Source organism: Paraburkholderia sejongensis (genome assembly GCF_020880815.1).
In the GTDB taxonomy this organism is placed as follows: Bacteria; Pseudomonadota; Gammaproteobacteria; order Burkholderiales; family Burkholderiaceae; genus Paraburkholderia; species Paraburkholderia sejongensis.
In genome coordinates, this window is sequence record NZ_JAJITD010000005.1 from 342307 (window position 1) to 398698 (window position 56392).

Annotated in this window: 53 protein-coding genes and 1 tRNA gene (2 of these 54 running past the window's edge); 27 read left to right on the forward strand and 27 right to left on the reverse strand. The window is 65.5% G+C overall.

Annotation, left to right across the window (positions count from 1 at the left end):
* On the forward strand, nucleotides 1–262 hold the 3' portion of the coding sequence (locus LJ656_RS12380) for a LysR family transcriptional regulator (RefSeq protein WP_230509697.1). Its footprint begins 839 nt before the window's first position; only the last 262 of its 1101 coding nucleotides appear in the window; its start codon lies off the left edge, out of view; it ends in the stop codon at nucleotides 260–262.
* A gap of 122 nt (nucleotides 263–384) precedes the next feature.
* On the opposite strand, the gene LJ656_RS12385 is transcribed toward LJ656_RS12380, so the two are convergent.
* The 3 genes from LJ656_RS12385 to dprA form a co-directional block, all read right to left on the reverse strand.
* Nucleotides 385–3066: a DNA topoisomerase III gene (locus tag LJ656_RS12385; protein WP_230509698.1), complete on the reverse strand. Its 2682-nt coding sequence runs from the start codon at nucleotides 3064–3066 to the stop codon at nucleotides 385–387.
* Nucleotides 3067–3369: 303 nt separating this feature from the next.
* A complete protein-coding gene (locus LJ656_RS12390; RefSeq protein ID WP_230509699.1) occupies nucleotides 3370–3747 on the reverse strand; it encodes a thioredoxin family protein in 378 nt (125 codons plus the stop codon).
* 100 nt (nucleotides 3748–3847) lie between these two features.
* A complete protein-coding gene (dprA, locus tag LJ656_RS12395) occupies nucleotides 3848–5167 on the reverse strand; it encodes a DNA-processing protein DprA (RefSeq protein ID WP_230509700.1) in 1320 nt (439 codons plus the stop codon).
* Between the two features lie 247 nt (nucleotides 5168–5414).
* On the opposite strand from dprA, the gene def reads away from it, so the two are divergent.
* The 14 genes from def to LJ656_RS12465 all read left to right on the forward strand — a co-directional run bounded on the left by def (nucleotide 5415) and on the right by LJ656_RS12465 (nucleotide 18053).
* On the forward strand, nucleotides 5415–5918 hold the full coding sequence (def, locus tag LJ656_RS12400; protein WP_230509701.1) for a peptide deformylase: 504 nt from the start codon (nucleotides 5415–5417) through the stop codon (nucleotides 5916–5918).
* Between the two features lie 32 nt (nucleotides 5919–5950).
* Nucleotides 5951–6946 carry a methionyl-tRNA formyltransferase gene (gene fmt / locus LJ656_RS12405; protein WP_230509702.1) on the forward strand — a complete coding sequence of 332 codons (996 nt, stop codon included), beginning with the start codon at nucleotides 5951–5953 and terminating at the stop codon, nucleotides 6944–6946.
* A gap of 116 nt (nucleotides 6947–7062) precedes the next feature.
* Nucleotides 7063–7710 (forward strand): LysE family translocator, encoded by a 648-nt coding sequence (locus tag LJ656_RS12410; protein WP_230509703.1) that lies wholly within the window; start codon nucleotides 7063–7065, stop codon nucleotides 7708–7710.
* Nucleotides 7711–7817: 107 nt separating this feature from the next.
* Nucleotides 7818–8675 (forward strand): zinc metalloprotease HtpX, encoded by an 858-nt coding sequence (gene htpX / locus LJ656_RS12415; protein ID WP_230509704.1) that lies wholly within the window; start codon nucleotides 7818–7820, stop codon nucleotides 8673–8675.
* 202 nt (nucleotides 8676–8877) lie between these two features.
* Entirely contained in the window at nucleotides 8878–10326 is a 1449-nt protein-coding gene (gene rsmB / locus LJ656_RS12420) for a 16S rRNA (cytosine(967)-C(5))-methyltransferase RsmB (protein WP_230509705.1), read from the forward strand.
* Entirely contained in the window at nucleotides 10323–10922 is a 600-nt protein-coding gene (locus LJ656_RS12425; protein WP_230509706.1) for a DUF4390 domain-containing protein, read from the forward strand. Before rsmB ends, LJ656_RS12425 begins: the two co-directional genes overlap by 4 nt.
* Nucleotides 10912–13344 (forward strand): sensor histidine kinase, encoded by a 2433-nt coding sequence (locus LJ656_RS12430; RefSeq protein WP_230509707.1) that lies wholly within the window; start codon nucleotides 10912–10914, stop codon nucleotides 13342–13344. Before LJ656_RS12425 ends, LJ656_RS12430 begins: the two co-directional genes overlap by 11 nt.
* The gene (gene esaR / locus LJ656_RS12435) at nucleotides 13345–14034 is read left to right on the forward strand and encodes a response regulator transcription factor EsaR (protein WP_230509708.1); all 690 of its coding nucleotides are present in this window, start codon (nucleotides 13345–13347) and stop codon (nucleotides 14032–14034) included.
* Nucleotides 14035–14128: 94 nt separating this feature from the next.
* A tRNA-Phe gene (locus LJ656_RS12440) sits at nucleotides 14129–14204 on the forward strand.
* A 224-nt stretch (nucleotides 14205–14428) separates the two neighbouring features.
* Complete coding sequence (gene queC, locus LJ656_RS12445) at nucleotides 14429–15160, forward strand: 7-cyano-7-deazaguanine synthase QueC (protein ID WP_230509709.1); 732 nt, start codon at nucleotides 14429–14431, stop codon at nucleotides 15158–15160.
* A gap of 81 nt (nucleotides 15161–15241) precedes the next feature.
* Nucleotides 15242–15874, forward strand: a complete 633-nt coding sequence (gene queE, locus LJ656_RS12450; protein WP_075294827.1) for a 7-carboxy-7-deazaguanine synthase — start codon at nucleotides 15242–15244, stop codon at nucleotides 15872–15874.
* 9 nt (nucleotides 15875–15883) lie between these two features.
* Entirely contained in the window at nucleotides 15884–16327 is a 444-nt protein-coding gene (queD, locus tag LJ656_RS12455) for a 6-carboxytetrahydropterin synthase QueD (protein ID WP_230509804.1), read from the forward strand.
* 212 nt (nucleotides 16328–16539) lie between these two features.
* A complete protein-coding gene (locus LJ656_RS12460) occupies nucleotides 16540–17322 on the forward strand; it encodes an HpcH/HpaI aldolase family protein (protein ID WP_230509710.1) in 783 nt (260 codons plus the stop codon).
* Nucleotides 17319–18053: a tetratricopeptide repeat protein gene (locus tag LJ656_RS12465; protein ID WP_230509711.1), complete on the forward strand. Its 735-nt coding sequence runs from the start codon at nucleotides 17319–17321 to the stop codon at nucleotides 18051–18053. The genes LJ656_RS12460 and LJ656_RS12465 overlap by 4 nt, the downstream gene beginning before the upstream one ends.
* 86 nt (nucleotides 18054–18139) lie before the next feature.
* Here the strand turns inward: LJ656_RS12465 and rodA are convergent, their stop codons facing one another.
* The 5 genes from rodA to LJ656_RS12490 all read right to left on the reverse strand — a co-directional run bounded on the left by rodA (nucleotide 18140) and on the right by LJ656_RS12490 (nucleotide 24773).
* Nucleotides 18140–19288, reverse strand: coding sequence for a rod shape-determining protein RodA (gene rodA, locus LJ656_RS12470; RefSeq protein ID WP_230509712.1), 1149 nt, complete (start codon nucleotides 19286–19288; stop codon nucleotides 18140–18142).
* A 10-nt stretch (nucleotides 19289–19298) separates the two neighbouring features.
* A complete protein-coding gene (gene mrdA, locus LJ656_RS12475) occupies nucleotides 19299–21695 on the reverse strand; it encodes a penicillin-binding protein 2 (RefSeq protein WP_230509713.1) in 2397 nt (798 codons plus the stop codon).
* Between the two features lie 162 nt (nucleotides 21696–21857).
* A complete protein-coding gene (mreD, locus tag LJ656_RS12480; RefSeq protein ID WP_230509714.1) occupies nucleotides 21858–22370 on the reverse strand; it encodes a rod shape-determining protein MreD in 513 nt (170 codons plus the stop codon).
* Entirely contained in the window at nucleotides 22367–23575 is a 1209-nt protein-coding gene (mreC, locus tag LJ656_RS12485; protein ID WP_230509715.1) for a rod shape-determining protein MreC, read from the reverse strand. The genes mreD and mreC overlap by 4 nt, the downstream gene beginning before the upstream one ends.
* A 154-nt stretch (nucleotides 23576–23729) precedes the next feature.
* On the reverse strand, nucleotides 23730–24773 hold the full coding sequence (locus LJ656_RS12490; protein WP_004189550.1) for a rod shape-determining protein: 1044 nt from the start codon (nucleotides 24771–24773) through the stop codon (nucleotides 23730–23732).
* Between the two features lie 386 nt (nucleotides 24774–25159).
* Here LJ656_RS12490 and gatC point away from each other — a divergent pair, with 386 nt between their 5' ends.
* The 5 genes from gatC (at nucleotide 25160) to LJ656_RS12515 (ending at nucleotide 30404) form a co-directional block, all read left to right on the forward strand.
* The gene (gatC, locus tag LJ656_RS12495) at nucleotides 25160–25459 is read left to right on the forward strand and encodes an Asp-tRNA(Asn)/Glu-tRNA(Gln) amidotransferase subunit GatC (RefSeq protein WP_230509805.1); all 300 of its coding nucleotides are present in this window, start codon (nucleotides 25160–25162) and stop codon (nucleotides 25457–25459) included.
* 150 nt (nucleotides 25460–25609) lie between these two features.
* Nucleotides 25610–27106 (forward strand): Asp-tRNA(Asn)/Glu-tRNA(Gln) amidotransferase subunit GatA, encoded by a 1497-nt coding sequence (gatA, locus tag LJ656_RS12500; protein ID WP_230509716.1) that lies wholly within the window; start codon nucleotides 25610–25612, stop codon nucleotides 27104–27106.
* Between the two features lie 5 nt (nucleotides 27107–27111).
* Nucleotides 27112–28587, forward strand: coding sequence for an Asp-tRNA(Asn)/Glu-tRNA(Gln) amidotransferase subunit GatB (gatB, locus tag LJ656_RS12505; protein ID WP_230509717.1), 1476 nt, complete (start codon nucleotides 27112–27114; stop codon nucleotides 28585–28587).
* A 145-nt stretch (nucleotides 28588–28732) separates the two neighbouring features.
* Nucleotides 28733–29572 (forward strand): PPK2 family polyphosphate kinase, encoded by an 840-nt coding sequence (locus LJ656_RS12510; RefSeq protein ID WP_230509718.1) that lies wholly within the window; start codon nucleotides 28733–28735, stop codon nucleotides 29570–29572.
* Between the two features lie 52 nt (nucleotides 29573–29624).
* On the forward strand, nucleotides 29625–30404 hold the full coding sequence (locus tag LJ656_RS12515) for an exodeoxyribonuclease III (RefSeq protein WP_230509719.1): 780 nt from the start codon (nucleotides 29625–29627) through the stop codon (nucleotides 30402–30404).
* Nucleotides 30405–30482: 78 nt separating this feature from the next.
* Here LJ656_RS12515 and LJ656_RS12520 read toward each other — a convergent pair whose 3' ends face one another.
* The 7 genes from LJ656_RS12520 to argB all read right to left on the reverse strand — a co-directional run bounded on the left by LJ656_RS12520 (nucleotide 30483) and on the right by argB (nucleotide 37865).
* The gene (locus LJ656_RS12520) at nucleotides 30483–31811 is read right to left on the reverse strand and encodes a M48 family metallopeptidase (protein ID WP_230509806.1); all 1329 of its coding nucleotides are present in this window, start codon (nucleotides 31809–31811) and stop codon (nucleotides 30483–30485) included.
* A 2-nt stretch (nucleotides 31812–31813) separates the two neighbouring features.
* Nucleotides 31814–33208, reverse strand: a complete 1395-nt coding sequence (locus tag LJ656_RS12525; RefSeq protein ID WP_230509720.1) for an AmpG family muropeptide MFS transporter — start codon at nucleotides 33206–33208, stop codon at nucleotides 31814–31816.
* A 14-nt stretch (nucleotides 33209–33222) separates the two neighbouring features.
* Nucleotides 33223–33831, reverse strand: a complete 609-nt coding sequence (metW, locus tag LJ656_RS12530; RefSeq protein ID WP_075294842.1) for a methionine biosynthesis protein MetW — start codon at nucleotides 33829–33831, stop codon at nucleotides 33223–33225.
* Complete coding sequence (metX, locus tag LJ656_RS12535; RefSeq protein WP_230509721.1) at nucleotides 33828–34973, reverse strand: homoserine O-succinyltransferase MetX; 1146 nt, start codon at nucleotides 34971–34973, stop codon at nucleotides 33828–33830. Before metX ends, metW begins: the two co-directional genes overlap by 4 nt.
* Before the next feature lie 286 nt (nucleotides 34974–35259).
* Nucleotides 35260–36042: a nucleoid occlusion factor SlmA gene (slmA, locus tag LJ656_RS12540; RefSeq protein WP_230509722.1), complete on the reverse strand. Its 783-nt coding sequence runs from the start codon at nucleotides 36040–36042 to the stop codon at nucleotides 35260–35262.
* 41 nt (nucleotides 36043–36083) lie between these two features.
* A complete protein-coding gene (locus LJ656_RS12545) occupies nucleotides 36084–36851 on the reverse strand; it encodes a pyrimidine 5'-nucleotidase (RefSeq protein WP_230509723.1) in 768 nt (255 codons plus the stop codon).
* A gap of 114 nt (nucleotides 36852–36965) precedes the next feature.
* Complete coding sequence (argB, locus tag LJ656_RS12550) at nucleotides 36966–37865, reverse strand: acetylglutamate kinase (RefSeq protein ID WP_075294846.1); 900 nt, start codon at nucleotides 37863–37865, stop codon at nucleotides 36966–36968.
* A 273-nt stretch (nucleotides 37866–38138) separates the two neighbouring features.
* On the opposite strand from argB, the gene LJ656_RS12555 reads away from it, so the two are divergent.
* Nucleotides 38139–38363, forward strand: a complete 225-nt coding sequence (locus tag LJ656_RS12555) for a cysteine-rich CWC family protein (RefSeq protein ID WP_230509724.1) — start codon at nucleotides 38139–38141, stop codon at nucleotides 38361–38363.
* Between the two features lie 46 nt (nucleotides 38364–38409).
* Here LJ656_RS12555 and LJ656_RS12560 read toward each other — a convergent pair whose 3' ends face one another.
* A complete protein-coding gene (locus LJ656_RS12560) occupies nucleotides 38410–40056 on the reverse strand; it encodes a tetratricopeptide repeat-containing glycosyltransferase family protein (protein WP_230509807.1) in 1647 nt (548 codons plus the stop codon).
* Nucleotides 40057–40176: 120 nt separating this feature from the next.
* On the opposite strand from LJ656_RS12560, the gene LJ656_RS12565 reads away from it, so the two are divergent.
* Both LJ656_RS12565 and LJ656_RS12570 read left to right on the forward strand, forming a co-directional pair.
* Nucleotides 40177–41484: an ATP-binding protein gene (locus LJ656_RS12565; RefSeq protein WP_230509725.1), complete on the forward strand. Its 1308-nt coding sequence runs from the start codon at nucleotides 40177–40179 to the stop codon at nucleotides 41482–41484.
* Nucleotides 41481–42023, forward strand: coding sequence for a response regulator transcription factor (locus LJ656_RS12570; RefSeq protein WP_230509726.1), 543 nt, complete (start codon nucleotides 41481–41483; stop codon nucleotides 42021–42023). The genes LJ656_RS12565 and LJ656_RS12570 overlap by 4 nt, the downstream gene beginning before the upstream one ends.
* Before the next feature lie 115 nt (nucleotides 42024–42138).
* Here the strand turns inward: LJ656_RS12570 and hslU are convergent, their stop codons facing one another.
* From hslU to dapF, 8 genes are all read right to left on the reverse strand, one after another.
* Nucleotides 42139–43485, reverse strand: coding sequence for an ATP-dependent protease ATPase subunit HslU (gene hslU, locus LJ656_RS12575; RefSeq protein WP_230509727.1), 1347 nt, complete (start codon nucleotides 43483–43485; stop codon nucleotides 42139–42141).
* 9 nt (nucleotides 43486–43494) lie between these two features.
* Nucleotides 43495–44031: an ATP-dependent protease subunit HslV gene (hslV, locus tag LJ656_RS12580; RefSeq protein ID WP_013088078.1), complete on the reverse strand. Its 537-nt coding sequence runs from the start codon at nucleotides 44029–44031 to the stop codon at nucleotides 43495–43497.
* 348 nt (nucleotides 44032–44379) lie between these two features.
* Nucleotides 44380–44799 carry an RNA polymerase-binding protein DksA gene (gene dksA / locus LJ656_RS12585; protein ID WP_075294851.1) on the reverse strand — a complete coding sequence of 140 codons (420 nt, stop codon included), beginning with the start codon at nucleotides 44797–44799 and terminating at the stop codon, nucleotides 44380–44382.
* 691 nt (nucleotides 44800–45490) lie between these two features.
* Nucleotides 45491–46597 (reverse strand): CobW family GTP-binding protein, encoded by a 1107-nt coding sequence (locus LJ656_RS12590; RefSeq protein ID WP_230509728.1) that lies wholly within the window; start codon nucleotides 46595–46597, stop codon nucleotides 45491–45493.
* Between the two features lie 191 nt (nucleotides 46598–46788).
* On the reverse strand, nucleotides 46789–47991 hold the full coding sequence (locus tag LJ656_RS12595) for a class I SAM-dependent rRNA methyltransferase (RefSeq protein WP_230509729.1): 1203 nt from the start codon (nucleotides 47989–47991) through the stop codon (nucleotides 46789–46791).
* A 106-nt stretch (nucleotides 47992–48097) separates the two neighbouring features.
* Nucleotides 48098–49021, reverse strand: coding sequence for a tyrosine recombinase XerC (xerC, locus tag LJ656_RS12600; RefSeq protein ID WP_230509730.1), 924 nt, complete (start codon nucleotides 49019–49021; stop codon nucleotides 48098–48100).
* 32 nt (nucleotides 49022–49053) lie between these two features.
* On the reverse strand, nucleotides 49054–49785 hold the full coding sequence (locus LJ656_RS12605) for a DUF484 family protein (RefSeq protein ID WP_230509731.1): 732 nt from the start codon (nucleotides 49783–49785) through the stop codon (nucleotides 49054–49056).
* Between the two features lie 56 nt (nucleotides 49786–49841).
* The gene (gene dapF, locus LJ656_RS12610) at nucleotides 49842–50774 is read right to left on the reverse strand and encodes a diaminopimelate epimerase (RefSeq protein ID WP_230509732.1); all 933 of its coding nucleotides are present in this window, start codon (nucleotides 50772–50774) and stop codon (nucleotides 49842–49844) included.
* Between the two features lie 489 nt (nucleotides 50775–51263).
* Here dapF and LJ656_RS12615 point away from each other — a divergent pair, with 489 nt between their 5' ends.
* The gene (locus LJ656_RS12615) at nucleotides 51264–51623 is read left to right on the forward strand and encodes a hypothetical protein (protein ID WP_230509733.1); all 360 of its coding nucleotides are present in this window, start codon (nucleotides 51264–51266) and stop codon (nucleotides 51621–51623) included.
* A 25-nt stretch (nucleotides 51624–51648) separates the two neighbouring features.
* Here the strand turns inward: LJ656_RS12615 and LJ656_RS12620 are convergent, their stop codons facing one another.
* The gene (locus LJ656_RS12620) at nucleotides 51649–52533 is read right to left on the reverse strand and encodes a lipid A biosynthesis lauroyl acyltransferase (protein WP_230509734.1); all 885 of its coding nucleotides are present in this window, start codon (nucleotides 52531–52533) and stop codon (nucleotides 51649–51651) included.
* Between the two features lie 283 nt (nucleotides 52534–52816).
* On the opposite strand from LJ656_RS12620, the gene metK reads away from it, so the two are divergent.
* A complete protein-coding gene (metK, locus tag LJ656_RS12625) occupies nucleotides 52817–54007 on the forward strand; it encodes a methionine adenosyltransferase (protein WP_230509735.1) in 1191 nt (396 codons plus the stop codon).
* A gap of 145 nt (nucleotides 54008–54152) precedes the next feature.
* Here the strand turns inward: metK and LJ656_RS12630 are convergent, their stop codons facing one another.
* Nucleotides 54153–54515 carry a hypothetical protein gene (locus LJ656_RS12630; protein ID WP_230509736.1) on the reverse strand — a complete coding sequence of 121 codons (363 nt, stop codon included), beginning with the start codon at nucleotides 54513–54515 and terminating at the stop codon, nucleotides 54153–54155.
* A gap of 484 nt (nucleotides 54516–54999) precedes the next feature.
* Between LJ656_RS12630 and LJ656_RS12635 the strand changes: the two genes are divergently transcribed.
* Entirely contained in the window at nucleotides 55000–55761 is a 762-nt protein-coding gene (locus LJ656_RS12635; protein WP_230509737.1) for a phytanoyl-CoA dioxygenase family protein, read from the forward strand.
* A gap of 97 nt (nucleotides 55762–55858) precedes the next feature.
* On the opposite strand, the gene LJ656_RS12640 is transcribed toward LJ656_RS12635, so the two are convergent.
* Nucleotides 55859–56065: a DUF3185 family protein gene (locus LJ656_RS12640; protein WP_230509738.1), complete on the reverse strand. Its 207-nt coding sequence runs from the start codon at nucleotides 56063–56065 to the stop codon at nucleotides 55859–55861.
* A 254-nt stretch (nucleotides 56066–56319) separates the two neighbouring features.
* On the opposite strand from LJ656_RS12640, the gene mgrA reads away from it, so the two are divergent.
* On the forward strand, nucleotides 56320–56392 hold the start of the coding sequence (gene mgrA, locus LJ656_RS12645; RefSeq protein ID WP_230509739.1) for an L-glyceraldehyde 3-phosphate reductase. Its footprint extends 971 nt past the window's final position; 73 of the gene's 1044 nt are visible here — the first part of the coding sequence; the start codon lies at nucleotides 56320–56322; its stop codon lies off the right edge, out of view.

A 56392-nucleotide genomic window follows, 5' to 3' on the forward strand; every position in this document is an offset into this window, starting at 1 on the left:
CAAGGTGCGTACGTTTATCGATCATCTGGTTGAGCACTTTAACCAGACGCCGAACAGCGTGCTCGGCGAGCAGTGGATCAAGGGCGACGGGAGCGGGAGGTCGGCGCAGGCGGGCGCTTTCGACTCCACCGAATCTCGCGCACCGGAAGCGTTCGACGGCGCTGAGCCGCTGTCACGTCTGCTCGACAGCGAGTTGTCGCCGGTTGCAAAGCCGCTGGCGAAAACGACTCGTACCCGGCCGACGGCTTTGTCGCCGTTGTAAATTGCTGGATGCTGGAGCCCGCGTTGTCTGAGGCGGGCGGAAAGTAAAAAAGGCGCAGTCACTTCATGTGACGCGCCTTTTTTGTGGGCGGGTGGCGCGAAGCGCCGGGCCACGCCCCGAACTTAAGACCCGGTTTTACGCGTCGCGGTCTTCTTCGCCGGTGCCTTCTTTGCCGCGGCGGTTTTCGCAGCAGGCGCCTTCTTCGCCGCGACCTTCTTCGCGGCCGGCTCTTCCTTCACCGCGACCGCGGTATCGCCGTCGTCCGATTCTGGCATCGCCTTTGCCGCCGAGCGAGCCGCCGAAGTCTTGGCAGCCGCAGTCTTCGCCCCGGTTTTACCCGCCGCCGGTTCCTTCTTCTCGAACTCGAAGCCGATCTTGCCGTCGTTCTGCTTGACGAGGAACGCCTTGAAGTTGCGCCCCGTACGCGACGACTTGAAGTTCGTCAGCAGATCGGTGCGGCCTTCCTCCAGCAGCTTGGCCATCTGCTCGCGAGCGATTTCCTGCTGCAGGATCACCTTGCCGGAGCGGAAGTCGCACGTTTTCGGATTGGCGACCGAGTTCTCGCACACATAGCTCATGCCGTGCTCGAACACGCGGCCGTTGCACTTCGGGCACGCGCCGACCGGCTGCTGATCGGAGAAGTCGGGCGGTTCGCCGTCTTCGCCGGCGGCATCCTGGCCAAAGTCGAATTCGAGCTTGTAGTTCTTGATCTCGTCGTCGAACGTGAGCTTGAGGATCGCCGAGAACGGCCGGCCCATCTTGCTGCGGAAACCCGACAGCGGTCCGATGGTCTTGTTCTGCAGCAGCTCTTCGACTTCAGGAATTTCGAACTGACGGCCGCCCGGAATCTTCGAGATCGAGAACTCGCACTTCGAGCACGCGAAGCGCCGGTAGTTCTCCTTCACCTGGCCGCCGCAATTCGGGCAAGGCGTCTCCAACGTCGCGTAATCGCCCGGGATCGTGTCGGAATCGTATTCCTTCGCGCGCTTCACGATGGTCTGCGTCATGCGTGCGATTTCCTGCATGAACGCGTCGCGCGGCAGGTTGCCGCGCTCCATCTGCGACAGCTTGTATTCCCATTCGCCGGTCAGTTCCGGTGCGGTCAGTTCCTTCACGCCGAGGCCGCGCAGCAGTGTCATCAGCTGGAACGCCTTGGCCGCCGGAATCAGGTCGCGGCCTTCGCGGATCAGATACTTTTCCGTCAACAGACCTTCGATGATCGCCGCGCGCGTCGCCGGCGTGCCGAGCCCCTTGGCTGCCATCGCTTCACGCAGTTCGTCGTCTTCGACCAGCTTGCCCGCGCCTTCCATCGCCGACAGCAGCGTCGCTTCGTTGTAGCGCGCAGGCGGCTTGGTGACCAGTTGCTGCGCGGCGATCTTGTCGGTCTTGACCTTCTCGTCCTTCTGCACCGGCACCAGGTTCGCGTCGTCGCCGCTGGTTTCGCGACCGTAGATCTGCAGCCAGCCCGGTTCGACCAGCACCTTGCCTTCGGTCTTGAAGTGATGACCCACCACTTCGGTGATGCGGGTCGTCACGCGATATTCGGCGGCCGGGAAGAACACGGCCAGGAAGCGCTTGACGACGAGGTCGTAGAGCTTCTGTTCCGGCTCGGACAGGTTCTTCGGCGCCTGCAGCGTCGGGATGATTGCGAAGTGGTCGCTGATCTTCGAGTTGTCGAAGATGCGCTTGTTCGGCTTCACCCAGCCTTTGTCGAGCACCTGCTTCGCGAACGGCAGATAGTTGTTGCTCTCCTTGAGCATGCCGAGCGTCTGCTTGACCGTGTCCAGATAGTCTTCCGGCAGCGCGCGCGCGTCGGTTCGCGGATAGGTCAGCACCTTGTGCTTTTCGTACAGCGCCTGCGCGAGGCCGAGCGTGTTCTTCGCCGAGAAGCCGAAGCGGCCGTTGGCCTCACGCTGCAGGCTGGTCAGGTCGAACAGCGCCGGCGACAGTTGCGTGGACGGCTTCGACTCTTCGGTCACCGTGCCGAGCTGGCCACGGCAGGCCGCGACGATCGTCTCCGCAGCGGGCAGCGACCACAGACGCGAATCGCGCTTTTCCGGGTCGAACTCGTCACGCTTGAATTTCGGGTCGTACCAGCGGCCTTCGTAGAAACCGCCCGCGCAGACGAACTCTGCCTTCACTTCCCAGTAATCGCGCGGCACGAAGCGGCGGATCTTCTCTTCGCGCTCGACCACGATCGACAGTGTCGGCGTCTGCACCCGCCCGACCGTGGTCAGGAAGAAGCCGCCGCCCTTGCTGTTGAACGCGGTCATTGCGCGCGTGCCGTTGATGCCGACCAGCCAGTCCGCTTCCGAACGGCAGCGCGCCGCGTCGGCGAGCGGCTGCATCTCTTCGTCGCTGCGCAGACGGGCGAAGCCATCGCGGATCGAGCCGGCGGTCATCGACTGCAGCCACAGCCGTTGCACCGGCTGCTTTGCTTTCGCGTGCTGCGCGATCAGGCGGAAAATCAGTTCGCCCTCGCGCCCCGCGTCGCATGCGTTGATCAGACGGTCGATGTCCTTGCGCTTGATCAGCCTGGTCAGCACCTTCAGGCGCGACTCGCTCTTGGCGATCGGATTCAGATCGAAATGCGGCGGAATGACGGGCAGGTTGGCGAAGCTCCACTTGCCGCGCTTGACTTCGTAGTCGTCGGGCGCGGCGATTTCCAGCAGATGGCCCACTGCCGAGGAAAGGACGTAGTCGTCGCTTTCGTAGTATTCGTCATGCTTGGTAAAGCCGCCCAAAGCGCGCGCGATGTCGTTCGCGACGGAAGGCTTTTCGGCGATGATCAGTGCTTTGGACATGACTCGATGTGAGGTTGGTAGATCCGGGTGGGTGGCCTTGGGCTCGCCAAATTGGCGCGCGATGCTCGTTTGCGACCTGTTTCGACCCATTAACGACCGCTTTATAGCACACGGCGCGAAGCGGTCGTGTCAAGTGCCTTGAAAGCGCGCCATCATAAGTGCGTGCCGCGCGGTTGATCAAGCTGCTGCAAACGCCGCTGGTGAAGCGCCTGGCCGGGTGCATCGTCGCGCCCGGGCACCCCTGTCGCAACGCGCGCCACGCGATATCCCGCGGTCGTCGGGTGGCGCGCCGGGGCCGCCTTTTCAGGCGAGCGCCAGCGCGGGTCGCAGCTTCGGCGCGCCGGTCACGCCGGGCAGCGCGGTCAGGTCCGACAACATTCGCTCGACGATCGACACCTGCGGCAAAACCGTACCGAAGAACCGTGTCGTCACCGAGTCTTCGATCAGGATGGTCGGGAAATTCTCGACGTCCAGATCGTCGAAACGGTCCGCATGGGTTTCGATGTCGATCCACGCGAAACAGACTTCCGGGTGCCGCTCGGCCAGCCGGTTGAACGCTTCCTGGTACTCGCGGCAGGTGCCGCACCACTCCGCGCACAGGCAGGCCACAAACAGCGTGCCGGGTTCGTTGACGCGCTCGGCGATCCGGTCCTGGTCGGTGTCGAGGTTCAGCGCGGGCATGGACAGTTTCCTTGTGTACGGTATCGGGTGCTTTGGCGCGAATGTAGCATGGCCGGTCCCGAAGAGTGGCCAATCTCCATTGACGGAGCGCAAGCGCGGCTCACTCATGATGGGCGCGGACGAATCGGCCGCCGGGCAGCAGCGTGACTTCGCCGGCGAGTTCGAGCTGCAACAGCGTGGCGTGCAACGCAGCGTCTTCCATCTCGGTACGGGCGGCGAGAATTTCAAGCGAAGTGGGTGAATGGCCGAGCGCGGCCAGCAGGCGCTCGGCTTCGGGAGCGAGCGCGGGCGCTGCATGCGCAGCGCAGCGGGGCGGCACCGCCCCAGCGGGCACGGACGGCTCAGCGAGCGCGGCGGTGGAACGGGTCGGCTCCGCGAACGTCGCGGTCGCCGATCTAGCCGGCCGTGGTGGCGCTGCCGTTGCGGATGACGACCTGAACTCGCTCGCGGGCGATCGCCGCGCACCGGCAGCTTCCGGCCGACCACACCGCTGCGACGGCCGCCCCGCACCCGCCGTCGCCGGTTTCGCGAACCCCAGCTCCTCCAGCACCTCATCGGGTGTTTCCACCAGCCGCGCGCCCTGCTTGATCATCCGATGGCACCCGCGCGCCAGCGGCGCGTGAATCGACCCGGGTAGCGCGAACACATCGCGCCCCATCTCGTTGGCGAGCCGTGCGGTGATCAGCGAGCCCGAGCGCATCGCCGCCTCGACGACCACGACCGCGCTGACCAGCCCCGCAATCAGCCGGTTACGCTGCGGAAAATTGGCGGCGCGCGCCGGCGTGCCGAGCGGCCATTCGGAGATGATTGCGCCTTGCGCGGCGATCTGCTTCGCGAGCGCGTGATGCGCGGCCGGATAGACGAGGTCCGCGCCGGTGCCGATCACCGCGACCGTCGCGCCGATTCCTTCGAGGCCGCCCCGATGCGCGGCGCCGTCGATGCCGAGCGCAAGTCCCGACACGATCGTCACCCCCGCCACCGACAGCTCCCGCGCGAACCGCTGCGCGTCCTCCAGACCCTGCGGCGTCGCGCTGCGACTACCGACCAGCGCAACCGCCGGCGTGTGCAGCAGATCGAGCCGGCCCTTTATATATAGCAGCGGCGGTGGATCGGGCATCGTCAGCAGCGCGGGCGGATAGGCGGGGTCGTCGAGCGTGACGATCTGATTGCCGGGCAACTCGCGCCACGCGAGCACCGCGTCGAGTTGGGCGTCGAAATCCGCGCCCGCCGGCGCCAGCGCCGCGCGCGCGGCGGCCTCGCCGGCAATCTCGGCGAGCACCTCCGGTGGTCGTTCGAAAATCGCTTCCGGGAGCCCGAACGTGCTCAGCAGCAGCCGCAGCGCGGCGGGTTTGAGTCCTGGCGCGAGCGACAGTCGCAGCCAGGCGGCCAGTTCGACACGGGTTGCGGGCAACGCATGCATGCAGATCGCTCCTCTGGCGGGGCCTGCGGCCAGACCGTCACCATGCTAGAATTTTCATCATCCGAAATAACTGCTGCGCCGCGCCGGTTCGCGCGGGCTCGTCGCCGGGCGCTCGAGTCGAGATGTGTTGAATCGAACCGGTTCGACATCATCTATCCTCTGCGTATTGCGACCGGCTCACAACCTGGCCGAACGGCCAACGCGAGCCTCCCCCGGCTTCGCGGCGTCAAAAAACACACTCGAAATCATGGCTTTACTGAACATCCTCAATTACCCGGACAAACGGCTGCACAAGGTGGCGAAGCCGGTCGCGGAGGTCAACGACCGCATCCGCCGTCTCGTCGCGGACATGGCCGAGACCATGTACGGCGCGCCCGGCGTGGGTCTCGCCGCGACCCAGGTCGACGTGCACGAGCGCGTGATCGTGATCGACGTGTCCGAGACGCACGACGATTTGCTCACGTTCATCAACCCGGAAATCATCTGGTCGAGCAACGAGAAGAAGCTCTCGGAAGAGGGTTGTCTGTCGGTGCCGGGCATCTATGACAACGTCGAGCGCGCCGAGAAAGTGCGCGTGCGCGCGCTGAACGAAAAGGGCGAAACCTTCGAGATCGATTGCGAAGGGCTGCTCGCGGTGTGCATCCAGCACGAAATGGATCACCTGATGGGCCGAGTGTTCGTCGAATACCTGTCGCCGCTCAAGCAGACCCGCATCAAGAGCAAGATGAAGAAGCTCGCCCACGCGATGTAACGCGCGTTCACCTTGCCTACCGCCGTCCATTCATGAGTCATTCGTTGCGCGTCATCTTCGCCGGTACGCCGGAATTCGCCGCGGCCGCGCTGGCCGCGATTCATCGCGCCGGTTTCGCGGTGCCGCTGGTGCTGACCCAGCCGGACCGGCCCGCCGGTCGCGGCATGAAGCTGCAGGCGAGCCCGGTCAAGCGCTACGCGCAGGAGCACGGGCTGGCGGTTGCGCAGCCCACCTCGCTGCGCCGCGCCGGGAAATATCCGCAGGAAGCCGCCGCCGCGATCGAGCAACTGCGCGCGACGCCGCACGACGTGATGGTGGTTGCCGCGTACGGGCTGATCCTGCCGCAGGAAGTGCTCGATATTCCGCGCTACGGCTGCATCAATATTCACGCGTCGCTGCTGCCGCGCTGGCGCGGCGCCGCGCCGATCCATCGCGCGATCGAGGCGGGCGACGCGCAAACCGGCATCACGCTGATGCAGATGGACGCCGGCCTCGACACCGGCGCGATGATTTCCGAAGTGCGTACCCCGATCGCCGCCGACGACACCACCGCGACGCTGCACGACCGCCTCGCGCAGGACGGCGCGCAGCTGATCGTCGAGGCCCTGATCGAACTCGAGCGCAGCGGCAAGCTCGCATCGACGCCGCAGCCGGCCGACGGCGTGACCTACGCCGAAAAAATCGCCAAGCACGAAGCGGCGCTCGACTGGCGCCGGCCGGCCGACGCGCTGGCCCGTCAGGTGCGCGCGTTCGATCCGTTCCCGGGCGGCGCGGGCACGCTCGAAGACGGCAGCGTCGTGAAGATCTGGGCCGCCGCCGCGGTGGCCGCGCCGGTTGCCGCGGCGGGCAAAGCGCCGGGCACGATCCTCGAGGTTTCGCCTGAAGGCGTGAGCGTGGCCTGCGGTGAGGGCGCACTGCGTCTGACGCAGTTGCAGAAACCCGGCGGCAAACGCCTGCCAGTGCGCGAATTTCTCGCCGGTTCGACGCTCGCCGCCGGTCAGCGCTTCCAACTTCCGGTAGCAGGATAAGCGGGGCGCGGACGGGCTGAACATCGACCGTTCGGCCGAGCTTGACGGCCGCCGCCAGGCCCTCGCCGCGCGTTAGAATCCTCCAGGCAACATGCACCGTTTCGAGGGTTCATCACATGTTCGGCATCGTCCATTTCGAGTTTTTCGTCGTTGCGGTTTTTCTTCTGAATGTCACGCCGGGGCCGGACACGGCCTACATCGTCGGGCGTAGCGTCGCGCAGGGCCGCGGCGCGGGCCTGATGTCGGCACTCGGCATTTCGGCGGGCTGCTGCATTCACTCGCTCGCTTGCGCGTTCGGCCTGACCGCGCTGCTGGCCGCATCGGCAACGGCATTCACGGTGATCAAATTCGTCGGCGCGATGTATCTGATCTATCTGGGCGCGCGGCTGATTTTCTCGAAGCCGGCCGACGACGTCCCCGCCGGTGCCGCGCGCGCGTCGTCCGCGTCAGCGCCGAAGTCGCTGCGCCAGCTGTTCCTGCAAGGTTTCTGGACCAACGTGCTGAACCCGAAGGTGGTGCTGTTCTTCGTGTCGTTTTTCCCGCAATTCGTTGCGACCGGCAGCGAGCACAAGACTTTCGCGTTCCTCACGCTCGGCGCGGTGTTCGTGGTGATGAGCATGCTCTGGAATAGTTTCGTCGCGTGGATCGCCGGCAGCGTCACGCAACGTTTTTCGGGCAAGCCGACGGTCAAGCGCTGGCTCGACCGCGGTGTCGGTAGCGCGTTCGTCGGCCTCGGCATCAAGCTGGCAACCACGTCGCGCTGATTGAATTTTCTCGCACCGCCCATATCTAACATTTCGCTTACAATCTCGGCCGCCGCGATCGCGCGGCGTGGAGACGGAGCCCACGTTTGGGGCAAGGAGTTGCAGACATGTTCAATTGGGTAAAAACCGCGATGCTGATGGCCGCCATCACGGGCCTGTTCATCGTGATCGGCGGGATGATCGGCGGGTCGCGCGGCATGATGCTCGCGTTCATCATTGCCCTTGGGATGAATTTCTTCTCGTACTGGTTTTCCGACAAGATGGTCCTGCGGATGTACAACGCGCAGGAAGTCGACGAAAGCAGTGCGCCGCAGTTCTATCGGATGGTGCGCGAGCTGGCCACGCGCGCCAATCTGCCGACGCCGCGCGTCTACCTGATCAACGAAGACGCGCCCAACGCGTTCGCGACCGGCCGCAATCCGGAGCATGCGGCTGTCGCGGCGACCACCGGCATTTTGCGGGTGCTGTCCGAGCGCGAAATGCGCGGCGTGATGGCGCACGAACTCGCGCACGTGAAGCACCGCGACATTCTGATCTCGACGATTTCGGCGACGATGGCCGGCGCGATTTCCGCTTTGGCGAACTTCGCGATGTTCTTCGGCGGCCGCGACGAAAACGGCCGTCCGGCGAACCCGATCGCGAGCATCGCGGTCGCGCTGCTGGCGCCGATCGCCGGCGCGCTGATTCAGATGGCGATTTCGCGCGCGCGTGAATTCGAAGCCGACCGTGGCGGCGCGCAGATTTCCGGCGACCCGCAGGCGCTCGCATCGGCGCTCGACAAGATCCACCGCTACGCGAGCGGTATCCCGTTCCCGACCGCCGAGGCGCATCCGGCCACCGCGCAGATGATGATCATGAATCCGCTGTCGGGCGGCGGCATCGCGAATCTGTTCTCGACCCACCCGGCGACCGAAGAACGGATTTCGCGTCTGATGGAAATGGCGCGTACCGGGCGCTTCGACTGAGTGAGCGAGCGGGCCACAAGGCTCGACCAACGTGGAGTATTCCAGGCGGGCCCGTGAGGCCCGCTTTTTTTTTGCCTGCCGCAACGCCACCGGGTGAGTCCGAAGTTGCCGCCACCGACGCGCGGCAGCGCGCACCCGGCGCCACGCTACAATGTGCGCTGATTGCGCCGCGCGCTCCGCGCGGCGGGCCCCAGCTCCTTTCATGACTTCAAAGCCTTCTTCGCGTTCTGCTTCCTCGTCGGCGCGCTCGCGCGAATCCCGTTTGTCGACGCTGCATCTGTCGCCTGAATCGCTTGGCTTCGCGCTCGACTGCGCGGCCCAGGCCGTTGGCGCCGTGCGCGGCGGCGCGGCGTTACCCGCGGCGCTGCAAAGCGTGCTCGCGGCCGTACCGGAAGGCAGCGCGGCGGCGGCGCGCGGCGCGGTGCAGGACATCGCGTATCGCACGATGCGACGCCTCGCGATCGCCGAATGGCTGGTCGGCAAGCTCGTCAAGAAAACGCCGGTACCGCATGTCGCGCACGTGCTGCAATGCGCGTTCGCGCTGCTGGTGGACGACGAAGCGAGCGCCGCCTATACGCCGTTCACGGTGGTCGATCAGGCGGTTAGCGCGATCGGTGCGCGCCGCGACTTCGCGTTCGCGAAGGGACTCGTCAACGCGGTGCTGCGCAATTTCCTGCGCGAGCGCGATACGCTGCTCGCGGCCGCGCAAGCGGACGAAGTGGCGCGCTGGAACTACCCGGCCTGGTGGATCGACGCGGTGAAGAAGGCGTGGCCCGACGCCTGGCAGTCCGTGCTGGCCGCCGGCAACACGCAAGGTCCGCTCACATTGCGCGTGAACGCGCGCCATTCGACGGTCGATGCGTACCTGCAACTGCTGCAACGCGAGCAGATCGCCGCGACCAGGTCCGGCGAACATGCGGTCACGCTCGCCACGCCGATGCCGGTCGAGCGCATCCCCGGCTTTAGCGACGGCGTCGTGTCGGTGCAGGACGCGGGCGCGCAACTGGCCGCGCAACTGCTCGGCGTGCGCGATGGCATGCGCGTGCTCGACGCGTGCGCGGCGCCCGGCGGCAAGACCGGCCATCTGCTCGAACTCGCGAAGCTCCAGCTCGTCGCGCTCGAAAGCGACGCGGCGCGCGCGCGCCGCATCGGCGAAAACCTGCGTCGTCTGAAGCTCGAAGCGGAAGTGCGGATCGGCGATGCCGGCAATCCCGCGCAATGGCACGACGCGCTCGATCAACCGTTCGACCGCATCCTTGCCGACGTGCCGTGCTCGGCGTCGGGCATCGTGCGGCGTCATCCGGATATCCGCTGGCTGCGTCGCGCGTCCGATATCGCCGCACTCGCTGCCGAACAGCGCCGCATCCTCGACGCGCTATGGCCGCTCGTCAAACCAGGCGGAGAGTTGCTTTACGTTACCTGCTCGATCTTTCCCGAAGAGGGCGAATTGCAGGCGCAGTGGTTTGGAAACAAGTATCAGGATGCGGTACGATTGGACGCGCCGGGGCAACTGCTGCCCTCCGTTGCCCGCGCGCCCGCCGACTCTTCGGCCGGTTCCGCTGCCGGACAGTCCGCTCGACCCACAGAACAGAGCGCCGGCGTGAACTCAGACCACGACGGATTTTTCTACGCGCGCTTCCAGAAACGGTGACCATCAAACGCTTCTTCCCGCTTCGGCTCGCCGCCGTGCTCTGGATTGCGCTGGCCGTCTGGCTGGCGGCGCCGGGCGTCGCGCACGCTGACTCGATCGCGGTGCAGCGCGCTTCGCTGCAGGCCGACAACAACGGCTGGAGTCTCGACGCGCACTTCGATTTCGAGCTCAACAGCAATCTCGAAGACGCGGTCAACAAAGGTATTCCCCTTTATTTCACGACCGACTTCGAACTGAGCCGGCCGCGCTGGTACTGGTTCGACGAGCAGCCGGTCAGCGTGTCGCAAAGCCTGCGTCTGTCGTTCCAGCCGCTCACGCGCGAGTACCGCGTGTCGAGTGTGTCGTCCGGCGGTCTGCAGCTCGGTTTCTCCACGCTCAAGGATGCGCTGGCGGTGATCAAGCACATCACTTCATGGCACGTGATCGACCGCAATCAGGTGCACATCGGCGAAACCTACACCGCGTCGGTGCGCATGCAACTCGATATCGCGCTGATGCCCAAGCCGTTCCAGATCGACGCGGTGAACAACCGCGACTGGAACCTCGCGTCCGAATGGAAGCGTTTCACCTTCACGGCAACCGATCGTGCTAAGTAGAGTGCGCTCATCTTCCACCAGCGTCAGCAGCATCGTCGTGCGCGTGCTGGTGTCGACGGTCGCCGTGACGGCCGTGCTGCTGCTCGTGCTGCTGGCCGCCGCGAGCGCGAACACCGAGTTCTTCGACCGCTATTACCAGTGGCTCTATGCGGCCAACGTCGCGGTCGCGATGATCTTTCTGCTGGTGGTGGCGACGCTCGTCGTGATCATCGCCGTGCGGCTGCGCACCGGGAAATTCGGCACCCGGCTATTAGCGAAGCTCGCGTTCTTCATGGCGTTGGTCGGCGTGGTGCCGGGCGGCATCATCTACATCGTGTCGTATCAGTTCGTGTCGCGCAGTATCGAATCGTGGTTCGACGTGAACGTCGAAACCGCGCTCACGTCGGGCCTGAACCTCGGGCGCGGGATGCTCGACGCGTCGCTGTCCGATCTGCAAACGAAGGGCCGGCTGATGTCCGAGCAGCTCGCCTCCGCCGATGCGTCCGGCGTCACGCTCACGCTGCTGCGTCTGCGCGATCAGTTCGGCGTGCAGGACGCGACGATCGTCGAGCCGACCCGCAGCATGTCCGGCGCGACGCCCGACATGCACGTGGTCGCGCAGGCGTCCGGCAATTACGCGATGCTGCTGCCCAACGATCTGCCCACCCCGCTGATGATCGAGCAGGCCCGCGGTCACGGCTATGCGGCGATCGAAGGCGAAGTGGACGGCGACGCGCATGCGCAGGGCGGCAAGGGCGTATTGCGGTTGCGCGTGGTGCAGCGCATTCCCGATGCGAACGCGTCGCTGTTGCAGCCGACCGAGCGCTTTCTGCAACTCACGCAGCCGGTCTCGCCAACGCTCGCGCGCAATGCCGACGCGGTGCAGCGCGCGTATCGCGAGTATCAGGAGAAGGCGCTCGGCCGCACCGGCCTGCGCAAGATGTACATCGGCACGCTGACGCTGTCGCTATTTCTCGCCACCTTCATCGCGATGATGCTGGCGCTCGCGCTCGGCAATCAGCTCGCGCGGCCGCTGTTCCTGCTCGCGCAGGGCACCAAGGAAATCACCGAGGGCGACTACACGCCGAAGCGCGAAATCAAATCGCGCGACGAACTCGGCTTCCTCACGCAGTCGTTCAACGCGATGACGCGGCAGCTGTCCGAAGCGCGCGCCGCGGTCGAGAAGAACCGCGTCGCGCTCGAGCATTCGAAGGCGTATCTGGAGAGCATCCTCGCGAATCTGACCGCCGGCGTGTTCGTGTTCGACCGGCAGTTCCGCCTCACCACCGCGAATCGCGGCGCCGAGCGGATTTTCCGTCAGCCGTTCCAGACCGTGCTCGGTTCGTCGCTCGATCAGATCGGTGTGCTGAGCGAATTCGGCGCGATGGTGCGCAAGGCGTTTGCCGACCGCGAGGCGGCCAGCGGCGACGGCAAGGACCGCGACGACAACGGTCACTGGCAGCAACAGTTCTCGGTGCAGGTGCCCGGCGAAGCCGAGCCGCTCACGTTGCTGGTGCGCGGCGCGCGCCTCGTCGCGGCGAACGGGCGCGACGAGCAGGAGCTGCAAACGTCGGGCTATGTGATCGTGTTCGACGACATCTCCGACGTGATCTCCGCGCAGCGCTCGGTCGCGTGGGGCGAAGTTGCGCGGCGTCTCGCGCACGAGATCAAGAATCCGCTCACGCCGATCCAGCTGTCCGCCGAACGCTTGCAGATGAAGCTCGCCGACAAGCTCGCGCCGTCGGATGCGGATGTGCTCAAGCGCGGCGCGACGACGATCGTCAATCAGGTCGCCGCGATGAAGCAGATGGTCGACGATTTCCGCGACTACGCGCGCACGCCTCCGGCGGTGCTCGCGCATCTGCAGCTGAACGATCTGGTCAGCGAAGTGCTCACGCTGTACGGTATCGAGGAAGGTAAGGGCGCGATTCAGGTCGAGCTCGCCGCGCTGCCGGCGATTCGCGGCGACGCGACGCAATTGCGCCAGGTGATCCACAACCTGCTGCAGAACGCGCAGGACGCGGTCGCCGAGGTCGAGCATCCGCGTGTTTTGCTCGAGACGAGGACAGTAGAATACGGAGACCCCGACGCGGAAGGCAAAGTGCGCGTCGCGGTACGTCTGACAGTGTCGGATAACGGACCGGGCTTCCCCGCGCGGATTCTCACGCGCGCGTTCGAACCTTACGTGACGACCAAGGCCAAGGGAACGGGTCTCGGTCTTGCGATGGTCAAGAAGATCGTCGACGAACACGGCGCGCGCATCGACATACGCAATCGTATGAAGGCCGGCGACGTGATCGAGGGCGCGCAGATTTCGATCCTCTTCCTTCAACTGGCGGACGACCCCGCGACGCCGGGCGCGCATGGTACAGGCGCGCATCCGGCGCACGGCGGCGCGTCGCAGGGAACGACAAAAGCAACAGTGCAGACAAGGGCAGCGTAAATGGCAACCATCCTGGTGGTAGACGATGAAATGGGCATCCGGGAATTGCTCTCGGAGATCCTGAGCGACGAGGGACACGTCGTGGAGGCCGCTGAAAATGCGCAGGAGGCGCGCGAGTTCCGGTTGCGTCAGGCGCCGGACCTCGTGCTGCTCGACATCTGGATGCCCGACACCGACGGCGTGACCCTGCTGAAGGAGTGGGCCGCGCAAGGACAATTGACGATGCCCGTGATCATGATGTCCGGGCACGCGACGATCGACACGGCGGTGGAAGCAACCAAGATCGGCGCGCTCAACTTCCTCGAGAAGCCGATCGCGTTGCAGAAGCTGTTGAAGGCGGTCGAGCAGGGCCTCGCGCGCGGGAACGCGGCGGTGGTGCCCGGCTCGGTTGCGGCGAAGCCGGCGTTGCCGGTGAACGCGTCGGCGGTGGCCTCGGCGGCCGCATTGCCGATGCTGTCGGCCGATGGCGTGAGCGGCGGCACGCTCGCCGCGCAAACCGCATCGATCTCGTTCGACATTCCGCTACGCGACGCACGCGATGCGTTCGAGCGCGCGTACTTCGAATATCACCTCGCGCGCGAGAACGGCAGCATGACGCGCGTCGCGGAGAAGACCGGTCTGGAGCGCACGCATCTTTATCGCAAGCTCAAGCAACTCGGCGTCGATCTCGGCAAGAACAAGGGCGAGTGAGCATCGCGCGTTGCACTCAAACGCGGCCCAGCAGATTTTTTCACGAAGGGGCTTGCTGAATTAAAAAGCCTTTGATATAGTTTCGATCTTCGTTGGCCCGGTAGCTCAGTTGGTAGAGCAGCGGATTGAAAATCCGCGTGTCGGTGGTTCGATTCCGCCCCAGGCCACCAGGATTCAGCCCCAGGAAATCGCAAGATTCCTGGGGCTTTTCCGTTTGGCTGGCAGTGGTTGTTTTAGCAGTGTGGTCCGGCGATCGGCGGTATAAGCGTGCGGCCACGTTCACGCACAACGCGCGACCTATACTGCTTGGGCCGGCCGCAGTGCCGGCTCACGTCGCGCCGCGTTGCCCGCATCGCGCAGCGCGACGTGGCCCTCTCATTCACGGAGTTTCACGGTGATCCGCAAAGACGCTAAGCGTAGCGCGCTCGTGCTGTTTTCCGGCGGCCAGGATTCCGCCACCTGTCTCGCGTGGGCGCTCGAACGCTACGACACAGTCGAGACGCTCGGCTTCGATTACGGTCAGCGTCATCGCGTCGAACTCGAGTGCCGCGAAGGTTTCCGTCAGGCTGTCGTGCGCGCGTTTCCGGCGTGGGCCGAACGACTCGGCGACGATCACATGATCGATCTGTCGCTGCTCGGCTCGATCAGCGACACCGCGATGACGCGTGAGATCGAGATCGAAGCGACCGTGAACGGTTTGCCGAACACGTTCGTGCCGGGCCGCAATCTGATGTTCATGACGATCGCCGCGGCGATCGCTTATCGACGCGGTTTGCAGGTGCTGGTCGGCGGCATGTGCGAGACGGATTTTTCGGGCTACCCCGATTGCCGCGACGACACGATGAAGGCGCTGCAGGTCGCGCTCAATCTCGGCATGGACACGCGCTTCGCGCTCGAAACGCCGCTGATGTGGCTCGATAAAGCCGACACGTGGCGCCTCGCGCACGAGCTCGGCGGCGACGAACTGGTCGAACTGGTGCGCGTCGAAACCCATACCTGCTACGTCGGCGAACGCGCCGAGTTGCATGCGTGGGGTTTCGGTTGCGGCGAGTGTCCGGCATGCCGGTTGCGCAAACGTGGTTACGATGCGTATCTGGCCGGCGAAAACGTCACCGAGCCGGTCTGACGGTTCGCGCGGCAACGCTGCCGCGCACGCGTCGTCCGGCACGCGCGAATTTCATTTCAGGAACACAGGGCAGACAGCAGCATGACTTACGCGGTCAAGGAAATCTTCTACACGTTGCAGGGCGAGGGCGCGAATGCCGGACGTCCGGCGGTGTTTTGCCGCTTCGCCGGCTGCAATCTGTGGTCGGGCCGCGAAGAGGATCGCGCGGACGCCGTGTGCCGCTTCTGCGATACCGATTTCGTCGGCACCGACGGCGAGAACGGCGGCAAATACCGGACTCCTGAAGAACTCGTCGCGATGATCGCGTCGCAATGGCCGCAAGGCGAAGGCGAGCGTTTCGTCGTCTGTACCGGCGGCGAGCCGATGCTGCAGATCGATCAACCGCTGGTCGATGCGCTGCACGCGGCCGGCTTCGAGATCGCGATCGAGACCAACGGTTCGCTGCCGGTGCTCGAGACGATCGACTGGATCTGCGTGAGCCCGAAGGCCGACGCGCCGCTCGTCGTGACCAAAGGCAACGAACTGAAGGTCGTGATTCCGCAGGACAACCAGCGCCTCGCCGACTATGCGAAGCTCGACTTCGAGTACTTCCTGGTCCAGCCGATGGACGGTCCGTCGCGCGACATCAACACGAAGCTCGCAATCGACTGGTGCAAGCGCCACCCGCAGTGGCGCCTGTCGATGCAGACCCACAAGTATCTGAACATTCCCTGATCCGCCGTGCTGACGATTACCCGAAAACTCGAATTCGACGCGGGCCACCGCATTCCCGATCACCGCAGCCAGTGCCGTAATCTGCACGGCCATCGCTACGTGCTCGAAATCACGCTGCAAGGCGATCTGGTCGACACCGAAGGCGCGCCCGATCGCGGCATGGTGATGGACTTCGCCGACGTGAAGTCGCTCGCGGTCGAACATCTGGTCGACAAGTGGGACCATGCGTTCCTCGTCTACGAAGGCGACACCCAGGTGCGCGGTTTTCTCGAAAGCATGGCGGGCCACAAGACGGTCGTGCTCGATCGCATCCCGACCGTCGAGAATCTCGCCGCGGTCGCGTTCCAGATCCTCGCGAACGTGTACGACGCGCACTACGGCATGAATCTGCGTCTGCACAAGGTGCGTCTGTACGAAACGCCGAACTGCTGGGCCGACGTGGTCCGCGACTAGGCCCGCACCGCTCCGCTCCACCTCACCGCCCCGCGCGCGAGACCGCCCCGCGCGTTTTGGACACGGTATGATCGTTCCGACACCCAAGCGGAGCGAGACATGCCGGTCACCGCATTGCGTCGTACCGGGCATCGAGGCCGTCAGCGCCCCGATGCCTGTCCGGTCTCCTATCTGGCCCCGCTTCTAACCACGAACCAGCGCGAGGCCAGTCGATGAGCACCTTCACCAACCCCCTCAAACAACGTCTGACGGACAGCTCGTCGCTGTTCGGTCTGTGGCTGTCGCTGGGCAGCGATGCGGCCGCCGAAGCGCTCGCGCACGCGGGCTTCGACTGGCTGCTGATCGACATGGAGCACGCGCCGAACGACAGCACCCATGTCGAGTCGCAACTGCGCGCGATCGCCGCCGCGCATCTGCCGAGCGAGCCGGTGGTGCGGGTGCCGGCGAGCGAACCGTGGCTCGTCAAGCGCGTGCTCGATGCCGGCGCGCGCACGCTGATGTTTCCGAATATCGAATCCGCCGAGGACGCTGCCCGCGCGGTGCGGCTGACCCGCTACCCGGACGGCGATGCGCTCGACGGCCTGCGCGGCGTCGCCGGGCTGGTGCGCGCGGCCGGCTACGGAATGCGGCGCGACTATCTGCAGACGGCCAACGCGCAGATCGCGACGATCATGCAGATCGAGTCGGCGCGCGGCTTGCAGGAAGTCGAGCGGATCGCGGCGACGCCCGGGGTCGATTGCATCTTCGTCGGCCCCGCCGATCTGGCCGCGAGCCTCGGCCATCTCGGCGACTCGAAGCATGGCGACGTGGTGGGCGCGCTCACGCGGGTCGTCGATGCGGCGGACAAAGCCGGCGTCGCGGCCGGCATCTTCGCGATGGACGCGGCGAGCGCGCGGCAGTATCGATTGGACGGCTTTCGCTTCGTCGCGCTGGCGGCCGATGTGATCTGGATGTTGCGCGCGACCCGCCAGGCGCTACAGGAGGCAAGGTCATGAACGGCACAGTGCAGAGCGTCGCCGGACGGCTGGCGGTGCGGGCGAGCGTCGTCGCGGCGGTGCTGCTCGCGGGTGGCGCGATCGGCGCGAGCGGCGCCGCACACGCGCAGGACCGCATCGCGAAGTCGAACGATCCGCAGACGCAATCGGCGGTCGCCGACTACAACGCCGGCAACCTCGGCGCGGCGCTCAACGAGTTTCGCGAGGCCGCCGAGCGCGGCAGCCGGCTCGCGCAATTCAATTACGCGATGATGCTGCTGAACGGCGAGGGCACGCCGGCCAACGTCGACGAAGGCAAGAAGTGGCTGCGCAAGGCCGCCGACGCGAACATGTCGCACGCGCAATACGTGTACGGCAAGATGTACGACGATGGCGAGTTCGTCGCCCGCGATCCGGTCGAGGCGCATCGCTGGTTTCTGAAGGCGGCCGAGCAGGGCCACGTGCAGGCGGAACTCGCGCTCGCCAACCAGTTCCTCGACGGCCGCGGCACCGGGCGCGACAACAAGCAGGCGTTCGTCTGGTACAAGAAGGCCGCGCAGGGCGGCGACATGACCGCGCAGTACGTGACCGGCTCGTTTTACGAGCGCGGTGGCGATGGCGTCGACCGCAATCTGAACGTCGCGCGTGCGTATTACGCGGCCGCGGCGGCCCAGGGCGATCCGGCGGCGCGTCTCAAGTATCAGCAGTTGAGCGCGCAGCTGCGCGATCAGAAGGAAGTGAAGCCGCAGTAAGCGGTAGCCAAACAAAAAAGGGCGCTCGTGAATGAACGAGCGCCCTTTTTGTTTCCAGCGTGTGCCTGGTGAACCGGCACGCGCCGTTAGCTCTGCATCAACCGCTTCTGCCGCGCGACACTCATGATCAGCCCGATCGCGACCCCGAGCGTCGTCAGCGCGGTGCCGCCGTAACTCATGAACGGCAGCGGCACGCCGACCACCGGCAAAATCCCGCTCACCATGCCGATGTTCACGAATGCGTAGGTGAAGAACGCCATCGTCAGCGAGCCGGCCAATAATCGCCCGAATAGCGTTGCACCGTTCGCCGCGATGTAAAGCCCGCGTGCGATCAATAACATGTAGAGCGTGAGCAGCACGATCCCGCCAGCTAAACCGAACTCCTCGGAGAACACCGCGAAGATGAAGTCGGTGTGCTTCTCGGGGATGAACTCGAGGTGCGCCTGGGTGCCCTTGAGCCAACCCTTGCCGAGCGGGCCGCCGGAGCCGATCGCGATCACCGCCTGAATCGTATGGAAGCCTTTGCCGAGCGGGTCCGAGGTCGGATCGAGCAGCGTACAGATGCGGTGTTTCTGGTAGTCGTGCATCAGCGGCCACTGCACCTCGGGCTGGCAGATCTTGTCCTGGAACGCGGCGATCGACACCACCGCGATCACCCCCGCGACCAGCACCGGCACGATCAGTTTGAAGCTCAGGCCCGCGAAATAAATCACGAAGAAGCCGGCGGCGAACACGAGCACCGCGGTGCCGAGGTCGGGCTGCTTGGCGATCAGGCCGACCGGCAGCAGCAGGATCGCGAAACCGACCAGATAGTCGTACCAGCGCATCACGCCTTCGCGGCGCTGGTAGTACCACGCGAGCATCAGCGGGGTCGCGATCTTCAGGATTTCCGACGGCTGGATCACCACGCCGACGTTGATCCAGCGCTTCGCGCCTTTCTTGGTCAGGCCGAACATCGCGACCGCGATCAGTAACGCGATCCCGAACGTATAGAGCGGGACCGCGAAGCGCATCAGCGTATTGGGCGGCACATTGGCGAGCCCCCACATCAGCACGAAGGTGAGCAGGATGTTGCGCAGCTGGTCCTCGACGCGCCCGGGCACGTCCAGACTCGCGCTGTACAGCGTGACGATGCCGACGCACAGCAGCAGGAACACGATCAGCGCGAGCGGGCGGTCGAAGCCCGCGAACATCTTCTTGATGCGGTCGAGCCAGGCGCGCTTGTCGAATTGCATGCCTTTCTCCTTATTCGTCGATGCCGCCGGTGGCGGGCTGGCGCGGCGACGTATCGCGCACGCTGTCCTCGCGCGACGGCGCGGCGACGGCCGGCGCCGGCTCGCTGGCCGGGCGGGGTTGATGCGGTGCGTCGGACGAACGCGGCGCGGATTTTCTGGTGGCGGCGGTAGCGGACGCCGGTTTGGCTGCCGATGCAGGTTGCGCGCCCTTGGCCTTTGCCTTGGCGGTGGCCGAAGCGGCGACCGGCGCGGTGGCAGTGGCAGTGGCAGTGGCAGTGGCGGCCGTCGCAGTGGTGGCCGTCGTGGTCGCCGCAGCCGAAGCGCCCGAAGCGCCGGAAGCTGCGGCGGCAGCCGAGGCGCCGGCAGCAGCCCCCGGCATCGGCAGCGCGGTAAAGCCCGCCGCGATCCTGAGCGGTTGCGCGGTATCGCGCGCGGCCGGCACATCGCCGACCTGCGGCGCGGACGCATCGAGCGTGGCCGAAGCCGCCGCCGCGACGGCCGCTTCCTCGGCGCCCGGCTTGTTCTTGCCGACGAGGTAATAGTCGAGCACCTTGCGCGCGATCGGGCCCGCCGATTCCGCGCCCCAGCCGCCGTTTTCGACGATCAGCGCGAGCGCGATCTTCGGCTGCTCGGCCGGCGCGAACGCGATGAACAGCGCGTGGTCGCGCAGATGCTCGGCGAGCGCGTGACCCTTATAGTTCGTGCCCTGCAACGAGTACACCTGCGCCGTGCCGGTCTTGCCGGCCGCCTGATACGGCGCGCCGATGAACAGCTTGGACGCCGTGCCGTTGGTCACCACGCCGACCATCGCGCGCTTGATGAAGTCGATGTCCTGCTGCCTGACTGCGATCTTGTCGCTGGGATCGCGCACCACCGGCTGGGTCGCCTTGGTAATCGGATTCTCGATGTCGCGCACGAGGTGCGGCTTCATCACGACGCCGTTGTTCGCGAGCGTCGCGGTCGCATGCGCGAGTTGCAGGATCGTGAACGAGTTGTAGCCCTGGCCGATGCCGAGGCTGATCGTCTCGCCTTCGTACCACTTCTGCTGCTCCGGGCGTCGATACGCTTTGCGCTTCCAGTCGGTCGACGGCAGGATCCCGCGCGCCTCGCCGGCGATGTCGATGCCGGTGATCTGGCCGAAGCCCCACGGCTTCATGAAGTTCGCGATGTTGTTCACGCCGAGGTCGTGCGCGAGCATGTAGAAGTACGTGTCGTTCGACACCACGATCGCGCGGTTCATATCGACCCAGCCCTGGCCCGAGCGCACGTCGTTGCGGAAAGTGTGGCCGCCGAACGTGTACGAGCCCGGATCCTGGAAGCCCCAGCCCGGCGTGCGCTTGTGCAGCGTCAGCGCGGCGAGCGCCATGAACGGCTTGTAGGTCGAGCCGGGCGGATAGGTGCCGTGCAGCGGACGGTTCAGCAGCGGGTGATCGGGCGAGTTGTTCAGCTCGTCCCAGGTCTGCTGGTCGATGCCGTCGACGAACGAATTCGGGTCGAAGCTCGGTGCCGACACGAACGCGAGCACGTCGCCGGTAGCGGGCTCGATCGCGACCAGCGCGCCGCGGCGGCCGGCGAACGCCTGCTCGGCGACCTGCTGCAAGCCGATGTCGAGTGACAGTTCGAGGTTGTTGCCGGGCGTCGCCTGGGTGCGCGACAGCGTGCGCACCGGCCGGCCGCCCGCGGTCACTTCCACTTCCTCGAAACCGGTCTGGCCGTGCAGCTCGGTCTCGTAGCTCTGCTCGACGCCGATCTTGCCGATGTAGTCGGTGCCCTTGTAGTTGTTCGCGTCGAGGCGCGGATCGTAGTGGTCCGGATCGCTGTCGTTCTGGTCGCTGGCGTCGTCGATGCGGTCCTGGTCGCGCTGCGAAATGCGCCCGATGTAGCCGATCACGTGCGCGGCGGTCGGCCCGAGCGGGTACTGGCGGAACAGTCGCGCGCGCACTTCGACGCCGGGGAAGCGGAAGCGCTGCGCGGTGAAGCGGGCGACTTCGTCGTCGGTCAGACGGGTGCGGATCGGCAGACTCTCGAAGTTCTTCGAGTCTTCCTGCAGCTTCTTGAAGCGGCGCCGGTCGCGCGCGTCGATCGATACGACGGTCGCGAGGTTGTCGATCACGTTATCGAGCGAGTCGTTCAGCTTCGACGGCGTGATTTCGAGCGTGTAGGCCGAGTAGTTCTTCGCCAGCACGACGCCGTTGCGATCGGTGATGATGCCGCGGTTCGGCACGATCGGCGCGACCGAGATGCGGTTTTCGTCCGCCTGCAACGAGTATTTGCTGTAGTGCCACACCTGCAGGAACAGGAAGCGGAAGCCGATCAGCCCGAAGCAGACGAACACGAACAGGCCCGCCGCCGCGACGCGCAGGCGGAATTTCGTGAGCTGCTGCTGGGTGTCCTTGAATTCGGTCATGCGATTTCTGCAAAGGCCGGCATGCGGCCATCAAGAGTGTGCGCCCAACCGGCGCGGCCGGGGCAGGAACTGCGTTGCGCGTCGGGCCGGCCGGCGGTGGCGGTTGCGCGCGAGGTGTCGCGACGCAGCGGCCGGCGGGCCCGAGGCGGGATCAAATCGGCGTCAGATCGGTCGGGTGTCGTCGGGGTCGGCCGGGCGGCGTTGCGGCATCAACAGCAGGATGCTCGCGACCGGCCACAGCGCGGCTTCGACGAAACCGTCGATCAGGTAACTCCAGCCCGGAAACGCGGCGCCGGTCAGCAGGCGGATCACGAACGGCACCAGCTGCGCGACGACCAGCAGCGGCATCACCGCGAACGTTTGCACGCCGAGCGACATCCACAGCACGCGGCGGTGAATCGTGATCGCGCCGTACGACAGCAGCGTGTACGCGAGCGCGTGCTCGCCGAGCAGGCTGGCGTTATGCACGTCCATCAACAGGCCGAGGAAAAACGCGATGCCCATGCCGACCTTGCGCGGCTGATGCACATTCCAGAACAGCAGCACCAGCGCGACGAAGTCGGGCACGCCGGCCAGACGCCCCCACGGCATCAGGTTCAGCAGGAACGCGGCGGCGAGGCTGAAGGTGATGAAGTACGGGTTGACCGGTTGCAGGATGTATTGCGGGCGGTTCATGGCTGAGCCCCCGGCGCGGTTTGCGGCTTCGCGGTTTCGGTGGCGGCGGGTTTGTCAGCCTGCTTCGCGGCTTTCTTTTCGGCGGACTTCTTTTCCGCCGCGGCTTTGGCCGGAGCCTTTTCCGCGCCCTTGCCGGCGGCGGGTTTTTCGGCCGCGGTTTTGCCGGTGGCGGGCTTGTCGGCGGCCGGCTTTTCGCCTGGCTTGGCCGCGGCTTTGTCGGCCGCTTTGTCGGCCGGCTTGTCAGCCGCTTTTTCACCCGCCTTGGCGGCGGACTTGTCCGCCGCGCCCTTTGCGTCGGCGGTCTTGCCCTTCTTTTTGGCTTCCTTCGCGGCCGTCGCCGGATCGGGCTCGTCGGCCGGACGCGGCGGCACGTCGCTCACCACATGCAGCACCAGCAACTGGCGCGCACCGCGCACCTCCGCGACCGGCAGGCAGATCACCCGCGCGAACGCGGTATCGGCCTGCTTGTCGACGCGCACGACTTTCGCGACCGGCAGCCCCGGCGGATACACACCGTCCAGTCCACTGGTGACGAGTTCGTCGCCTGCCTGGACGTCGGCGCTGATCGGCACGAAGCGCAGATCGAGCGTGTCGCCCTTCGGCGTGCCGTAGATCACGCTGCGCAAGCCGGTGCGCAGGATTTCGACCGGCACCGCCTGGTCCTTGTCGGTGAGCAGCGTGACTTCGGCCTGCAACGGGAACACCCGGGTGATCTGGCCGATTACGCCGTCTTCGGTGACGACCGGCGAGCCGTTGCGGATGCCTTGCTGCGCGCCGCGGCCGATCACGACCTTCTGCGTGAACGGGTCGCGCGTGTCGTACTGGATTTCGGCGGGCAGCGATTGCGTGCTCAGCTGTTGCGACAGTTGCAGCAGCGCGCGCAGATGCGCGTTTTCGGCGGCGAGCGACGCGGCGGTATTGGCTTGCTGCGACATCTGCAGATCGCGCGCGCGCAGCTTGTCGTTTTCGCTGCGCAGCGTCGCGCTCGTGACGGCGAGGTCGGCGGCGCCCATGAAGATGTCGCGCGGCACGAGGGCTGCTCGCTGCAACGGATAGAGACCCGCGCCGAGCACGCCGCGGACGATTTCGAGCGTCTGGAAGCGGGCATCGGAAATCAGCAGGGCAAGCGCCAGCACGACGAAGAACACCAGTCGTGCGAGAGCGGAGGGGCCTTGCTTGAACAGGGGCGGCGGACTGTATTCCATGGTCGGCGCCGGGGGCGTATGCGATTGGGTGAAACGGCGGCGCGTGAGGCGCGCGCGCTCAGCGCGCAGCGGCTGGATGGTCCAGCCAACGACAAAGCGGCCCGCAAGGGGCCGTGTGCCAGATCCGCGCTACTGACATGAGAGAAAAGCTCGCTTACTCGTACGAGAAGATGCTGCCGAGCTTGTCCATGCGCTCGAGGGCCATGCCCGAGCCGCGGACGACGCAGGTCAGCGGGTCTTCGGCGACGAGCACCGGCAGGCCGGTTTCTTCGGCGAGCAGACGGTCCAGATCGCGCAGCAGCGCACCACCGCCGGTCAGCATCATGCCGCGTTCGGCGATGTCGGCGCCGAGTTCCGGCGGCGTCTGTTCGAGCGCGATCTTCACCGACGACACGATCTGGTTCAGCGGATCGGTCAGTGCTTCGAGAATTTCGTTGCTGGAGATCGTGAAGCTGCGCGGAATGCCTTCCGACAGATTGCGGCCCTTCACTTCCATTTCCTTGACTTCGGAGCCCGGGAACGCGGAGCCGATTTCCTTCTTGATGGCTTCGGCGGTCTGTTCGCCGATCAGCATCCCGTAGTTGCGGCGGATGTAGTTGACGATCGCTTCGTCGAACTTGTCGCCGCCGACGCGCACCGAACCCTTGTAGACGATACCGCCCAGCGAGATCACGCCGACTTCGGTCGTGCCGCCGCCGATGTCGACGACCATCGAACCGGTTGCTTCCGAAACCGGCAGGCCCGCGCCGATCGCGGCGGCCATCGGTTCCTCGATCAGATAGACCTGCGAAGCACCGGCGCCATGCGCGGCTTCTTTAATGGCGCGACGCTCGACCTGGGTCGAACCGCACGGCACGCAGATGATGATGCGCGGCGACGGCGAAAACATGCGCGATTCGTGAGCAGTCTTGATGAACTGCTTGATCATCTGTTCGGTGACGGTGAAGTCGGCGATCACGCCGTCTTTCATCGGGCGGATCGCCTCGATGTTACCCGGCACCTTGCCGAGCATCTGTTTGGCTTCCTTACCGACGGCCTGGATGGTTTTCTTGCCATTGGGCCCGCCTTCCTGGCGGATCGACACGACCGACGGTTCGTCGAGAACGATGCCCTTGCCGCGCATGTAGATAAGCGTGTTGGCGGTGCCGAGGTCAATCGCCAGATCGTTGGAGAAGTAGCTGCGCAAAAAACCGAACATTCAAAATCCTGTCTCGCTGGGGGCCGGGCCTCGCACCGTATGCGTAGGGCGGCAGCGGAAAAATAACAGCCTCAACCGGGCGAAGCGCGCCACAGGAGCTTGAAGCTGCGGGGGAGTCTACCGGAGGCGGTGGCTAAGCCAGGTCGGAAAAGCGCCGGACCGTTCTGGGGAATTGTCCGCAATCGTCCGTAAGGCCCTGGTAAGTCGGTCCGGGTTTGGGTCGAACGCGTAATGATACCTTATAATTTTGGATGTTTTGCAGGAAACGGCTGGCACTTTTTGCCACCAACGGCCCCGTTCCGGGGGCCGCCTTCCTGCGTCGTAACCTGCTGTCGCAGCGTCGTTTTTTCCTGTTGCGGCGGCCCACCACAATTTCCGGTGACCGCATGGCTCTGACCCTGACCGATGTCAAACGCATCGCGCATCTCGCGCGGCTAGAACTGGCCGACGCCGACGCCGAACACACCCTCACCCAGCTCAATGATTTCTTCGGCCTCGTCGAGCAGATGCAGGCCGTCGACACCACCGGCATCGCGCCGCTGGCTCATCCGATCGAGCAGATCGAAGACGTCGCGCTGCGTCTGCGCGACGACGCGGTGACCGAGACGGTCGCGCGCGAGGCTTATCAAAAACCAGCGCCGGCCGTGCAGGACGGCCTGTATCTCGTGCCGAAGGTGATCGAATAAGACCCGCCGGGCAGGCCCCGGCCCGGCCGCGGTCCGCCGCGCGCGTTTGCGCCGCGGACCGCGGGTCGCGCCGCGCGAGCCTGCCGGCAGGCAACCGAACGCCTCCACGGCAGCGTGACCGCGCTGCCGCGCTTTCCAGGATAAAACGCAATGCATGAAAAAAGTCTGACCGAACTGCGCGCCGCGCTCGCGGCCAAGGAATGCTCCGCAGTCGAACTGGCGCAGTCGTACCTGAAGCGGATCGACGCGGCCAAAAGCCTGAACGCGTTCATCCAGGTCGATCCCGAACTGACGCTGGCGCAGGCCAAAGCCGCCGACGCGCTGCTGCACACCGGCCACGCCGGCCCGCTGGTCGGCCTGCCGATCGCCCACAAGGACGTGTTCGTGACCAGGGGCTGGCGCTCCACCGCCGGCTCGAAGATGCTCGCGAACTACGAAAGTCCGTTCGACGCGACCGTGGTCGCGCGTCTGCAGACCGCCGGCATGGTGTGCGTGGGCAAGACCAATATGGATGAATTCGCGATGGGTTCGTCCAACGAGAATTCGTACTTCGGCGCGGTGCAGAACCCGTGGGACGTGAAAGCGGTGCCCGGCGGTTCGTCGGGCGGCTCGGCGGCGGCGGTGGCCGCGCGTCTCGCGCCGGCCGCGACCGGCACCGACACCGGCGGCTCGATCCGCCAGCCGGCATCGTTCTCGGGCATCACCGGGATCAAGCCGACCTACGGTCGGGTGTCGCGTTACGGGATGATCGCGTTCGCGTCGTCGCTGGATCAGGGCGGCCCGATGGCGCAAAGCGCCGCCGACTGCGCGACGCTGCTCAACGCGATGGCCGGTTTCGACGAGCGCGATTCCACCAGCCTCGAGCGCGAGAACGAAGACTACACACGCTACCTCGGCCAGCCGTGGCAAGCGGATACCGCGGGCAACGCGGGCAAGCCGCTCGCCGGCCTGCGCATCGGCCTGCCGAAGGAATACTTCGGCGCCGGTCTCGCCGACGACGTGCGCGCGTCGATCGACGCCGCTCTGAAGCAGTACGAAGCGCTCGGCGCGACGCTGGTCGAAGTCTCGCTGCCGAAAACCGAACTGTCGATTCCGGTCTACTACGTGATCGCGCCGGCGGAAGCATCGTCGAACCTGTCGCGGTTCGACGGCGTGCGCTTCGGCCATCGCGCGGCCGAGTACCGCGATCTGCTCGACATGTACAAGAAGTCGCGCGCCGAAGGCTTCGGCCCGGAAGTGAAGCGCCGCATTCTGGTCGGTGCGTACGTGCTGTCGCACGGTTACTACGACGCGTACTACCTGCAGGCGCAGAAGATCCGCCGCATCATCGCGCAGGACTTCCAGCAAGCGTTCAAGCAGTGCGACGTGATCATGGGACCGGTCGCGCCGTCGGTGGCGTGGGACCTCGGCGCAAAGGGCGATGATCCGGTGCAGATGTATCTGGCCGACATCTACACGCTGTCGGTGAGCCTCGCCGGCCTGCCGGGCATGAGCGTGCCGTGCGGCTTCGGCGCCGGCGCGAACGCGCAGCGCCCGGTCGGTCTGCAGATCATCGGCAACTATTTCAATGAAGCCCGGATGCTGCAGGTGGCCGACGCGTTCCAGCGCGTGACCCAGTTCCACCGTCAGGCACCGGCAGGAGTGTGAGCACCATGACCAAACAATGGGAAGTCGTGATCGGTCTGGAGACCCACACGCAGCTGTCGACTCAGTCGAAGATTTTCTCGGGCACCGCCACCCGGTTCGGCGCCGCGCCGAACACCCAGGCGAGCCCCGTCGATCTGGCCTTGCCGGGCACGCTGCCGGTGATGAACCGCGGCGCGGTCGAGCGCGCGATCCAGTTCGGCCTCGCGATCGGCGCGACCGTCGCGCCGCGCAGCATCTTCGCGCGCAAGAATTATTTCTACCCCGATCTGCCGAAGGGCTATCAGATCAGCCAGTACGAAATCCCGGTCGTGCAGGGCGGTCAACTGACGATCCAGGTGCCGGCCAATGAAAAAGCCGGCAAGGAAGCGTACGAGAAGACCATCAATCTGACCCGCGCGCACCTCGAGGAAGACGCCGGCAAGTCGCTGCACGAAGACTTCGCGGGCATGACCGGCATCGACCTGAATCGCGCCGGCACGCCGCTGCTCGAAATCGTCACCGAGCCGGAAATGCGCAGCGCGGCCGAGGCGGTCGCCTACGCGAAGTCGCTGCACACGCTGGTCGTGTGGCTCGGCATCTGCGACGGCAACATGCAGGAAGGCTCGTTCCGTTGCGACGCGAACGTGTCGGTGCGGCCGGTCGGGCAGAAGGAATTCGGCACCCGCGCCGAGATCAAGAACCTGAACTCGTTCCGCTTCCTCGAAGAGGCGATCCAGTACGAAGTGCGTCGTCAGATCGAGCTGATCGAAGACGGCGGCACCGTCGTGCAGGAAACCCGCCTGTACGATCCGGACAAGCGCGAAACGCGCTCGATGCGCAGCAAGGAAGACGCGCACGACTACCGCTATTTCCCGGATCCGGACCTGATGCCGCTCGTGATCGACGCTGCATGGGTCGAGCGCGTGAAGAGCGGGATGCCGGAACTGCCGGCGGCGATCCAGCAGCGTTTCGTGTCGCAGTACGGTTTGACGCCGTACGACGCGAACGTGCTGACCGCCAGCAAGGCGAGCGCCGCGTACTTCGAGGCGGTGGTCGCGAAGACCGGCGCGGCGAACGCGAAGGTCGCGGCGAACTGGGTGATGGGCGAAGTGTCCTCGCAACTGAATCGCGAAGGCCTCGACATCGCCGAGTGCCCGGTGTCGGCCGCGCAGCTCGCGCTGCTGCTGCAACGTATCGCCGACGGCACGATCTCGAACAAGATCGCCAAGGAAATTTTCCTCGCGATCTGGGAAGAGAAGGCCACCGACGAAGCCGCCGCCGACCGCATCATCGACGCGAAGGGTCTGAAGCAGATCTCCGATAGCGGCGCGCTCGAAGCGATCCTCGACGAGGTGCTCGCCGCGAACCAGAAATCGGTCGACGAATATCGCGCCGGCAAGGAAAAGGCGTTCAACGCGCTGATCGGTCAGGCGATGAAGGCGACCAAGGGCAAGGCGAACCCGGCTCAGGTCAACGAATTGCTAAAGAAAAAGCTGTCCTGATTCAAGTTGGATCTACCCAGGCCGGGCGCGAGCGTCCGCTCTACGACGGGCTGTTGCCGGACTGAAAGCAGGGCAACGGCCCGTTTTGTTTGGCGGTTTCGAATCTGCTTAGAACCTCGATCAGTACTCAACAGGGAGCGTGCGCATGGCGAAGCAAGCCGATCTCGACGATTTCCGCGTGCCGTATTTCGACGGCGGCAAGAAGAACAACCGCTTCTCGCTCGACGAATTCGATCCCGCCGCAAAGCCGTTTTCGTCCGGCTCGAAAGACACCGACCGCGCGCGGCTGTCCGAAATCGGAATGCAGCTCGACAATCTGCAGGAGCGACTGCACGCGCAACGCCGGCGCCGCGTGCTGCTGGTGCTGCAAGGGATGGACACCAGCGGCAAGGACGGCACGATCCGCGCGGTGTTTCACGAAGTCGATCCGCTCGGCTTGCGGATCGTCCCGTTCAAGGCGCCGACGCCGGTCGAGCTCGCGCACGACTTTCTGTGGCGCGTGCATTCGCAGGCGCCGGCGGCCGGCGAGCTGACCATCTTCAACCGCAGCCATTACGAAGACCTGCTGGTGCCGACCGTGCTCGGCGAGCTCGATGCCGACGCGTTCCAGCAGCGCTGCTGCCATATCCGGCAGTTCGAGGAGATGCTCGCGTACAGCGGCACGACCATCGTCAAATGCATGCTGCACATCTCGAAGGATGAGCAGCGCGAGCGGTTGCAGGCGCGTATCGACGACCCGAGCAAGCACTGGAAATTCGACCTGGCCGATCTCGAAGCGCGCAAGCAGTGGGACGCGTATCAGTCGGTCTATCGCGATACGCTCGCAGCGACGTCGACCGAGTACGCGCCGTGGTACGTGATTCCGGCCGACTCGAAGACCCATCGCAACGTGATGGTCGGCGAACTGCTGCTGCGCACGCTCGAGGCGCTGAAGCTCGAATATCCGCCCGCGAAGGAATCGCTGAAGGGCGTGAAGGTCGAGTGAACGAGGCCGTGCGCGGCGGCTTCGGAAATCAATTGAACACAAGAGGAACAACATGTTGCGTGTGATTACCGCCAACCTGAACGGCATTCGCGCGGCGGCGAAGAAGGGCTTTTTCGAGTGGTTCGGCGAACAGAAAGCGGACGTGCTGTGCGTGCAGGAAATCAAATGCTCGCAGGACGACATGACGCCGGAATTTCTCGCGCCGCACGATTTCACCGGCTATTTCCAGCATGCGGTGAAAAAGGGCTATAGCGGCGCGGGCGTCTACACCCGTCATGAGCCGGACGAAGTGGTGATCGGTTTCGGCAGCGAGGAATTCGATCCGGAAGGGCGCTATGTCGAGCTGCGCTTCGGCAAGCTGTCGGTGATTTCGGTGTACGTACCGTCGGGTTCGAGCGGCGACGAGCGCCAGCAGGCCAAGTTCCGTTTCATGGACGAGTTCATGCCGCATCTGGCCGAACTCGCGAAAGAGCGCGAAGTGATCGTGTGCGGCGACGTGAACATCGTGCACAAGGAAATCGACATCAAGAACTGGAAGAGCAACCAGAAGAACTCCGGTTGCCTGCCGGAAGAGCGCGCGTGGCTCGACAAGCTGTTCGACGAGGTCGGTTATGTCGACGTGTTCCGCACGCTCGATCAGCGGCCGGAACAGTACACATGGTGGAGCAATCGCGGTCAGGCGTATGCGAAGAACGTCGGGTGGCGGATCGATTATCAGATCGCGACGCCGGGCATCGCCGGCAAGGCGAAGCGCACCGATGTGTTTCGCGACATCAAGTTCAGCGATCACGCGCCGCTGACCGTCGATTACGACCACAAGGTCGGCAAGTAACCGTCACAAGAAGGCGGCGGCGCGGGCACCGCGCCCCTCATGTGAAGCGCCGCCGCCGTTCAGGATCAGAGTTTCCGATCAGTTGCGCGCCGCTTTGCGGGTCGGCCGGCCCATGCCCGCGTAATCGGGCAGTGCGTCGACGCTCTTGCCGATCGCCTTCGCGTACAGCGGCAGCATGTCCGGCAGCCGCTTGATGATGTCCTCGCGACGCGCCGGCGTGTACGGATGCACGTAGATGAAGTTGCCGTCGCGACTGCCGCGCGTGGCTTGCGCGAGTTTGTCCCACAGCGTGACCGCCGCGCGCGGATCGAAGCCGGCGCGCGACGCGATATCGCTGCCAATTACATCGGCTTCGGTTTCGTCGGTGCTTTCGTACTTCATTTCCAGCAGACGCGAGCCGATGCCGAGCGGCGCCATGCCGAGATCGGCGAGCCCGAACAGTTGCGGGATCGTGCCGGACGAATCGAGCTGGCTCGCCTGCAACTGACCGAGCCGCATCCGCGCATGCTCGCGCAACGCATGCGCGATCTCGTGGCCGATCAGCATGCCGAGTTCGTTGTCGTTCAGGCGCACCCGGTCGAGCAGCCCGCTATAGACGACGATCTTGCCGCCCGGCAGGCAGTACATGCGGATGTCGTTCGAGCGCACCACCGCCACTTCCCATTTCCAGCTTTTGGCCCGCTCGTTCCATTTCAGCGAATACGGCACCATCTTGTCGACGCTCGAGCGCACGCGCGTGACGCGCGCGTCGTTATCGGCGTACAGGCGGTTCGCGTGGCTTGCACCGTAGACGATCTGGTTGAATTCGTCGGCGGCCTGCGCCTCGAGCATCGCCGACGGGATCAGGTTGCGAAACACCATGTAGCCGCCATAGCGCAGCTGCGGGCTCACGTAGTACGGCGGCGGAGCGGCGGGCGGCGCGGAAGTCGCGGCCGGGGCCTTCGCGGGAGATGGCGACGTGGAGCCGGGCGCCGGATTCGGCGCTGAAGTGATCGCGCCGCTGCTGCCCGGACCGGCTGAACCCGGCGCGGGCGCGGCCGTGCCGCTGGTCGCGCTGTTGTTCGCACCCGCACCCGCGCTGGGGCCGCCGGAGCTGTTTGTGGCCGGCGTCGCCGAGATTGCGTTTTCGCCGCTGGCGGCGCCGGTTGCGGCCTTGGCCGCCGGCGCGTTGCCGGGCGCGATCGTGCCGGTCGCTGCCGCAGGCGCCGGCGGCGCGGCGACCACCGCGCTGTTGGCCGCGCTGGCAGCCGGAGCCGCGGCGACAAACGTGGCCGCGCGCGCCGGCAGCGCCAGCGCGACGACGCTCGCGCAGCCGAGCCCACACGCCATGTACCGCGCGATCGCGCGCAACTCGCTCGATAGCACGCGAGTCGCCAGGTGACGCCGCGCGCGCGTCGGGAACCGCATCGTCACGACTTGGCCCTCCACGGCGCGATCCGCACCAGCAGCAACATGCCGGGCACCGCGAGCGCGGTACAGATGATGAAATAGTTGAACCAGCCGATCTGCGCGACCACGTAGCCGCTCGCCGCCGACGCGAGCGTGCGCGGCACCGACGCGAGGCTCGTGAACAGCGCGAACTGGGTGGCGGTGTAGCGCGGATCGGTGGTGCTGGCGATATACGCGGTGAACGCGGCCATCGTCAGACCGGTGGTGAAAGTCTCGAAGCCGTAGACCAGCGCGAGCGCGACCGAGCGCGGATCGAGCTGCACGCTCCAGTCGATGCCGGCGAGCGCGAGCAGCTTCGTGGTGCCCTGACTGATGGCCACCGCGATGTCGTAGATCGCGGTGAGCCCGGGCGAATCCGGGCCGAGATGCGCGAGCCACGCGAAGCCGAGCGTCGACACCATCTGCAGCACGCCGAAGATCCACAAGCCGCGGCCGATGCCGATCTTCATCAGCCAGATCCCGCCGACGATCCCGCCCGCGAGACTCGCGCCGAACGCGGTCGTCTTCGCGATCACGCCGATCTGCGTGCGCGAAAAACCGATGTCGAGAAAGAACGAGGTGGACAGCGTGGTCGCCATCGTATCGCCGAGCTTGTACAGAAAGATGAAGCCGAGCACGAAGAGCGCACCGCGCCAGCCGTCGCGCTGAATGAATTCGCGGAACGGTTCGACGATCGCTTCGCGCAGATTCTTCGGCGGTTTGCCGTGCACTTCGGGCTCGCTCACGACCAGCGTCATCAGCACGCCCGGCAGCATGAACGCGCCGGTCACGATGAACACCGTGCTCCACGGCAGATGATCGGACAAAATCAGCGCAAGCGAACCGGGCACCAGCGCCGCGATCTTGTACGCGTTCACGTGTACCGCGTTGCCGAGGCCCTGCTGCGTATCGCTCAGCAGCTCACGCCGGTAAGCGTCGATCACGATGTCGGAACTCGCGCCGAAGAACGCGACCAGCGCGGTGAGCGCGGCGACCGTCCAGATCGATTCGCGCGGCGACACGAAACCGAGCGTCGCGATCGCGCCGGCCACGAGGATCTGCGTGACCAGCATCCAGCCGCGCCGGCGACCCGGCCGCCAGCCCGGCAGCCGCGGCACGTAGCGGTCCATCAGCGGCGCCCACACGAATTTCCACGTGTACGGAAACTGGATCAGCGCGAACAGGCCGATTTCCTTCAGATTGACGCCTTCCGAGCGCAGCCATGCCTGCACCAGATAGACGAGCGTAAATAACGGAAGTCCCGACGTGAAGCCGAGAAACACGCAGATCAGCATGCGCGTATTCAGAAACGCGCGCCAGCCGGGATGTTCTTCGTGAGCGGTAAGTGCGGGCGCCTCGTGCGGCGGGTTCGACATGTGGATAAGTGACGTTAGCTTTGCTTGACGCGATAGACCGCAAGACTACCACGCCAGTTCACGCCCCAACGCACCACCTGGCCGTCGTGCAGCACCACCCGATCGAGAATTTCGATACCGACCTCCGGCGCGAGCGCCTCGAAGTCTTCGATCGTCAGCACGCGCACGTTCGGCGTGTTGTGCCATTGATAAGGCAACGACTTCGACACCGGCATGCGCCCCTTGAGCACCGACAGCCGATGCGCCCAGTAACCGAAGTTCGGGAACGACACGATGCATTCCTTGCCGACCCGCACGGTCTCGCGCAGGATCGCGGCGGTCTGATGAATGGTTTGCAGCGTCTGCGACAGAATCGCGAAATCGAAGCTGCCGTCCTCGAACAGCCGCAGGCCGTCTTCGAGGTTCTGCTGGATCACGTTGATGCCGTTGCGCGTCGAGGCCAGCACGCCGGCGTCGTTGATCTCGATGCCGTAGCCCTGCACCTCGAGTTCTTCTTTCAGCAGCGACAGCAGCGAGCCGTCGCCGCAGCCGAGGTCGAGCACGGTCGAGCGCGGTTCGACCCAGCGGGCGATCGCGCGGAAGTCCGGGCGCGACGCCAGGTAATCAAGTGCTCGCTGGTTCATGCGTTGACCTCGTTGGCAATGCGTTCGTAGTAGGCGCGCAGCAGGTTGTGATAGCGCGCGTCGTCGAGCAGGAAGGCGTCGTGGCCGTGCGGCGCGTCGATCTCCGCGTAGGTGACCGTGCGCTTGTGGTCGAGCAGCGCCTTCACCAGTTCGCGCGAGCGCGCCGGCGCGAAACGCCAGTCGGTCGAGAAGCTCGCGATCAGATACTTTGCGGTGGTGTGCGCGAGCGCGGCGGTCAGATCGCCGTCGAACGCCTTGGCCGGATCGAAATAGTCGAGCGCGCGGGTGATCAGCAGATAGGTGTTCGCGTCGAAGTAGTCGGCGAACTTGTCGCCCTGGTAGCGCAGATACGATTCCACTTCGAACTCGACGTCGAAGTTGAAGTTGTAGTCGTCGAGGGCGCCTTCCGCGCGACGCAGCGAGCGGCCGAATTTCTCGGCCATGTCGTCGTCCGACAGATAGGTGATGTGGCCGATCATCCGCGCGACGCGCAGCCCGCGCCGGGGCTTCACGCCATGCGCGTAGTAGTTGCCGCCATGGAAGTCCGGGTCCGACAGGATCGCCGAACGCGCAACCTCGTTGAACGCGATGTTCTGCGCGGACAGCTTCGGGGTCGACGCGATCACGATGCAATGGCCGACGCGCTCCGGATACATCATGCTCCACGCGAGCGCCTGCATCCCGCCGAGGCTGCCGCCCATCACCGCGGCGAAGCGCTCGATGCCGAACTCGTCGGCCACGCGCGCCTGCGCGTTGACCCAGTCTTCGACGGTGACGACCGGGAAGGCGGCGCCGTACGGCTGGCCGGTCGCCGGATCGATGCTCATCGGCCCGGTCGAACCGAAGCACGAGCCGAGGTTGTTCACGCCGATCACGAAGAACTTATTGGTGTCGAGAGGCTTGCCGGGGCCGACCATGTTGTCCCACCAGCCGACGTCCTTCGGATTGTCGGCATACACGCCCGCCACGTGATGCGACGCGTTGAGCGCGTGGCACACCAGCACCGCATTGCTGCGCGCGGCATTGAGCGTGCCGTAGGTCTCGACCATCAGGTCATAACCGGCGAGCGAAGTACCGTTGCGCAAGCGCAGCGGCTCGGTGAAATGCATTTTCTGGGGAGCGACGATGCCGATGGAGTCCATTCATTCCGCCATTGAGTCAACAGGACGGCTAAACGGCGTCGGCGAGGCACGGAAGGGGAAGCGATGTGCGCGGCTGACGACCTCTTTAGCCGCATTTATAGTGAACCGCCGGCCGTTGGCCTGGGGCTCGCGCGCCCGCAATCGAGTCAGCAAATCGGCGCGTGAAAATTGGATACCGCGGTGGGTACTGCGTGGGTGTTACCGGTGCATCAAGGCGCAAAGTATAGCGGAAAATCCCGCGCGGCAGCGGCGCGGGCGTGGCGCTGTAGGCGCTGCGCGAGCCGTGCTACTGAAGAATCAGCAGCAGTTGCGCGTCCGCGTGTTCGGCGGGCGGACGGGCAAAACCGCTGCGCACGTAGCGATGCCAGCGGCCGATCACGTAGCTCAGCAGCAGGCTCGCGCGCAGCGCGGGATCGTAGCCGGCGGGCAGCGGCGCGGACATCGGGCCGTGGTGCGCGACGGCCGGCGCATCGGGAGCGGCCGGGACTTTGCCGTTGCCGACCTGGACGCTGCCTGCAACGTCGGCGCCGGCAGTTGCCGTCGCCTCCGTCTGCGCAAGCCGCAAACACTGCTTCAACGACGCCTCGACCCGTTCGAGCATCTGGTTCACGCGCTCGGTGAGCCGCTCGTGCTCGCCGACCAGCGCCTCGCAGGTCAGCACCCGCGTCATGCCGGGATTTTTCGCCGGGAAGTTCAGCAGCATCAGCGCGATCGCGCGCGCCTGCAGCACGCCGTTGCTTTCGTGCGCGGTGATCTGGTTGATGAGCCCGAACAGCGTGGTCTCGATGAATTCGATCAGCCCTTCGAACATCTGCGCCTTGCTGGCGAAATGCCGATACAGCGCGGCTTCGGATACACCCAGGCGGGCGGCCAGTGCGGCGGTGGTGATCTTTTCGCTTTTCGGCGCCTCGAGCATCGCGGCGAGCGTTTGCAGGATATGGACGCGGCGCTCGCCCGGCTTCGGGCGCGGCGCGCGGGCGGTGGTCGAGGCGGTGGTAGCGGGCGCGGCGCCGGGCGTCGCGGGGGAGGCTGCGGCTAAGGCTTCGTCAGGCTTGTCGATCGGCTGCATGGCTGTGGTTCCCCGGCTGCTGTCGTTGTCGGCTTGCGTCCCTACTGTCCCGGCTTGCGTCCTTTCCATCGAACCGAGCGGGTGCCCAGTCGTAGCGATTTTAGCGAACGAATGCTGCGGTCGACATAGTGCGGCCGGCCGGTGCCCGGCAGGCGCGTCGGGATTCCGTCCGCGTGCGGCTGGCGCGGCAGATGGCCGGTGATCCACACGGTGCGGATGCCGAGTCGCCGGTAATTCTTCAGATGCGAACGGGTGTCCTCGACGAGGATCGCGTCTTTCAGCGCGACGTGCGCGTCGCGCATCGCGCGGCGCAGCATCGCGTGATCGGGTTTCGCGCGCCATCGGCTGCGATCGCGCATGTGCTCGATCGCGATCACGCGCTCGAACAGCCGCTCGATGCGCAACTCGGCGAGCACTGCCCGCGCATATTTCTCGGGCGCATTGGTGAGCACGATCTTGCGGCCGGGCAACGCGGCGACGAGACGCGCGACGCCGCGTTCACAGCGGATCATCGAACCGAGATCGGGGAAGTCGTGGACGACCTTCAGAAAATCGTCGCCGTCGACCGGGTGATGGCGCGTGAGGCCGAGCAGCGCCGCGCCGTAGCGCTGCGTGTAGCCGGTGCGCAGCCGGTTCGCCTGGTCGATGTCGACCTGTAGCGCGTCGATGATGTATTGCGTCATCCCGCGATTGATCGCCGGGAAGATCGCGTGCGACGCGTGGTGCAGCGTGTTGTCGAGGTCGAACAGCCAGACCGGCTTGCCGCCCGCGATGTCGGGGCGGCGGCGCCGCGAGGTGAGGGTGCGCATGGTGTGGAAGCCTTCAGGCGCTGCGGGGTGTTCGGGTTCGCGCACCCGCCGTGCCCGCGCGTCCGTCATACGCGCCGCGTCGCCGTGGCGTGCATGACGGGTTTGCCGCGTCGCTCAATGCGAGCGGATCATCGTGCCGAACGGCTGTTCGGTCAGAATTTCGAGCAGCACCGAGTGCTCGATGCGGCCGTCGATGATGTGCACCGAGCGCACGCCGCTCTTGGCCGCGTCGAGTGCCGACGAGATTTTCGGCAGCATACCGCCTGAGATCGTGCCGTCCGCGAACAGGCCGTCGATTTCGCGCGCCGACAGATCGGTCAGCAGATTGCCGTCTTTGTCCATCACGCCGGGGATGTTGGTCATCATCACGAGCTTTTCGGCGTTCAGCACGACCGCCAGCTTGCCCGCGACGAGGTCCGCGTTGATGTTGTACGACAGGCCGTCTTCGCCGAAGCCGATCGGCGAGATCACCGGGATGAACGCGTCGTCCTGCAGCGCCTTCACGACCGCCGGATTGATCGACTCGACTTCGCCGACCTGGCCGATGTCGACGTACTGGCCCGGATTGTCGCGATCCGGCATCAGCATCTTGCGCGCGTGGATCAGGCCGCCGTCCTTGCCGGTCAGGCCGACCGCGTGGCCGCCGAAGTGGTTGATCAGCATCACGATGTCCTGCTGCACTTCGCCGCCGAGCACCCATTCGACGACTTCCATCGTCTCTTCGTCGGTGACGCGCATGCCCTGGATGAAGGTGCCCTGCTTGCCGATCTTCTTCAGCGCGCCGTCGATTTGCGGACCGCCGCCGTGCACGATGACCGGGTTGATGCCCACCAGCTTCAGCAGAATCACGTCGCGCGCGAAACCCTGCTTCAGGCGCTCTTCGGTCATGGCGTTGCCGCCGTATTTGATCACCACGGTTTTGCCGTGGTACTGACGGATATAAGGCAGCGCCTCGGCCAGAATTTCGGCTTTCAGGGTGGGCGCAATCTGCGAAAGGTCGGGAAGCTCGGACATGGCGGCAGGCTCGGGCACGGAACAGTTAAAACAGCGCGAATTGTACAGGACTGGCGCGCTGCAACAGGGTTTTCGGCAGCGGTGCGCGCGACTGCCGGAACGCCTCCGGCATGCGTTGCGAGCGCGGGCCTGCCGGGCGCTTGCCGGGCGGGTCGGGCGGCCGGCCTGGCGCGCCGGCGTGACGGCTGTGCATCGGCCGTACGGACGGCTGTGCCGGGCCGCGCGGGCGTGGCATCATTGCCTGACCGATTTCCAGTTCGAGCTTTTCCCACGATGAAAACGTCTTCCACCCGCCCGGCGGGCAGCGCGCGCTGCCCGCGCTGCGGCTGCGCATTCGACTGCGGGATGCGCACCGGGCCGGGTCAGTGCTGGTGCCGCGAGTTGCCGCCGCTGCCGGCCGAACGGCTCGACCCGGCGAGTCCCTGTTTGTGTCCCGGGTGTCTGGCCGCGGAGCTTGCGCGGGTGGCGCAAGGTGGTGCCGGAGCCGGTCCGGTTTAAGCGGCCTGGACGCCATGCACGAGCCGCGGGGCTCCAGCTTCTGGTGCTATGCAGGCTGCTCGCCACGCCGCTGCGCCGCCAGTGCGCGCAGGTCGCGTGCCACCGCCTCCAACGCCGGCGCCCATTGGCCGAAGCGCGGTTGCCGGTAAAGCGTCGCGCTCGGATACCACGGACTGTCGCTGCGTTCGAGCAGCCAGACCCAGTGCGGATTGACGTCGAGCAGCACCCAGCTGCGCTGCCCGAGCGCGCCGCTCAGATGCGCGACCGACGTGCACACGGTGATCACGAGGTCGAGCGCGCTGACCAACGCGGCGGTGTCGTCGAAGCTCGCCAGACTGGCGGTGTGATCGATCATCGGCAGGCCGGCCGCGCGGGCGGCGGCGACGTCGTCGGCCGCGTCGGGCTGCAGCGAGTAGAACGTGACGCCGTCGATCCCGGCGAAATGCCGGGCGTAGCGCTGCCAGCCGACGCTGCGAAACGGATTGCGTTGATGGCCGCGGCTGCCGGTCCATGCGAGGCCGACCTTCAGGCCGGGATCGACGGCGAGGCGCCGGCGCCACGCTTCGCACGCGGCCGGGTCGGCGAACAGATACGGCGACGCGGCCGGAATCGTGTCCTCGCGGGTATCGAAAATCAGCGGCAGGCTCAGCAGTGGAATCTCATAGTCCATCGGCGGCAATGTGTCGACGCCGCCGCCCGCCGAATATTCGTCCACGTGCGCGGCGAGGCTGCGCGCGAGCAGGCCGCCCATCTGCGGGAACGAATTCCACAGCAGCCTGCCGCCGTCGCGATGCACGCGTTCGGCCAGCAGCGGGATATAGCGGCAGAACTGCAGCACGTCGCCCATCCCCTGTTCGCCCCATACCAGCAGCGTCTTGCCCGCGAGCGATTCGCCGCGCCAGGTGGGCGCGGGCAGCACCGGACGATTGCCGCCGAGCTCCTGTGATCCTTCCCAACGCGCTTCGTGCGACGGCCAGCCCTGCGCGTAGTTGCCGCGCACGAGTTGCAGCATGCCGAGGTTCGAGCGCATCGTCGGCGCGTGCGGCGCGAGTTCGCAGGCCGTCGTCGCAGCCTGTTCGGCCTCGTCCCAACGCTGCGCCTCGCGCAGCGTCAGCGCGTAGTTGTTGTAAGCCAGCGGGCTGTGCGGCGCATGCTGCACGGCCTGCGCGCCGGCATGCAGCGCGCGCGGCAGGTCCGGCTTGCGGCGATACGCGTTGGCGAGATTGATCCACGCGTTGCCGTCCTGCGGCGTATCGCGAACCGCGCTTTCGAGTAGCGCGAGTTGTTCGTCCAGCTCGCCGCCGGCGAGCATCAACGCGCTGGCCAGGTTGTTGCGCAACTGCGGCAGCGCCGCATCGAGCGCGAGCGCGCGGCGGTACGGGGCGATCGCATCCGCATGCCGGTTGGCCATCTGCAGCGTGTAACCGACGCGAAAGTGGGCGAGCGCGCTGTGCGGATCGAGCTGCGCGACCAGCTCGGCGAGTTCGATCGCCTGCCCGGCGCGCTGCTGCGCGAGCAGCGTGGCACCGAGCGCATCGAGCGAAGCGGCGTCGAGCGGGTGCAGCCTGGCCGCCGCCTGCAGGCAACTGGCTTCATGCCCGGTCGCGCCGCTGGCGCGCGCGGCCGCGGCGTCGCGCAAACAGCTCAGGAATGCGGACGCAGCGTCGGCGTCGTGATCGGGGGTGGGCTGCATCAACGGGTGGCGCGGCATTATCTTGAAGACAGTCATGTTACCGGCAGCGGGGCTTCGTAGGCCGTAGCCGTTGTCCGAGCGGGTAGACTAAGGTCTGTTTGCATACGGACCCTTCAGGTTATGCATCGGATCACCACGACCGGCCGGGTCAACCTCGGTCATCTGTTCTGGCTGCGCTGCCTCGCGATCATCGGTCAGCTGCTGACGATCGCCTTCGTGCAGATCTTCATCGGCGCGAACCTGCCGTTGCCGGCGATGCTGCTCGTAATCGCACTCGAAGTGCTGTTCAACGCGCTCACGTGGTGGCGCGTGTCGCAGCAGCGGCCCGAGTCGAACATGGAGCTGTTCGGCCAGATCTGGGTCGACCTCGGCGCGTTGTCGGCATTGCTGTTCCTGTCCGGCGGCACCAGCAATCCATTCGTTTCGCTGTACTTGCCATCGCTGGCGATCGCCGCCGCGGTGCTGCCGTGGTATCTGATGGCCTGGCTCGCGGCATTCGCGGTGGCCTGCTACGCAGTGCTCAGCTTCGACTCGGTGCCGCTCAATCTCGATAATCCCGCCAATCTGTTCGAGTACTACCGCGCCGGTATGTGGGTCAACTTCATGGTGAGCGTGGGACTGATCGCGTGGTTCGTTGCGCGCATGTCGAAGGCGCTGCGGCTACGTGACGCAGCGCTCGGAGACGCGCAGCAGCGCTTGCTTCACGACGAACGGGCGGTCGCGCTCGGCGTGCAGGCGGCCACGGTGGCACACGAAATCGGCACGCCTCTGTCTACAATCGCCATGTTGTCCGAGGAATTACGCGATGCGGCGCGCACCGACCCGGGGCTTGCACCGTACAGCGCCGATCTCGAACTGCTCGAACAGCAAATGACCTTGTGCACGTCGGCGCTGGCGCGGTTGCGAAGCCGTGCGAGCACGACGAATCGCCAACTGGTCGACAAGTGGCTCGAATCGTTCGCCGAGCAGTGGCGGTTGCGTCATCCGCACGTGAAGTTCGAGCGGCTGGGTACGCCCCCCGCCGACGTCAGTCTCGACGACACGGTCGCCGTAAGCCAGATCCTGACGATCCTGCTCGACAACGCGGCGCGCGCGAGCCGCGATCACGTGACGCTGTCCTGTGCGCTTGCCGCGCGCGGCGATCAGATCGTGTTTGATGTGTGCGACGCGGGCCCGGGCATTCCGGCCTCGTTGCGCGGCTCGCTCGGTGCGATGCCGGTCGACAGCACCCAGGGCGGCCACGGGGTCGGGCTGTATCTGGCATTTTCGGCGGCGGCGCGTCTCAGGGGATCGATCGAGCTGACCGACGTCAGCGCGGCGCGGCCGCGCGGCACGCGCGCGGTGCTGCGACTGCCGATCGCCGCGCGCACCATTTCCGGAGCGAGCCATCCAGGCGCCGCGCCATCCAACACGGAGAAACAGGCATGAGCGAAAAGAATTTTCTGGTGATCGACGACGACGAAGTGTTCTCCGGCATCCTCGCTCGCGGTTTGACGCGGCGCGGCTATACGGTGAGCGAAGCACACAACGCGGACGAAGCGATCCGGCTCGCGAATCAGCAGAAGTTCAGCGAGATTACCGTCGACCTGCATCTGGGCAACGACTCGGGTCTGACTCTCGTCGCGCCGTTGCGCGATCTGCAGCCCGATGCGCGGATGCTGGTGCTGACCGGTTACGCGAGCATCGCGACCGCGGTGCAGGCGGTCAAGGACGGCGCCGACAACTATCTCGCCAAGCCCGCCAACGTCGAGACGATTCTGTCGGCGCTGCAAAGCGAGGCCAGCGCGCTGCAGGCCGAAGAGGCGCTGGAAAAGCCGCAGCCGCTGTCGGTCGCGCGGCTCGAATGGGAGCATATCCAGCGCGTGCTCGCCGACAACGGCGGCAATATCTCGGCAACCGCGCGCGCGCTGAACATGCATCGGCGGACTTTGCAGCGCAAGCTCGCGAAGCGGCCGGTCAGGCAGTAAGCGGCGCGCGGGCCGCCGCCGGCGCATCGCGCGCTTCGCGTTTCAAGCGGGCCAAAACAGAACGGGCTGCCTTTTGCAAGGCAGCCCGTTTTTTATGCGTCAGCGGCGTGAGCCGTTACAGCACGTAGCGCGACAGATCTTCGTCTTCCGCGACCTCGTTGAGCGCGCGATCGACATACGCCGCATCGACGCGCACCGTGTGGCCCGAATGATTGCCGGCCGAGAACGACACTTCCTCGAGCAGCTTTTCGATCACCGTGTACAGACGCCGCGCGCCGATGTTCTCGGTCTTCTCGTTGACCGAGTAGGCGATTTCGGCGAGCCGGCGAATGCCGTCGTCGGCAAATTCCAGATGCACGTCTTCGGTCGCGAGGAGTGCCTGGTATTGCTTGACGAGGCTCGCGTCGGTCGACACGAGGATCGACTCGAAGTCCTTCACCGACAGCGAATCGAGTTCGACGCGAATCGGGAAACGGCCCTGCAGTTCCGGAATCAGATCGCTCGGCTTCGCGAGATGGAACGCGCCGCTCGCGATGAACAGGATGTGATCGGTCTTCACCATCCCGTACTTGGTATTGATCGTCGTACCTTCGACGAGCGGCAGCAGATCGCGCTGCACGCCCTGACGGGACACCTCGCCGCCGCCGGCTTCGTTGCGCGACGCGATCTTGTCGATCTCGTCGAGGAACACGATGCCGTTCTGCTCGACGTTTTGCACCGCCTTGGTCTTCACCTCTTCGTCGTTCAGCATCTTGCCGGCTTCTTCGTCGGTGAGCACCTTCAGCGCTTCCTTTACCTTCATCTTGCGGCGGGTCTTCTTGCCGCCGCCGATGTTGGCGAACATCGAGCGGATCTGCTCGGTCATGTCTTCCATGCCCGGCGGCCCCATGATGTCCATGCCGACCTGCGGCTGTTCGACGTCGAGTTCGATTTCCTTGTCGTCGAGCTGGCCTTCGCGCAGACGCTTGCGGAACGTCTGACGGGTGGTGCTGCCTTCGTCGGCGGTATCGGCGGCGCTCGAACTGGAACCGAAGCCGACCGGCCGTGCGGTGGGCAGCAGGATGTCGAGGATGCGGTCCTCGGCCAGATCGCCGGCCTTGGTGCGCACTTTGCGCATTTCCGTTTCGCGCGTCTGCTTGACCGAAATCTCGATCAGGTCGCGCACGATGCTGTCGACGTCGCGGCCCACGTAGCCCACTTCCGTGAACTTGGTCGCTTCGATCTTGATGAACGGCGCGTCCGCGAGCTTCGCGAGACGCCGCGCGATTTCGGTTTTGCCGACGCCGGTCGGTCCGATCATCAGGATGTTCTTCGGGGTGATTTCCTGGCGCAGCGGGTCGTCGACCTGCTGACGACGCCAGCGATTGCGCAGCGCAACGGCGACCGCTTTCTTCGCACGGCCTTGGCCGATGATGTGTTTGTCGAGTTCGGAGACGATCTCGGCGGGGGTCATGGTGCTCATCGTGGCTCCTTACTCGATCGTCTCAATGACGCGGTTGTGGTTCGTGTAGATGCACATGTCGCCGGCAATCTCCAGCGACTTCTCCACGATGTCGCGCGGCGACAGTTCGGTGTTGTCGGCGAGGGCCTTCGCGGCGGCCTGCGCATACGCGCCACCCGAGCCGATCGCGCAGATTCCGCCTTCGGGGTCGAGCACATCGCCGTTGCCCGTGATGACGAGGGTGGTGGTCGCGTCAGCGGTGATCAGCATCGCTTCGAGACGGCGCAGCATCCGGTCGGTGCGCCAGTCCTTCGCGAGTTCGACCGCCGCGCGGGTGAGATTGCCCTGATGTTTTTCCAGCTTCGCCTCGAAGCGGTCGAGCAGCGAGAAGGCGTCGGCCGTGCCGCCGGCGAAGCCGACCAGCACCTTGCCGTTATAGATGCGCCGGACTTTCTTCGCGCCGCCTTTCATGACGATGTTGCCGAGCGTGACCTGGCCGTCGCCGCCCAGCGCAACCTTGTTGCCGCGGCGCACGGAAACGATCGTCGTGCCGTGAAATTGCTCCATATGCGTTCCTCTTTGCAAAGCGGGTAGGACGCGGCAGCGCGGTGCGCGTGCCGCATGAATCCTGTCAGCGGACGGCGCGCCGGCCGGCGCGCTCGTGAGCGCATGTCGGGTTTATTTTAGGGCGCACGCGTTCATATCAAGATGCGCCAAAAGGCATACGGAAAAAAACTGCGCAGGCGCTGCGGAAGAGGCGGAAAGGGCGGAAAGACGGCGGAAAGGCAGGGCGGCGGCGGTTACAGCAGCGCGCGTTCACAAAGCGCGACACAAAAAGAAAAGGCGCACGGTTCTCCGTGCGCCTCTCGACGAAGCAGCGTTTTCGGGGCGAGGCCGCAGCCGCGCCGCCGCCGATCAGTCGCCGAACAGCTTCTGGCGCAGTTCGCGGCGCTCCTGGGCTTCGAGCGACAGCGTCGCCGTGGGTCGCGCGAGCAGACGCGGGATGCCGATCGGCTCACCGGTTTCTTCGCACCAGCCGTACTCACCCGCGTCGATGCGTGCGATCGACTGCTGCACCTTCTTCAGCAGCTTGCGTTCGCGGTCGCGCGTACGCAGTTCGAGCGCATGCTCTTCCTCGATCGTCGCGCGGTCGGCCGGGTCCGGCACGATTACCGTTTCGCGCAGGTTCTCGGTGGTCTGGCCGGCATTGCGGAGAATGTCCGCCTGCAGCTGTTCGAGCCTGTTCTTGAAGAAGGCGAGCTGATCCTCATTCATGTAATCCTTGTCGCTCATCTTCAGGATTTCGGCTTCGGTCAAGAGTCGTTTCGTCGTCATCTGGCTTACTTCTTCAATGTGAGGCAAAACTCTTACAAGTGCCCGCACTCCCGTATAGCCCGCAAGGGCGTCGCGCTAACGCGCGGTGCAGGTGGTCACGAGCGATGGACTGTCGTGACGCCAAAACGCCTCGCGCCCACACGCCTCGCGCCGTGCTAGCTACGCCGCTGCGGGGCCGAACTCCTCTGGAAACCGATTCTCAGTGCTCCTGAGGCATCGCTTGCCGGCAAACGTGGGCCCTTTCAGGCCATGCCCACCGGCGTTTTCGGCGTGTCTCCGGACAAGATTTTCCGGCGCCATTTCAGGCCCGTCGCGGGATACGCGCGACCGGGCAATTCGTTGTCATTCTCCAGTGGGCACGTATTGTAACTGAATCACAATAGCGCACCGCAACTGCTTAAAACCGTCTGCGGCGCATCGATATCCCGAAAATATAACGCGCACACGCCCAAAAAGCGATGGTCGTGCACGCATTAATACAGCAGGGTTTTCACGCGCTTTTCACAAGAGCGGTGTTCGAACGCCGGGCTTGGACGCACTGGCGTGAGTCGCGCGAGTGATTTTCAGCAGACGATTATCCCCGCGCGAGACGCGACCGCGACGCGCGGCGCTCGTATTGAGTGCTTTTGCGGAGCAAGCCGCATGCCGCGCGCGGTACGTTCGCGACAGCGAACCGCGCGGGCCGCGTGGCTTAAACGAGGCAGGCGTCGAGGCCGTCGGTGATCAGGTCGCGCGGCAGGTCGATGCCGATGAACACCATCTTGCTGTTCTTCTTCTCGACCGGTTGCCATTTCGCGGCGAGATCGCTGCCCATCATCTGATGCACGCCCTGGAACACGACCTTGCGGTCGACGCCCTTCATATACAGCACGCCCTTGTAGCGCAGCAGATGCTCGCCGTAGATCTGCAGAATGCCGCCGAGGAAATCTTCCAGCTTGTTCGGATCGAACGGACGATCGCTGCGGTACACGAACGACTTGATCTTGTCGTCGTGGTGCGCGTGGTGATGATGCGCGTGATCGTGACCTTCGTGATCGCAATGACCGTGGTCGTGATCGCAGTTCGCGTGATCGTGATCGTGATCGTGATCGCCGTGGGTGTGGCCGTGCTCGTCGTGCGCATGCGCGTGGCTGTGCGCGTGTTCGTCTTCGGAGAGGAAGTCCGGATCGATTTCGAGCTTCGAATTCAGGTTGAAGCCGCGCAGGTCGAAAATTTCCTTGATGTCCGCTTCGCCGAAGTTGACGACCTTGATCGCCGCCTTCGGGTTCATGTGCAGCAGACGGTGGCGCAGATCGGCAATGTGCTGTTCATCGACCAGATCGGCCTTGGTGACAAACAGGCGGTCCGCGAAGCCGACCTGGCGCTGTACCACTTCGTGTTCGTCGAGCTGGTGGTTCGCGTGCTTCGCGTCGACCAGCGTAATGATCGCATCGAGCAGGAATTCGCCGGCGATCTGGTCGTCCATGAAGAAGGTCTGCGCGACCGGGCCCGGGTTCGCGAGGCCGGTGGTTTCGATCACGACGCGGTCGAAGTCCACTTCGCCCGCCTGCTTCTTCGCGGCCAGATCGCCGAGCACGCGCGACAGGTCGCCGCGAATCGTGCAGCAGATGCAGCCGTTGCTCATCTGGATGATCTGCTCGTTGCTGTCCTGCACGAGGATGTCGTTGTCGATGTTCTCTTCGCCGAACTCGTTTTCGATCACGGCGATCTTCATGCCGTGCTTTTCGTTCAGGATGCGCTTGAGCAGGGTGGTTTTGCCGCTGCCGAGAAAGCCGGTCAGGATCGTGACTGGAATCATGTGGGTCGCCTGTAAGTCGTGAATCGGTGCGTGATCGAACGCTAGCGCTGCGCTAGCGAATGCATAGGCCGGGCGCGGCAGCCGGGTAGCGCGCTGCCCTGTCTAGCCGGTTATTGAAACATATTTGCCTGGCGGGCGCTGACGCGCATGGGTTGGGCCCGCCACGGGCAATCGCCCACAAATAAGGGCGCTCAGGCGATTTGCAACAGCAGCCCCTTCAGATACTCGCCTTCCGGGAACGCGGTCAGCAGCGGATGATCGACACCCGCGCCGAGCCGTTTCAGGATGCGCGCGTCGACGCGCGCATCGGCGGCCGCGCCCGCGACGATCTTCTGAAACAGTTCCGGATCGATCGCGCCCGAGCACGAATAGGTGAACAGCAGGCCGCCCGGGCGCAGCAGCTTCAGGCCGGTCAGATTGATGTCCTTGTACGCGCGCGAGGCGCGGTCCACGTGCTCGCGCGAGGGTGCGAATTTCGGCGGATCGAGCACGATCAGGTCGAAGCGCTCGCCTTCGTCGTAAAGGCGACGCAGCGTCTTGAACGCGTCGGCGTCGAGCCAGGTGGCGCGCTCCGCGTCGAAGCCGTTGGCCTCGACGTTGCGCTGCGCGATCGCCAGAGCCTCGCCCGACGAATCGACCGACACCACGCGTTTCGCACCCCCCTTCAACGCCGCCAGCGAGAACCCGCCGGTGTAGCAGAAGCAGTTCAGCACGTCGCGATCCTGCGCGAACTGCTGCACCAGCAGCCGGTTGTCGCGCTGGTCGACGTAGAAGCCGGTCTTGTGGCCGTTGCGCACGTCGACGTGATAGCGCACGCCGTTTTCGCTCGCGATCAGCGCGTCCGACGGCGGCTCGCCAGCTAGCACGCCGGTGATCTGCTCGAGCCCTTCCTTCTGGCGGATCGACACGTCCGAGCGCTCGTAGACGTTCGGGCAGCCGGTCGCGCTGACCAGCGCGGCGACGATCGCTTCCTTCCAGGCTTCGACGCCCGCCGCCATGAACTGGCAGACGACCTGGCTGCGCTGGCCGGCGTCCTCGGCGACGTAGTAATCGACGATCAGGCCCGGCAGGCCGTCCGCCTCGCCGAAGATCAGCCGCGTCGCGCCGGTGTCGCGCACCATCGCGCGACGATGCGCGAGCGCGCGCTGCACGCGTCGCTTGAAGAACGCGTGATCGATCGGTTCGGCTTCGTCGAAGCTCCAGACCCGCGCGCGGATCTGCGAGTGCGGGCTGTACGCGGCGCGCGCGAGGAAGCGGCCGTCGTGCGCGCGCACCAGCACGGTCGCGCCGGGCTCGGGACGGCCGTCGACGCGCTCGATCGCGTTCGCATAGACCCACGGATGGCGGCGCAGCAGCGATTTTTCTTTCGACGGTTTGAGCGTAACGGTATTCATCGGGTGTCGATCAGGCAATGGGCCGCGCGGTTGAGCCGGCGCGGCGGGTGAAAAGCGGGCGGCCGGCGCGTGGCGTCGGTCGCGTGATGAGTGGCGGGCCGGCTTGTCAGTCGCGCTTTTTCGCGCGCGGATGCGCGTTGTCGTAGACGCGCGCGAGGTGCTGGAAATCGAGCCCCGTGTACACCTGGGTCGCGGTGATGCTGGCGTGGCCGAGCAATTCCTGCACCGCGCGCAGATCGCCGCTCGACTGCAACACGTGGGTCGCGAACGAATGGCGCAGCACGTGCGGATGCACGTTGGCCGGAATGCCGGCCGCGAGCGCCGCGCGCTTCACGCGCTCGCGCACCACGTTCGGCGACAGCCGGTTGCCGCGCACCGACAGAAACAGCGGATACGGATCGTGGCGGACCATCTGGTCGCGCGCCGCGAGCCACGCATTGAGCGCGGCGACCGCCTTGCTGCCGACCGGCACGAGGCGGCGCCGGTTGCCCTTGCCGAGCACTTCGACTTCGCCGGAATCGAGCTTGAGCCAGCCGGCCGAGCGGTAGCCGTCGATGTCGGTGAAGCGCACGTCGAGGCCGACCAGTTCGGCGAGGCGCAGGCCCGACGAGTAGAACAGTTCGAGCATCGCGTGATCGCGCAGCCCTTCGGCCGACGCGGCGGGCGGGGTGTCCATCAGGCGGCTGGCGTCGTCGACGGACAGCGCTTTGGGCAGCGTCTTGCCCTGCTTCGGCGCGCGCACCGCGGCGACCGGATTGGCCGGCAACTCGATGCGGCCCGCGAGCCAGCGGTAGAACGCACGCCACGCCGACAGCCGATGACCGATCGAGCGCGCGCCGAGCCCGCCCGCATGCGCGCGCGCGACCGCGCCGCGGATGTCGACCGGCGTCAGGCTTTCGAGCGGCCGGCCGTTGGCGAGCCGCTGCAGTTCGTCGAGCTCATGCGTGTAGCCGCGCAGCGTGTGCGCCGACAGCCGCCGCTCGTGCTCGAGGTGCGACAGGTAGGCGGCGATGTGGGCGGCGGCGGTCACGGTGGCGGGAGTCGAAGTTGGCGTCGCGGGACTCAGTGCGGCAGCAGCCGGCTCAGCGCGGCGCTCGCGAGTGCGGCGATCTGCGTGAGGAAATCGGTGGCCATGCCGTCGTGAAAGCGGCGCGCGTCGGCCGAGCCCATCACCAGCAGGCCGAAGGTCGGCGCGTTTTCGCCGCCTTCCGGATCGCGCAGCGCGAGCAGCGCGATCGATTCGGTGGCGTGCGCGTTTTCCGCTGCAGCCGTACCGGTCTCGTCCGCTGTTTGTGCGGCGCTTGCCGTGCTGGCCGCCGGCACGAGCCACTGCGCGGCTTCGAAGCCGGTGTTCGCGCCGCAATAAGGGGTAGTCAGACTGCCCGCGAAAATCCGTACTTCCTCGCTGACATGGCGCGCGAAGTCGGCTTGCGCGTACGGCTCCGCGACGTCCCACACGCGCAGGGCCGCTTGCGGCACGTCGAAGATATCGCGCAGACCGCTCGCGATCGTGCGTGGCAGCGCGTACGGATCGCGCTCGGCCATCACGCGAATCGTCCAGCGATTGAATTTCGACGCGATGCTATCGTTCTCGTGGCCGTAACGCAGCAACTCGGCGAGACGGCGCTCCAGAACTTTGTTCTTGTCGCGCAGCATCTCCATTTGCCGCTCCTGCAGCGATACCGCGGCTTTGCCGTGCGGGTTCGCGAGCCGGATCGTGGCGAGCGTTTCCGCGTGTTCGACGAAGAATTCGGGATTGGCGAGCAGGTAGTCGGCGACTTCGCGATCGTTCATGGTGTCGGTGAGAGGACTGCGGCGCGGCCGCGCGGGCGGCACGCCGGTCGATGAAATTAAACAGCGGATGCGGTAGCGGGCGAATTCGAGGCGGTGGACGGCTGGTTGCCCGCATCTTGGGCCAGTTCGTCGGCCAGTTCGATCTCGCCTTCGAACACGGTCGTCGCGGGGCCGGCCATCAGCAGCGGCTCGTTTTCGCGCGTGTGGTCCCACGTAATCGTCAGGTCGCCGCCGTGCGTGTGTACCAACACCGGCGAGTCCAGCAAGCCGCGCCGGATGCCGGTCGCGACCGCCGCGCACGCGCCGGTGCCGCAGGCGAGCGTTTCGCCGGCGCCGCGCTCGTACACGCGCAGGCGTACTTCTGCGCGGTTGACGATCTGCATGAAGCCCGCGTTGACCCGCTGCGGAAAGCGCGTGTGCCGCTCGATCGCCGGACCTTCGACGAGCACCGGGAATGCCTCGGCGTCATCGACGATCTGCACCGCGTGCGGATTGCCCATCGACACCACCGAGATCCAGCGGGTCGTGCCGTTCACGTCGAGCGGCCACAACGTGTCCGCGGCTTCGCGGCGGCCTTGCAGGCCTTTGGTCGCAAACGGCACGCGCTCGGGATCGAACACCGGCGCGCCCATATCGACGATCACTTCGCCGTTTTCCTGCATGGTCAGCGTGATGGTGCCTTTCTGGACCTGCACGCGCACGCTGCGCTGATCGGTGAGGCCGCGTTCGCGCACGAACTTGACGAAGCAGCGCGCGCCGTTGCCGCAATGCTCGACCTCGCCGCCGTCGCAATTGAAGATGCGGTATCTGAAATCGACGCCGTCGACGGTCGGTTTTTCGACCAGCAACAGCTGGTCGGCGCCGACGCCGAAATGGCGATTGGCGAGCGCGCGCACCTGCGCGGTGGTCAGATTGAGCGGCTGGGTGTAGCCGTCGAGCACGACGAAGTCGTTGCCGGCGCCGTGCATTTTGGTGAATTTGAGCTTCACGTTGTCCGTGTATCCGTTGCTGCGTAGGGCTTCGCGCGCGGGCAAAGCCGGAAAGCGGGGCTGGCCGGCCGTCGGGCGGCGCGCCGCTGCGGGCCGCGCGCGGCCAATGGCAAATGATACACGTTGATGCGCGGGAATCGGGGCGGCGGGGCGGCCAGAGGCGCCTTGTATCGAGACGCACACGTGCGATCACGCGATCGACCTGCGTTATGTCGAAACTCGGACCTTTCCGATTGCGATCGGTCGGCCCGGCGTGGTCGTATGGTCGCTTTCTAACGACGCGTTTCGGGTAGCGAGGGCGGCACCGCGCCGACGGACCGAATCGAACGTGTCACGCACGCTGACGGGGCACTGGCAGATGGCGATTGATTTCGAGGTTGGAACGCAGCGCCGCTGCACGCTTTACACGCGGCACGAGTATCGGGGCGATACGTTGAGCCACGAAGCGCGTGCCGGTCGCGAGCTCATTGCCTCACCCTGAGGTTACATATGGAAAAGAACTTGCCCTCGTTCCATGACTGGTTTCTCACGTCCGTTTCGGTGAACGTAAGCGCGCAGACCGCGACCGTGTCGCTATGCAGCGACGATGGGCGCAACGTGGCGCGTCTGTCGTTTCAAGGCGCTCCACGCTTGCTGTTCGAAGGTTTTGCCGCGCAAAACATCGTGTCGGAGTTGCGCATCATCGAGGTGGATTCGGACGGCTACGCGGCGGCGCTCGCGTTGTTGGAAGCCGCCCATCCGTGGGGCGATGCCTGGCCGAAGAGGCGGATCGCACACTTCGGCGCGTCGCTCGGCGCGGACAGCTACATCGAATTCGACCGCGCGACGCTGACGGAGAAAGCAGGCTGATTCACGGAAGCGCGCATCCCGAAACTCAATACACCCCCGGCACCCCCGGCGGCCTCGTCTTGAAGCGCTTGTGCACCCAGTAATACTGCTCGGGCATCAGCGGAATCTGCTCTTCGAGAAACTCATTCATCCGACGCGCGTCGGCATCGTCGTCGCCGGTCGGATAGTTGTCCCACGGCTTGAAGACCTTCAGACGGTAGCCCTTGTAGTTCGGCAGCACTTCGCCGATGAACGGCACCACCTGCGCATGCCCGACCTTCGCCAGCCGGCCGACCGCGGTCAGCGTGCAGGTCGGCACGCCGAAGAACGGCACGAAGGTCGAGTTGCGCGCGCCGTAGTCCATGTCCGCGCCGAGCATCACCGGCTTGCGCTCGCGCAGCCAGCGCAGCACGATGCGCGCGCTGTCCGCGCGGCTCGCCATGTCCGCGCCGAAACGCGCGCGCGCCGCTTTGGCGACCTCCTCGAGCTCCGGATTCGACATCGGCTGATACAGCGAGCCGCACCGGCGCTTGAGCGAATAGTTCAGGAAGATCGAGCCGGCCTCGATGCCGACGAAGTGGAAGCCGAGAAACAGCGTCGGCGGCAGGTTCGGATCGGTCAGATCGATCGCGCTGTCGAGCTGGATCAGCTTCTCGAGCTTCTTTGCCGAGCCGAACCATTGCACGCTGCGTTCGAGATAGCTGCGGATCGCGTGCCGGAAGTGCTTCTGCGCGACTTCCTCGCGGCGCTCGTCGCTCCAGTCGGGAAAGCACAACTTCAGATTGGTGTGGACGATCCGTTTGCGGCGGCTCGGGATCTGATAGAGCAGCCAGCCGAGCCCGTCGCCCAGGCGGGCGACGAATCCATAAGGCAACAGCGCAAACAGTTTGAGCAGCCCGACCGCGAGCTTCGGACCGAAGCGGCTCAGCATGCCGCCCCCGCCGATGACGCGCGGCTGATGGCGGCTGGTGACAGGAAAACGAAAAAATTGACGGGATACCGCACGCGTGGACGCTCTGTGACATTCATGGGAAGTCGCTATAATACGGGCTTCGCCGAGTTAATAGACAACTTGCGGGGCGAAGCCGGCAGGCGCGGTGCATGAGTTTCATGCGTTGGGCCGCCGGTAATGTAATCCGCTAAAGCGTCGCCGCTTCAGACTCCCGAAGCTGGCTACGTGAAACCCAACCGTAACCACTAAAGGAGTCCGCAACGTGGCAAACGACTATCTCTTCACTTCCGAATCCGTCTCCGAAGGCCATCCCGACAAAGTCGCGGACCAGATCTCCGACGCGATCCTCGACGCCATCCTCGCGCAAGACAAGTACTCGCGTGTCGCAGCCGAAACGCTGTGCAACACCGGTCTCGTCGTGCTCGCCGGTGAAATCACCACGACCGCGAACGTCGACTACATCCAGATCGCGCGCAACACGATCAAGCGCATCGGCTACGACAACACCGACTACGGCATCGACTACCGCGGCTGCGCGGTGCTCGTCGCGTACGACAAGCAATCGCCGGACATCGCCCAGGGCGTGGACCGTGCGCACGACAACAACCTCGATCAGGGTGCCGGCGACCAGGGCCTGATGTTCGGTTACGCGTGCGAGGAAACGCCGGAACTGATGCCGCTGCCGATCCACCTGTCGCACCGGCTGGTCGAGCGTCAGGCGAATCTGCGCCGCGACGGCCGTCTGCCGTGGCTGCGTCCCGATGCGAAGTCGCAGGTCACCGTGCGCTACGTCGACGGCAAGCCGCATGCGATCGACACCGTCGTGCTGTCTACCCAGCACTCGCCGGACATCTCGCTCGACACGCTGCGCGAAGCGGTGATCGAAGAGGTCATCAAGCCGACGCTGCCGGCCGAACTGATCAAGGGCGACATCAAGTTCCTCGTCAATCCGACCGGTCGCTTCGTGATCGGCGGCCCGCAGGGCGATTGCGGTCTGACCGGCCGCAAGATCATCGTCGATACGTACGGCGGCGCGGCTCCGCACGGCGGCGGCGCGTTCTCGGGCAAGGATCCGTCGAAGGTCGACCGTTCGGCTGCTTATGCGGGCCGTTACGTCGCGAAGAACATCGTGGCCGCCGGTCTCGCGTCGCGCTGCCTGATCCAGGTGTCGTACGCAATCGGCGTCGCCGAGCCGACCTCGGTGATGGTCAACACGTTCGGCACCGGCCGCGTGTCGGATGCGACGATCACGAAGCTCGTGCGCGAGCATTTCGATCTGCGTCCGAAGGGCATCATCCAGATGCTCGACCTGCTGCGCCCGATCTACGAGAAGAGCGCCGCTTATGGCCACTTCGGCCGCGAAGAGCCGGAATTCACGTGGGAAGCCACCGACAAGGCGCTCGCGCTGGCCGAAGCAGCCGGCACGGAGCCGGTCGCGGCGCTCGCGGACTAAGCGCGAGCCGATCGCCCGCTATTAGTAAGCAGCAGCAAAAAGCCCCGCCAGGTGTGAGCCTGGCGGGGCTTTTGTTTTGGTGTTCGGGGGGCGGGCCGAAGTGGGCGAGCGCGAAGCGTGGCTCAGCCCGGCAACGCTTGCGCTGTCACCGGCTTGCGAACGCGAACGCAAACCATCCGCTGCTGCTGGTCGACAGCCGGCGCGGCCGGCGGCTCGTGTTGACCCGCACGGCAGGCGTGCGTTTGGCGACCGCGATTCGCAGCGGCGTCGGTTTGCGCAGCAGCGTGCGCAGCGACAGACGGCGCGTGCCGCCTTGCTGGCGCAGCGCCGAGAAGAACGTATTGAACCAGGTGCGGATGCCGTCGACGGCCCTCGCGTCGCGCCACTGTTCGCCGAGCGCGCGGGTGCGGGCGGCGTGGTGGCGCAGCGCTCGCACGACGTGGCGGCGCGCGGGACGCGCCGCTTTCAGCGCGGCGCGGGTGAGACGGGTGCTCAGAAGTGTGTGCATGGCTTCACAGTTGGGCGAGGGAGCGGACGTCGACACATGCATCGGCGGTGCGTAAAAAACGAGCACCAAGTGTGCCAATGATGGGGTGGCGACGAACGGCCCGCAAGCCGAAAATTCGGGGGAGAGCGCCGCGGCGCACAAGCTGGCGTGACCCGGGGCGCCACGGGCAGCGACGGAAAAATGCGGAGAAGCCGGCGGCATGGGCCCGGGTGGCCCGCGCACAGCAGCGAAGTGCGTAAGCGACGATCGACATAGCCGCAGGCTACACGTGAATCGTGACCTCAGAAAGTCCGTTTTTACCCTGCGATCACGGATCTTCGTGGTCCGCGCCGGGCGAAGCGGGTCCGCGTGACGGCATCGCGGTGCGGGTGATTTCCGTGCGTGTCTGCACCGTGCCTGCGAAAGCGCGCACCCCGATCGCGCACCCCGATCGCGCGCGTTTTACAATCCAAGCTCAAGTCAGTCGACAGTCACGGAATCACCCATGTCACTCCATTCGAAGAAAGAACAGATCAACACGCTGCGGGAACAGGGCTTCGTCGTCGTGCCCGGACTCGTGTCGCCCGAGCGTTGCGAGGAGCTCAAGCGGATCGCGAAGCGGCAGTTGCAGGAAGCGGCGGCGCCGATCGAGTTCGAAGCGGATCTGCAGTACCCGGGCGCGCCGTCGTCGAAGGATGCGCCGGGCGGCCATACGGTGCGCCGTCTGCTCGACGCGTACGGGCGCGATCCGGCATTCGCGCAATGGGCGACCGCGCCGGAAATCCGCGGCTGGATGGAGCTGTATTTCGGCGAGGAGCCGCGTTTGTCGCGCGCGCATCACAACTGCATGATGACCAAGCACCCCGCGTACGGCAGCCTGACCGGCTGGCATCGAGACGCGCGCTACTGGTCGTTCGAACGCGACGATCTGGTGTCGGTGTGGCTCGCGATCGGCCCGGAGACCGTCGATAACGGCGCGCTGTGGTTCGTGCCGAAATCGCACGGCGCCGCGTTCACGTCGGACCGCTTCGACGACGCGAAATTTTTCCGCGCCGATCTCGCCGAGAACCAGGCGGTGATTCACACCGCGGTGTCGCCCGAGTTGAAGGCCGGCGACGTCGTGTTCTTCCACTGCAATACGCTGCACTCGGCCGGCAAAAATCTCAGCGATCAGGTGAAGTTCTCGCTGGTGTACACCTATCACGGCGCGAGCAACGTACCGCTGCCCGGTACGCGCTCGGCCGCGAAACCCGAGATCGCGTTTTAACGGCCGCAAAAAAATGGCTGTAAAAAAAACGGCGCCGGTTGTGCAGGTTCGGTGATCCCAACCCGCGCAACCGGCGCCGTGCTTATCGACTTCTGTCTCAGCGCTTGCGCCCCGAGATCGCGACCCCGGTCAGGCCGGCCAGCGTCGCCACCACGCCCGCGACGATCAGCACGATCGCCTTGTTGGTCGGCGAACCGGTAAAGAAGCGCGACACGTCGCTGCTCACCGAATTGAACGCCTGGCCGCCGAAATACAGCAGCACGATGCCGCCGACAATCAGCGCGATCGAAATCGCTTTCGTCATCTGCTCCTCCCTAAGCTCTTGATCCGGCCAGAGTGTAGGTGAGCGTCTCGCGCGCGTCCATCCCGCATATCGGGTCCCTGCAAGCGCGGCGTCGATTGGCTAACATAGCGGTCTGGCCGCACTCGCGGCACAGTGCAGCACCACGCAGCACCATCACCACACATAACAATTCTGCTAGCCGCACGCCTCCCGCACCGCGCGAAATTCCAATGCCCGCACCCGCCGGGCGTTTTTCATCGACAAGGACACTAGCAATGGCTTACGAAGCAGCTTCAGAACGCTATTCGGACATGCAATACCGCGTCTGCGGCAAATCGGGTCTCAAAC

Excerpts from the sequence above, each read along its gene's own strand:
- LJ656_RS12385 (WP_230509698.1), bottom strand. The coding sequence starts at position 3,066 with ATGTCCAAAGCACTGATCATCGCCGAAAAGCCTTCCGTCGCGAACGAC.
- LJ656_RS12390 (WP_230509699.1), bottom strand. The coding sequence starts at position 3,747 with ATGCCCGCGCTGAACCTCGACACCGACCAGGACCGGATCGCCGAGCGC.
- dprA (WP_230509700.1), bottom strand. The coding sequence starts at position 5,167 with ATGCATGCGTTGCCCGCAACCCGTGTCGAACTGGCCGCCTGGCTGCGA.
- def (WP_230509701.1), top strand. The coding sequence starts at position 5,415 with ATGGCTTTACTGAACATCCTCAATTACCCGGACAAACGGCTGCACAAG.
- fmt (WP_230509702.1), top strand. The coding sequence starts at position 5,951 with ATGAGTCATTCGTTGCGCGTCATCTTCGCCGGTACGCCGGAATTCGCC.
- LJ656_RS12410 (WP_230509703.1), top strand. The coding sequence starts at position 7,063 with ATGTTCGGCATCGTCCATTTCGAGTTTTTCGTCGTTGCGGTTTTTCTT.
- htpX (WP_230509704.1), top strand. The coding sequence starts at position 7,818 with ATGTTCAATTGGGTAAAAACCGCGATGCTGATGGCCGCCATCACGGGC.
- rsmB (WP_230509705.1), top strand. The coding sequence starts at position 8,878 with ATGACTTCAAAGCCTTCTTCGCGTTCTGCTTCCTCGTCGGCGCGCTCG.
- esaR (WP_230509708.1), top strand. The coding sequence starts at position 13,345 with ATGGCAACCATCCTGGTGGTAGACGATGAAATGGGCATCCGGGAATTG.
- queE (WP_075294827.1), top strand. The coding sequence starts at position 15,242 with ATGACTTACGCGGTCAAGGAAATCTTCTACACGTTGCAGGGCGAGGGC.
- LJ656_RS12460 (WP_230509710.1), top strand. The coding sequence starts at position 16,540 with ATGAGCACCTTCACCAACCCCCTCAAACAACGTCTGACGGACAGCTCG.
- LJ656_RS12465 (WP_230509711.1), top strand. The coding sequence starts at position 17,319 with ATGAACGGCACAGTGCAGAGCGTCGCCGGACGGCTGGCGGTGCGGGCG.
- rodA (WP_230509712.1), bottom strand. The coding sequence starts at position 19,288 with ATGCAATTCGACAAGCGCGCCTGGCTCGACCGCATCAAGAAGATGTTC.
- mrdA (WP_230509713.1), bottom strand. The coding sequence starts at position 21,695 with ATGACCGAATTCAAGGACACCCAGCAGCAGCTCACGAAATTCCGCCTG.
- mreD (WP_230509714.1), bottom strand. The coding sequence starts at position 22,370 with ATGAACCGCCCGCAATACATCCTGCAACCGGTCAACCCGTACTTCATC.
- mreC (WP_230509715.1), bottom strand. The coding sequence starts at position 23,575 with ATGGAATACAGTCCGCCGCCCCTGTTCAAGCAAGGCCCCTCCGCTCTC.
- LJ656_RS12490 (WP_004189550.1), bottom strand. The coding sequence starts at position 24,773 with ATGTTCGGTTTTTTGCGCAGCTACTTCTCCAACGATCTGGCGATTGAC.
- gatC (WP_230509805.1), top strand. The coding sequence starts at position 25,160 with ATGGCTCTGACCCTGACCGATGTCAAACGCATCGCGCATCTCGCGCGG.
- gatA (WP_230509716.1), top strand. The coding sequence starts at position 25,610 with ATGCATGAAAAAAGTCTGACCGAACTGCGCGCCGCGCTCGCGGCCAAG.
- gatB (WP_230509717.1), top strand. The coding sequence starts at position 27,112 with ATGACCAAACAATGGGAAGTCGTGATCGGTCTGGAGACCCACACGCAG.
- LJ656_RS12510 (WP_230509718.1), top strand. The coding sequence starts at position 28,733 with ATGGCGAAGCAAGCCGATCTCGACGATTTCCGCGTGCCGTATTTCGAC.
- LJ656_RS12515 (WP_230509719.1), top strand. The coding sequence starts at position 29,625 with ATGTTGCGTGTGATTACCGCCAACCTGAACGGCATTCGCGCGGCGGCG.
- LJ656_RS12520 (WP_230509806.1), bottom strand. The coding sequence starts at position 31,811 with ATGCGGTTCCCGACGCGCGCGCGGCGTCACCTGGCGACTCGCGTGCTA.
- LJ656_RS12525 (WP_230509720.1), bottom strand. The coding sequence starts at position 33,208 with ATGTCGAACCCGCCGCACGAGGCGCCCGCACTTACCGCTCACGAAGAA.
- metW (WP_075294842.1), bottom strand. The coding sequence starts at position 33,831 with ATGAACCAGCGAGCACTTGATTACCTGGCGTCGCGCCCGGACTTCCGC.
- metX (WP_230509721.1), bottom strand. The coding sequence starts at position 34,973 with ATGGACTCCATCGGCATCGTCGCTCCCCAGAAAATGCATTTCACCGAG.
- slmA (WP_230509722.1), bottom strand. The coding sequence starts at position 36,042 with ATGCAGCCGATCGACAAGCCTGACGAAGCCTTAGCCGCAGCCTCCCCC.
- LJ656_RS12545 (WP_230509723.1), bottom strand. The coding sequence starts at position 36,851 with ATGCGCACCCTCACCTCGCGGCGCCGCCGCCCCGACATCGCGGGCGGC.
- argB (WP_075294846.1), bottom strand. The coding sequence starts at position 37,865 with ATGTCCGAGCTTCCCGACCTTTCGCAGATTGCGCCCACCCTGAAAGCC.
- LJ656_RS12555 (WP_230509724.1), top strand. The coding sequence starts at position 38,139 with ATGAAAACGTCTTCCACCCGCCCGGCGGGCAGCGCGCGCTGCCCGCGC.
- LJ656_RS12560 (WP_230509807.1), bottom strand. The coding sequence starts at position 40,056 with ATGCAGCCCACCCCCGATCACGACGCCGACGCTGCGTCCGCATTCCTG.
- LJ656_RS12565 (WP_230509725.1), top strand. The coding sequence starts at position 40,177 with ATGCATCGGATCACCACGACCGGCCGGGTCAACCTCGGTCATCTGTTC.
- LJ656_RS12570 (WP_230509726.1), top strand. The coding sequence starts at position 41,481 with ATGAGCGAAAAGAATTTTCTGGTGATCGACGACGACGAAGTGTTCTCC.
- hslU (WP_230509727.1), bottom strand. The coding sequence starts at position 43,485 with ATGAGCACCATGACCCCCGCCGAGATCGTCTCCGAACTCGACAAACAC.
- hslV (WP_013088078.1), bottom strand. The coding sequence starts at position 44,031 with ATGGAGCAATTTCACGGCACGACGATCGTTTCCGTGCGCCGCGGCAAC.
- dksA (WP_075294851.1), bottom strand. The coding sequence starts at position 44,799 with ATGACGACGAAACGACTCTTGACCGAAGCCGAAATCCTGAAGATGAGC.
- LJ656_RS12590 (WP_230509728.1), bottom strand. The coding sequence starts at position 46,597 with ATGATTCCAGTCACGATCCTGACCGGCTTTCTCGGCAGCGGCAAAACC.
- LJ656_RS12595 (WP_230509729.1), bottom strand. The coding sequence starts at position 47,991 with ATGAATACCGTTACGCTCAAACCGTCGAAAGAAAAATCGCTGCTGCGC.
- LJ656_RS12605 (WP_230509731.1), bottom strand. The coding sequence starts at position 49,785 with ATGAACGATCGCGAAGTCGCCGACTACCTGCTCGCCAATCCCGAATTC.
- LJ656_RS12615 (WP_230509733.1), top strand. The coding sequence starts at position 51,264 with ATGGAAAAGAACTTGCCCTCGTTCCATGACTGGTTTCTCACGTCCGTT.
- LJ656_RS12620 (WP_230509734.1), bottom strand. The coding sequence starts at position 52,533 with ATGCTGAGCCGCTTCGGTCCGAAGCTCGCGGTCGGGCTGCTCAAACTG.
- LJ656_RS12630 (WP_230509736.1), bottom strand. The coding sequence starts at position 54,515 with ATGCACACACTTCTGAGCACCCGTCTCACCCGCGCCGCGCTGAAAGCG.
- LJ656_RS12635 (WP_230509737.1), top strand. The coding sequence starts at position 55,000 with ATGTCACTCCATTCGAAGAAAGAACAGATCAACACGCTGCGGGAACAG.
- LJ656_RS12640 (WP_230509738.1), bottom strand. The coding sequence starts at position 56,065 with ATGACGAAAGCGATTTCGATCGCGCTGATTGTCGGCGGCATCGTGCTG.